This window comes from Marininema halotolerans (genome assembly GCF_900116235.1).
Classification (GTDB): Bacteria; Bacillota; Bacilli; order Thermoactinomycetales; family DSM-45169; genus Marininema; species Marininema halotolerans.
Genome location: NZ_FPAA01000016.1, coordinates 1 through 56,968 on the forward strand (window position 1 = coordinate 1; position 56,968 = coordinate 56,968).

59 protein-coding genes, 1 tRNA gene and 2 pseudogenes are annotated in these 56,968 nt (G+C 44.2%); 24 read left to right on the forward strand and 38 right to left on the reverse strand.

What is annotated here, in order from left to right; genetic code table 11:
- Positions 1–346: 346 nt before the first annotated feature.
- Positions 347–1,213 carry a nucleotidyltransferase-like protein gene (locus CHX35_RS15765; protein ID WP_091839289.1) on the reverse strand — a complete coding sequence of 289 codons (867 nt, stop codon included), beginning with the start codon at positions 1,211–1,213 and terminating at the stop codon, positions 347–349.
- A gap of 243 nt (positions 1,214–1,456) precedes the next feature.
- On the opposite strand from CHX35_RS15765, the gene CHX35_RS15770 reads away from it, so the two are divergent.
- The 7 genes from CHX35_RS15770 to CHX35_RS17655 all read left to right on the forward strand — a co-directional run bounded on the left by CHX35_RS15770 (position 1,457) and on the right by CHX35_RS17655 (position 5,167).
- A complete protein-coding gene (locus tag CHX35_RS15770) occupies positions 1,457–1,780 on the forward strand; it encodes a DUF2614 family zinc ribbon-containing protein (protein ID WP_091839292.1) in 324 nt (107 codons plus the stop codon).
- Positions 1,781–2,157: 377 nt separating this feature from the next.
- Positions 2,158–2,712 carry a hypothetical protein gene (locus CHX35_RS15775; protein ID WP_091839294.1) on the forward strand — a complete coding sequence of 185 codons (555 nt, stop codon included), beginning with the start codon at positions 2,158–2,160 and terminating at the stop codon, positions 2,710–2,712.
- An 11-nt stretch (positions 2,713–2,723) separates the two neighbouring features.
- Positions 2,724–3,233, forward strand: a complete 510-nt coding sequence (locus tag CHX35_RS15780) for a hypothetical protein (protein ID WP_091839297.1) — start codon at positions 2,724–2,726, stop codon at positions 3,231–3,233.
- Positions 3,230–3,766: a hypothetical protein gene (locus CHX35_RS15785; protein WP_091839300.1), complete on the forward strand. Its 537-nt coding sequence runs from the start codon at positions 3,230–3,232 to the stop codon at positions 3,764–3,766. Before CHX35_RS15780 ends, CHX35_RS15785 begins: the two co-directional genes overlap by 4 nt.
- 15 nt (positions 3,767–3,781) lie before the next feature.
- The gene (locus CHX35_RS15790; protein ID WP_091839303.1) at positions 3,782–4,417 is read left to right on the forward strand and encodes a hypothetical protein; all 636 of its coding nucleotides are present in this window, start codon (positions 3,782–3,784) and stop codon (positions 4,415–4,417) included.
- A 39-nt stretch (positions 4,418–4,456) separates the two neighbouring features.
- Complete coding sequence (locus CHX35_RS15795; protein ID WP_091839306.1) at positions 4,457–4,975, forward strand: hypothetical protein; 519 nt, start codon at positions 4,457–4,459, stop codon at positions 4,973–4,975.
- A gap of 24 nt (positions 4,976–4,999) precedes the next feature.
- On the forward strand, positions 5,000–5,167 hold the full coding sequence (locus tag CHX35_RS17655) for a hypothetical protein (RefSeq protein ID WP_176392136.1): 168 nt from the start codon (positions 5,000–5,002) through the stop codon (positions 5,165–5,167).
- 58 nt (positions 5,168–5,225) lie between these two features.
- On the opposite strand, the gene perR is transcribed toward CHX35_RS17655, so the two are convergent.
- The 12 genes from perR to CHX35_RS15850 all read right to left on the reverse strand — a co-directional run bounded on the left by perR (position 5,226) and on the right by CHX35_RS15850 (position 11,831).
- The gene (gene perR / locus CHX35_RS15800; RefSeq protein WP_091839308.1) at positions 5,226–5,663 is read right to left on the reverse strand and encodes a peroxide-responsive transcriptional repressor PerR; all 438 of its coding nucleotides are present in this window, start codon (positions 5,661–5,663) and stop codon (positions 5,226–5,228) included.
- Between the two features lie 96 nt (positions 5,664–5,759).
- Positions 5,760–6,413 carry an endonuclease III gene (gene nth / locus CHX35_RS15805; RefSeq protein WP_091839311.1) on the reverse strand — a complete coding sequence of 218 codons (654 nt, stop codon included), beginning with the start codon at positions 6,411–6,413 and terminating at the stop codon, positions 5,760–5,762.
- 19 nt (positions 6,414–6,432) lie between these two features.
- A complete protein-coding gene (locus CHX35_RS15810) occupies positions 6,433–7,212 on the reverse strand; it encodes a class I SAM-dependent methyltransferase (protein ID WP_091839430.1) in 780 nt (259 codons plus the stop codon).
- Between the two features lie 77 nt (positions 7,213–7,289).
- A complete protein-coding gene (gene bcp, locus CHX35_RS15815; protein ID WP_091839314.1) occupies positions 7,290–7,760 on the reverse strand; it encodes a thioredoxin-dependent thiol peroxidase in 471 nt (156 codons plus the stop codon).
- A gap of 174 nt (positions 7,761–7,934) precedes the next feature.
- Positions 7,935–8,066: a hypothetical protein gene (locus CHX35_RS18060; RefSeq protein ID WP_281252099.1), complete on the reverse strand. Its 132-nt coding sequence runs from the start codon at positions 8,064–8,066 to the stop codon at positions 7,935–7,937.
- Positions 8,067–8,150: 84 nt separating this feature from the next.
- The gene (locus tag CHX35_RS15820; protein WP_091839317.1) at positions 8,151–9,509 is read right to left on the reverse strand and encodes a sensor histidine kinase; all 1,359 of its coding nucleotides are present in this window, start codon (positions 9,507–9,509) and stop codon (positions 8,151–8,153) included.
- Complete coding sequence (locus CHX35_RS15825) at positions 9,499–10,203, reverse strand: response regulator transcription factor (RefSeq protein ID WP_281252100.1); 705 nt, start codon at positions 10,201–10,203, stop codon at positions 9,499–9,501. Before CHX35_RS15825 ends, CHX35_RS15820 begins: the two co-directional genes overlap by 11 nt.
- Before the next feature lie 81 nt (positions 10,204–10,284).
- A complete protein-coding gene (locus CHX35_RS15830; RefSeq protein ID WP_091839319.1) occupies positions 10,285–10,563 on the reverse strand; it encodes a hypothetical protein in 279 nt (92 codons plus the stop codon).
- Between the two features lie 34 nt (positions 10,564–10,597).
- Complete coding sequence (locus tag CHX35_RS15835) at positions 10,598–10,852, reverse strand: hypothetical protein (RefSeq protein WP_091839322.1); 255 nt, start codon at positions 10,850–10,852, stop codon at positions 10,598–10,600.
- A 21-nt stretch (positions 10,853–10,873) separates the two neighbouring features.
- On the reverse strand, positions 10,874–11,086 hold the full coding sequence (locus CHX35_RS15840) for a spore germination protein (protein WP_091839325.1): 213 nt from the start codon (positions 11,084–11,086) through the stop codon (positions 10,874–10,876).
- Positions 11,087–11,144: 58 nt separating this feature from the next.
- The gene (locus CHX35_RS15845; RefSeq protein ID WP_091839328.1) at positions 11,145–11,348 is read right to left on the reverse strand and encodes a spore germination protein; all 204 of its coding nucleotides are present in this window, start codon (positions 11,346–11,348) and stop codon (positions 11,145–11,147) included.
- A gap of 60 nt (positions 11,349–11,408) precedes the next feature.
- Positions 11,409–11,831 carry an Hsp20/alpha crystallin family protein gene (locus CHX35_RS15850; RefSeq protein ID WP_091839331.1) on the reverse strand — a complete coding sequence of 141 codons (423 nt, stop codon included), beginning with the start codon at positions 11,829–11,831 and terminating at the stop codon, positions 11,409–11,411.
- A gap of 165 nt (positions 11,832–11,996) precedes the next feature.
- Here CHX35_RS15850 and gerPC point away from each other — a divergent pair, with 165 nt between their 5' ends.
- Positions 11,997–12,392, forward strand: a complete 396-nt coding sequence (gerPC, locus tag CHX35_RS15855) for a spore germination protein GerPC (RefSeq protein ID WP_091839334.1) — start codon at positions 11,997–11,999, stop codon at positions 12,390–12,392.
- 82 nt (positions 12,393–12,474) lie between these two features.
- On the opposite strand, the gene CHX35_RS15860 is transcribed toward gerPC, so the two are convergent.
- The 8 genes from CHX35_RS15860 to CHX35_RS15895 all read right to left on the reverse strand — a co-directional run bounded on the left by CHX35_RS15860 (position 12,475) and on the right by CHX35_RS15895 (position 21,439).
- Entirely contained in the window at positions 12,475–13,260 is a 786-nt protein-coding gene (locus CHX35_RS15860; RefSeq protein ID WP_091839337.1) for an ABC transporter permease, read from the reverse strand.
- Positions 13,261–13,266: 6 nt separating this feature from the next.
- Complete coding sequence (locus CHX35_RS15865) at positions 13,267–14,061, reverse strand: ABC transporter permease (protein ID WP_091839339.1); 795 nt, start codon at positions 14,059–14,061, stop codon at positions 13,267–13,269.
- Positions 14,054–15,061 (reverse strand): ABC transporter ATP-binding protein, encoded by a 1,008-nt coding sequence (locus CHX35_RS15870; protein ID WP_091839342.1) that lies wholly within the window; start codon positions 15,059–15,061, stop codon positions 14,054–14,056. The genes CHX35_RS15865 and CHX35_RS15870 overlap by 8 nt, the downstream gene beginning before the upstream one ends.
- 225 nt (positions 15,062–15,286) lie before the next feature.
- Positions 15,287–16,048: a sporulation protein gene (locus CHX35_RS15875; RefSeq protein ID WP_091839345.1), complete on the reverse strand. Its 762-nt coding sequence runs from the start codon at positions 16,046–16,048 to the stop codon at positions 15,287–15,289.
- Positions 16,049–16,067: 19 nt separating this feature from the next.
- A complete protein-coding gene (locus tag CHX35_RS15880) occupies positions 16,068–16,808 on the reverse strand; it encodes a sporulation protein (protein WP_091839349.1) in 741 nt (246 codons plus the stop codon).
- 39 nt (positions 16,809–16,847) lie between these two features.
- Entirely contained in the window at positions 16,848–18,233 is a 1,386-nt protein-coding gene (locus tag CHX35_RS15885) for a class II fumarate hydratase (protein ID WP_091839352.1), read from the reverse strand.
- Positions 18,234–18,377: 144 nt separating this feature from the next.
- Positions 18,378–20,306 (reverse strand): serine/threonine-protein kinase, encoded by a 1,929-nt coding sequence (locus tag CHX35_RS15890; protein WP_091839355.1) that lies wholly within the window; start codon positions 20,304–20,306, stop codon positions 18,378–18,380.
- A 179-nt stretch (positions 20,307–20,485) separates the two neighbouring features.
- A complete protein-coding gene (locus CHX35_RS15895) occupies positions 20,486–21,439 on the reverse strand; it encodes a DUF1835 domain-containing protein (RefSeq protein WP_176392137.1) in 954 nt (317 codons plus the stop codon).
- A 168-nt stretch (positions 21,440–21,607) separates the two neighbouring features.
- On the opposite strand from CHX35_RS15895, the gene CHX35_RS15900 reads away from it, so the two are divergent.
- The 5 genes from CHX35_RS15900 to CHX35_RS15920 all read left to right on the forward strand — a co-directional run bounded on the left by CHX35_RS15900 (position 21,608) and on the right by CHX35_RS15920 (position 29,413).
- On the forward strand, positions 21,608–22,903 hold the full coding sequence (locus CHX35_RS15900) for a glutamate-1-semialdehyde 2,1-aminomutase (protein ID WP_091839360.1): 1,296 nt from the start codon (positions 21,608–21,610) through the stop codon (positions 22,901–22,903).
- 55 nt (positions 22,904–22,958) lie between these two features.
- Positions 22,959–23,348: a globin domain-containing protein gene (locus tag CHX35_RS15905; RefSeq protein WP_091839363.1), complete on the forward strand. Its 390-nt coding sequence runs from the start codon at positions 22,959–22,961 to the stop codon at positions 23,346–23,348.
- 283 nt (positions 23,349–23,631) lie between these two features.
- Complete coding sequence (locus CHX35_RS15910) at positions 23,632–28,116, forward strand: glutamate synthase-related protein (protein WP_091839366.1); 4,485 nt, start codon at positions 23,632–23,634, stop codon at positions 28,114–28,116.
- A 170-nt stretch (positions 28,117–28,286) separates the two neighbouring features.
- Positions 28,287–28,850, forward strand: coding sequence for a bifunctional transcriptional activator/DNA repair enzyme AdaA (locus CHX35_RS15915; protein WP_091839369.1), 564 nt, complete (start codon positions 28,287–28,289; stop codon positions 28,848–28,850).
- Positions 28,851–28,855: 5 nt separating this feature from the next.
- Positions 28,856–29,413: a methylated-DNA--[protein]-cysteine S-methyltransferase gene (locus CHX35_RS15920; protein ID WP_091839372.1), complete on the forward strand. Its 558-nt coding sequence runs from the start codon at positions 28,856–28,858 to the stop codon at positions 29,411–29,413.
- A 74-nt stretch (positions 29,414–29,487) separates the two neighbouring features.
- Here the strand turns inward: CHX35_RS15920 and CHX35_RS15925 are convergent.
- The 3 genes from CHX35_RS15925 to CHX35_RS15935 all read right to left on the reverse strand — a co-directional run bounded on the left by CHX35_RS15925 (position 29,488) and on the right by CHX35_RS15935 (position 31,968).
- A tRNA-Cys gene (locus tag CHX35_RS15925) sits at positions 29,488–29,561 on the reverse strand.
- Between the two features lie 27 nt (positions 29,562–29,588).
- Entirely contained in the window at positions 29,589–30,242 is a 654-nt protein-coding gene (locus CHX35_RS15930) for a hypothetical protein (RefSeq protein ID WP_091839373.1), read from the reverse strand.
- A gap of 310 nt (positions 30,243–30,552) precedes the next feature.
- Complete coding sequence (locus CHX35_RS15935) at positions 30,553–31,968, reverse strand: jacalin-like lectin (RefSeq protein ID WP_091839376.1); 1,416 nt, start codon at positions 31,966–31,968, stop codon at positions 30,553–30,555.
- Positions 31,969–32,237: 269 nt separating this feature from the next.
- Here CHX35_RS15935 and CHX35_RS15940 point away from each other — a divergent pair, with 269 nt between their 5' ends.
- The 8 genes and pseudogenes from CHX35_RS15940 (at position 32,238) to CHX35_RS15960 (ending at position 37,525) form a co-directional block, all read left to right on the forward strand.
- Positions 32,238–33,521, forward strand: a complete 1,284-nt coding sequence (locus CHX35_RS15940; protein WP_091839379.1) for a helix-turn-helix domain-containing protein — start codon at positions 32,238–32,240, stop codon at positions 33,519–33,521.
- A 159-nt stretch (positions 33,522–33,680) separates the two neighbouring features.
- A complete protein-coding gene (locus CHX35_RS17660; RefSeq protein WP_176392138.1) occupies positions 33,681–33,827 on the forward strand; it encodes a hypothetical protein in 147 nt (48 codons plus the stop codon).
- 116 nt (positions 33,828–33,943) lie between these two features.
- Positions 33,944–34,090 carry a hypothetical protein gene (locus CHX35_RS17665; protein ID WP_176392139.1) on the forward strand — a complete coding sequence of 49 codons (147 nt, stop codon included), beginning with the start codon at positions 33,944–33,946 and terminating at the stop codon, positions 34,088–34,090.
- A 126-nt stretch (positions 34,091–34,216) separates the two neighbouring features.
- Positions 34,217–34,363, forward strand: coding sequence for a hypothetical protein (locus tag CHX35_RS17670; RefSeq protein WP_176392140.1), 147 nt, complete (start codon positions 34,217–34,219; stop codon positions 34,361–34,363).
- A 108-nt stretch (positions 34,364–34,471) separates the two neighbouring features.
- A pseudogene (locus CHX35_RS15945) lies at positions 34,472–35,149 on the forward strand (ABC transporter ATP-binding protein); the annotation flags it as partial.
- A 221-nt stretch (positions 35,150–35,370) separates the two neighbouring features.
- Entirely contained in the window at positions 35,371–36,198 is an 828-nt protein-coding gene (locus tag CHX35_RS15950; protein ID WP_091839384.1) for an ABC transporter permease, read from the forward strand.
- 13 nt (positions 36,199–36,211) lie between these two features.
- Positions 36,212–36,982, forward strand: a complete 771-nt coding sequence (locus tag CHX35_RS15955; protein WP_176392141.1) for an ABC transporter permease — start codon at positions 36,212–36,214, stop codon at positions 36,980–36,982.
- Positions 36,983–37,036: 54 nt separating this feature from the next.
- Complete coding sequence (locus CHX35_RS15960; protein ID WP_091839435.1) at positions 37,037–37,525, forward strand: winged helix-turn-helix domain-containing protein; 489 nt, start codon at positions 37,037–37,039, stop codon at positions 37,523–37,525.
- A gap of 504 nt (positions 37,526–38,029) precedes the next feature.
- Here the strand turns inward: CHX35_RS15960 and CHX35_RS15965 are convergent.
- From CHX35_RS15965 to CHX35_RS16005, 9 genes are all read right to left on the reverse strand, one after another.
- Positions 38,030–38,650 carry a flavoprotein gene (locus tag CHX35_RS15965; protein ID WP_091839389.1) on the reverse strand — a complete coding sequence of 207 codons (621 nt, stop codon included), beginning with the start codon at positions 38,648–38,650 and terminating at the stop codon, positions 38,030–38,032.
- A 26-nt stretch (positions 38,651–38,676) separates the two neighbouring features.
- Positions 38,677–40,041 (reverse strand): lanthionine synthetase C family protein, encoded by a 1,365-nt coding sequence (locus tag CHX35_RS15970; RefSeq protein ID WP_176392143.1) that lies wholly within the window; start codon positions 40,039–40,041, stop codon positions 38,677–38,679.
- A gap of 28 nt (positions 40,042–40,069) precedes the next feature.
- Positions 40,070–41,932, reverse strand: coding sequence for an ABC transporter ATP-binding protein (locus tag CHX35_RS15975; RefSeq protein ID WP_091839394.1), 1,863 nt, complete (start codon positions 41,930–41,932; stop codon positions 40,070–40,072).
- A complete protein-coding gene (locus CHX35_RS15980; protein ID WP_091839397.1) occupies positions 41,916–45,104 on the reverse strand; it encodes a lantibiotic dehydratase in 3,189 nt (1,062 codons plus the stop codon). Before CHX35_RS15980 ends, CHX35_RS15975 begins: the two co-directional genes overlap by 17 nt.
- Positions 45,105–45,174: 70 nt before the next feature.
- Positions 45,175–45,318 (reverse strand): gallidermin/nisin family lantibiotic, encoded by a 144-nt coding sequence (locus CHX35_RS15985; protein ID WP_091839400.1) that lies wholly within the window; start codon positions 45,316–45,318, stop codon positions 45,175–45,177.
- Between the two features lie 41 nt (positions 45,319–45,359).
- Positions 45,360–45,503, reverse strand: a complete 144-nt coding sequence (locus CHX35_RS15990) for a gallidermin/nisin family lantibiotic (RefSeq protein WP_091839400.1) — start codon at positions 45,501–45,503, stop codon at positions 45,360–45,362.
- Between the two features lie 41 nt (positions 45,504–45,544).
- Positions 45,545–45,688, reverse strand: a complete 144-nt coding sequence (locus tag CHX35_RS15995) for a gallidermin/nisin family lantibiotic (RefSeq protein ID WP_091839400.1) — start codon at positions 45,686–45,688, stop codon at positions 45,545–45,547.
- 40 nt (positions 45,689–45,728) lie between these two features.
- A complete protein-coding gene (locus CHX35_RS16000; RefSeq protein ID WP_091839400.1) occupies positions 45,729–45,872 on the reverse strand; it encodes a gallidermin/nisin family lantibiotic in 144 nt (47 codons plus the stop codon).
- A 184-nt stretch (positions 45,873–46,056) separates the two neighbouring features.
- Entirely contained in the window at positions 46,057–47,226 is a 1,170-nt protein-coding gene (locus CHX35_RS16005; RefSeq protein WP_091839403.1) for a S53 family peptidase, read from the reverse strand.
- Between the two features lie 381 nt (positions 47,227–47,607).
- Here CHX35_RS16005 and CHX35_RS16010 point away from each other — a divergent pair.
- The 3 genes and pseudogenes from CHX35_RS16010 to CHX35_RS16020 all read left to right on the forward strand — a co-directional run.
- Positions 47,608–48,288 (forward strand): annotated as a pseudogene (locus CHX35_RS16010) (ABC transporter ATP-binding protein); the annotation flags it as partial.
- Between the two features lie 218 nt (positions 48,289–48,506).
- Positions 48,507–49,334 (forward strand): ABC transporter permease, encoded by an 828-nt coding sequence (locus tag CHX35_RS16015; RefSeq protein WP_091839408.1) that lies wholly within the window; start codon positions 48,507–48,509, stop codon positions 49,332–49,334.
- Between the two features lie 17 nt (positions 49,335–49,351).
- Positions 49,352–50,122 carry an ABC transporter permease gene (locus CHX35_RS16020; RefSeq protein WP_091839412.1) on the forward strand — a complete coding sequence of 257 codons (771 nt, stop codon included), beginning with the start codon at positions 49,352–49,354 and terminating at the stop codon, positions 50,120–50,122.
- 94 nt (positions 50,123–50,216) lie between these two features.
- Here the strand turns inward: CHX35_RS16020 and CHX35_RS16025 are convergent, their stop codons facing one another.
- The 5 genes from CHX35_RS16025 to tnpB all read right to left on the reverse strand — a co-directional run.
- Positions 50,217–53,291: an MMPL family transporter gene (locus tag CHX35_RS16025; protein ID WP_176392144.1), complete on the reverse strand. Its 3,075-nt coding sequence runs from the start codon at positions 53,289–53,291 to the stop codon at positions 50,217–50,219.
- Between the two features lie 104 nt (positions 53,292–53,395).
- On the reverse strand, positions 53,396–54,733 hold the full coding sequence (locus tag CHX35_RS16030; protein WP_091839417.1) for a HAMP domain-containing sensor histidine kinase: 1,338 nt from the start codon (positions 54,731–54,733) through the stop codon (positions 53,396–53,398).
- Positions 54,730–55,425, reverse strand: a complete 696-nt coding sequence (locus CHX35_RS16035; protein ID WP_091839420.1) for a response regulator transcription factor — start codon at positions 55,423–55,425, stop codon at positions 54,730–54,732. The genes CHX35_RS16030 and CHX35_RS16035 overlap by 4 nt, the downstream gene beginning before the upstream one ends.
- 371 nt (positions 55,426–55,796) lie before the next feature.
- Positions 55,797–55,985 (reverse strand): YvbH-like oligomerization domain-containing protein, encoded by a 189-nt coding sequence (locus CHX35_RS17930; protein WP_245838893.1) that lies wholly within the window; start codon positions 55,983–55,985, stop codon positions 55,797–55,799.
- 132 nt (positions 55,986–56,117) lie between these two features.
- Positions 56,118–56,968 (reverse strand): IS200/IS605 family element RNA-guided endonuclease TnpB (gene tnpB / locus CHX35_RS16045; RefSeq protein WP_091839427.1); only part of this gene is annotated, 851 nt, incomplete at its 5' end.

A 56,968-nucleotide genomic window follows, 5' to 3' on the forward strand; every position in this document is an offset into this window, starting at 1 on the left:
TGTATTAGGCACGCCGCCAGCGTTCGTCCTGAGCCAGGATCAAACTCTCCGTTAAAAGAAGTTTGTGACTCATTATTTCAAGAATTGAACAGGTCGTTTCATTCGCTCTTCAGTTTTCAAGGAACGCGCTGTTTCCGCTGTCTTAGCCGGCGCCGCTCTCTTGCGGCGACAAGATCCATCTTATCATTTCCACTCGATCTTGTCAACAACTTTTTTCATTCTTTTTTCGAAGCCCTTCGACCTCATCGCTTGAACGTTTGTAACTTTTTGTTGTTCACTGTCGTAGCGACAAGTAATAATCTATCATGTAAATCTGTAATGGTCAACCCTTTTTTACGAAAAAATTTTAGTGAATGTATCGATAACGATGATGTGTTCGATTTTGATCCCAGGTAGTAACCTCTTCAATGACGGATCGTTTGACCAGTTCTTCTATTAATAAAGTAGGGTCCATGGCCACTTTCTCCATTGATAAGCGGCTCATCAGCATTTCCACGCTCCAAGTATCCTCTTCTTTCTTGATCAGATCCAATAGAAATGAAGCGTAGTTTGTTAATTGTGAGATAATGGAGTACTCTGCCGCTAACAGCACCAACCGAACCCGTTGTTCGATTGAATCAGTACCATAGATCAATTCATGATGAAGCTTATATAATGCTGGATTATGCAACTTGACTTGGCTCCATAATCGAAACTCTGGATAGCAATTAGCTTCAATGATCGTCAAACGCCCCCAATGTTGTAACCCCTCCTGCATTGCAGCAAAGGCATCCATCAGGTAACCACTCTTTAGATGGTCTTTTGTTTCTAAGTAATCCTCTAAAACACGGGCATACTCAATGCACATCTTCTTCTCCCTCCAAACCGATGGAAAGTCGCGCAACATTCTGCGAATGGCTTGAAGTTCGTAAGTCGGATCATCCAAAATATCTCCATATAGAATGCACTGAATTAGATCCTCCCGTTCTCCGAGAAGAAGTTCCTTCTCTAACCGGTTCACCTCAATGCACAGCTCCTTTACCCTCCAGGAGTCCACTGCAAAGGTAGAGAGCCAACCATGAGCACTCTTCTCTTCACATAGGACAATCAGTAGCAGATCTGCTGTTTTCACATCCACTAGAGGCACCATAGCCGTCGGCACCACCAAAGCCCCTCTTGTCCCCACTTTTTCAAGCATCCGCTGTTTGATAACTGGATATACAATCTCTCTCATCCCACTGTCCTCCGTTATACGCCTACATACAGCGCTTTACCCAAAGGTTTCGACGAACGAAAAAAGAATCCTGCTCAGTGGAACTATCCTCTAGTATTCCCGTAAAAGCTTCAATTTTCATCATACTTCCTCATTGGATAAAGACAAGCTTACCATTTCAATGGGAGGTTATTGACGATATACTATAGACCAATAAAGTACCGGATCCGTACAAAGCGGTTTCCCGGCAAGGGAGAATATAGGATGCTCTTTTCCAGCAAAATTAACAAGTTTCGCACGGTCGCTTTGTTGTTGATCTTTATTGGAATCGGCATGATGTACCTTGGGTTACTATTTCGAGATGCTCTCATTGTCTTCTTTATCCTTGGGATGTTAGGGATCTTTGCAAGTGTCGCCATTTATTTTTGGGTAGGGCTTCTTTCCACCCAGGCCGCACAAGTAACTTGTCCGCAATGCGGTCGCACAACCAAGGTACTCGGCAAGATGGATGAATGTATGTATTGTAAAGCTACCTTGAGTTTTGACCCTTCTCATGCACCGAAGGAAAGCGATCCAAATAAGCGCTAATTTTCAACATCACGTTTACTTTCTTCGAAAGACTCATCCAATTGGATGAGTCTTTTTTACCAACTTATTACATCGATTTTCCAATAATGAGCATTGTAATAACCATAAAATCCTTTTAAATTAGCATGTTTTTTTGTTATGATAAGGAAAGCACCTGAAACAACTAGCCACATAGATAGGATTACCGATGTTTCCACCCAATATCATCTCTTTTACAAGCAACGATTAAAAATTGGGATACATAGGAAATCTAGCACTTATTTATTTTTACAGATGATTGATAGCGCTTTCAACATTCACTCTGACTGATTCGGGTTGAAAACTGCGTAGAGGCTAGCACTTCACTTTGATCACTTTCTTTTTAATGGAGGGATGATATGTTCCCAATCAATCGATTCACAATCACGACGATCAGTTTTCTTCTACTTGGAACATGTACATGGTTTGCATTCACACACGCCGGACTTACCGATTGGCTAATCCACATGCAAAAAGAAGTCAATTTAAATGGAAATTTACAAAAAATTGGCGAAAATAATGCGCGTCTGGGGGTAAGCAACCGAGGGATCTTGCAGAATATTCAACAAATTGATCGACGATCGGCTCTTACCGAACCCATTCATGAAAAGCTACAGTCTGTTTCCACAGGATTAGTTACCCAAAATCAAACACTCACGGGGATCAAACAAGCAACTAGTAAACAAGTGCTCCTCGGTGGACAATTAAATCAGGTTAACCGAGCACTCGTAGACAAAATGGCAACCATTAATTCCAGTACAAAAGATCAAACAACAGAGGCCCATCATCTTTCTGGGATCACCCAAGATACAAAAAAGAAAATGAATCACGTCCTGAAAGAAAATCAGGTACTTGAGAAAAAATTGGGCCAGGCAGCAGAAAAAAGTAAAGCAGCTGTAAACTCATTACCGTAAGGTGGGAAACCATGCTACGTAAAACCTTATCCATATTTGGCATCTTGCTCTTGAGTGGCTTTCTACTCAATGGCATCACCATGACGCAAAACATGAAGAAATTACACACAGGATTAAAGGACAATCTCCTTTCTATTCAACGATTAAATCACGTGCAAACCGCTGTCATCAACAAAAATAAAGAACTGAATCAAATGTTAGCCACCCTTGACCAAGTTAATGGACAACTTGACAAAACGATAACGAAAACAAACCAGACCCTGACCGAACTTTCCAAAGTCGAAGCAGTAAACCAGGACACATTAGAGCTGAATGATCAAATGGTTTCCCGATCAGTGGAAACCAATAAAAATATTAAACAAGTTCATACCTCCCTTAAGGAGCTTTCGCCCTACATGGTTCAAATCAATACCATGCTCGCTACACTTAATTCAACATCCCGTAAAGACATCGATCATCTAAATACCATGTTGCGATCAGCGGACCAGTTGGATCGTAAAACGCCGGGGGTGTCCCATTGAAAAAAGTAGCAGGCGTTTCTGTCCCCATGATCCTAATCACCCTTCTCCTTGCTGCTGTAGCAGGAAATACCCTACTGCAATTATGGTTGCAGCAAGATATTGCTCGACAATCCCAAGCACTAAAAACCGAGCTAAAACAATCAGCAAAAAAATCAGAGAAAATGAATAATCAATTGAGCTCTCTCAAACAAATGAATGTCAAAACCTCAGAACTAAAACAACGGGTGGTAAAAGTAGAGGAAAATACGGAGGGGCTAAAAGAAAAACTTATTTCCCTCAACAACATTGTCGGAAAGATTGCTAAAAGGGTAAAAACCATCAGTCACCACACCGGCGAAACCGCCGATAATTTGCAAGATATCGAGACGAGCATAGCGACAAGTGCAAAGACACTGGATTCAATGACACAATCTAACGTAGCCATTGTTCACCATCTAAATACCCTCCAGGGCATTCAAGGGAAGGTCAATAATCACTTACAATCCATGAAAGATAAACTACATTGGATCCCTAAAAAGCCAAGCCGGAATTAAGAGGAGGTAACCATCGTGAACTCCATACCCAATACGCTTTTGCAGCACCGAAAAAAAATTTTTATAATCCTGGTGGGCCTGATTCTGATCCTGATGTCTCCATTACTCGCAAGTTGGAGTGATCGAGTAGTACTACCGATCCTTGCCAACAACAATATCTTCGGTCTTACTAATGATCTTGTTGATCGCACAAGTAAAATGGCGACCGATACCCAAGCCCTCGAAAAGCAAGTCGCTGAAGCTGAATCCGCCATGAGCGGTCTGGACCAACAAAATTCTCTTTTAAAGAAACAGCTCAAAACCAATTCCGATATTCAATCAGAATTGAATGATCAACTATCAGGAAATGTAGCCGCCCGTAAAGGAATGTCCAAGATATTAAACAAAGAAGATGAAACGATCACGTTAACAAAATCAGCAGCTGTTAAAGGAGATGCTGTCACAAAACAAATGAAGGTAACCGCCACACAGTTACAAACGGTTGCCAGTTATACAGGGAAATTGGGAGTCTCTACTGCTCAACTGAATGAAAAGCTTAGTGGATTAATCTCTGAACTGGATCGCTCAGTGGATAATTTTCACTTTATCAAAAAAATAAAGGATGCTTGGGAACATTTGAAGGACAAACTTAAACACCCATTTCATCATTAAACCATTCCTAATGATTGGACGAAAGGAAGGTGGCACTTCATGTGGATACGCGGATTTATTATTTTAATCAACGTCACGCTTATCAGTGTGATTTTCTGGGGAACTGCCCAACAGATTGCTACACAGAAAAAAACCAATCAAACCATGACAGGCGTCCATAACAATATAAAGACTGCCAAGAAGTTAACGGTTGTAACCAATCAGCGATTACAACCCCTCCGAGAAACAGCGATCCGTATTCGTGAGGTGAATAAAAAGCTGACCCACACCCATGGTCTATTGCAAAATACCAATCATTCGATTGCTGGTGTCGTCACGAGTGAAAACGACATCGTCGTTGGTTTAACCAGTTTGAATGCCCATACACGCCAAGTGATTGATCAATTGGACGGGGTTTCCGCCAAGAATAATGAATTAATTGGGCCATCAAAGGAAATGATGAGTCAAACCCGCAATGAATATGTGGCGCTTGATGAGCTTAATCAACTAACTGCTGAATCCGTATCACTTCTTGATAACGTCAATGGGAAATTGGATTGGTTAGGATTACTTCCTTAATGCCGCCCCAATGGAGGTCCAATCATGTTTTTTAGTTTACTTTATCTGTGCACCTTATTCGCCATCGTCATTTTTACCATCATGATCATTATGAACATCCTCAACGATCGCTCGATTCAAAAATGGCTCTCTTGGTTAACAGGCGTTGTATTCTTTTATCTTTTTTCTGTATGGATCTCTACCTTATTTTAGTTTGACTGCACATAAAAACCCCCTCGGGTCGTATACCAACCCGAGGGGGTTTTCGTTATCAACGTACCATCGCTTCATGACAACTTTTGCATAGTCCATATACTTCCATCCGATGATTCTCTACCATAAATCCCGTCTTCTGAGCCGCTTCCTTTTCAACATCCATTAAGGAAGGGTACTCAAAATCGACAATTCTACTGCATTCCCGACAAATGATATGATAATGATCATGCATATTGGCATCGAAGCGGCTAGAAGCATCCCCATAGGTCAGTTCACGAACTAAGCCAGCTTCTCTAAATACACGCAGGTTATTATAAACCGTCGCCACACTCATATTTGGAAACTTACCCTCAAGTGCGCGGTAGATCTCATCGGCAGTAGGATGGCCTAACGAAGACAGTAAATATTCCAGGATCGCATACCGTTGTGGAGTCATACGTACGCCTGTTGATTTCAGCTTTTCAACTGCCTGATTCAAGCGTTTGTTTTCCATCACTACTCACCTCACTGTTCCACCAAACCCAAAGTTTAAAAGCAATTCTCTTTTAATAATGTCTATAAACAGTCTACTTTCCATGTCCGCTTGTTGTCAATGGCTCCCCACTTGGTTCTTACCGTACCAACATAGAGGAAGCAAATCACATCTTTCACATTTGGGTTTTCGCGCACTGCAGATTCTGCGCCCATGCCAAATTAGTTGGTGATGAGTGTCGGTCCAATCTTTCCGAGGAACCTTATGATTCAGCTGTTTTTCGACTTCCAATGGATTATCACTGTCCGCGAGAGCCAAACGATTCGATACCCTTAATACATGCGTATCAACGGCGAGTGCTGGAACATCGAAGGCATTGGATAACACAACATTGGCTGTTTTCCTACCAACACCTGGAAGAGATTCCAAGGCAGCTCGATTCGTCGGAACTTCTCCCCCATATTGACTCGTCAAGATCTTGCATGTCTGTAGAATGTTACGACTCTTATTTCGATACAACCCCAGCCCACGTATTTCTTCTGCTAATTCTTCCTCTGTCAGGTCAATATAATTCTGTGGATGGGGGTACTTGGCAAACAATCCCTTCGTCACGATATTCACCTGTTTATCCGTTGACTGGGCAGATAAGATGGTCGCAATCAATAATTCAAAGGGATTGCGAAAATCAAGTTCACAATGGGCATCTGGATACATTTGTGAAAGTAAAGCTAAAATTTTTTTTGTAGCAACACGTTTTGGTTTTGGCTTCATGATCCTTCTCTTTCCTTCCTCATCCCTTATCTCTTAGCTTACGCGCTTCAACTACTAATTCTTGACTCCTAGGACCAAAGGGTTCATGCTGAAATCCGCCCCAACGAGCTGTGATTTCAAACCCTGCTGTATGTAATAGATAACCCAATTCCACAGGATAAATATAGCGAAGAGAAAAATTGGTGCGTATTCTCTCAAGTGATCGACCGGTTTCATCCAGCCGCTCATAGTATCGCCAAATATCTCCCCGCTGAAAAAAGTGACTAAAGCGTGTAAAATCCGTAACTTCAACGATATCTTTTGAGCCAGGTATCGGATAGGATCCCCGTGAAACAAATCGTTCATCTTCTTCGACTAACTGTTCCGGATGGGGGACAAAGATATTGAATGCAAGTAGACCCTCATCGGTGAGATGCTGATGGATACGGTCGAGGGCTGCCCGTTGATCTCTCTCAGTAGTCAGATGTAAGAACGACCGATAAGGAATGATAATTAAAGGGAATTTCTCTCCTAACTCAAACGTTGTCATATTCTCTTCGATCCATTGACACTGATCGGATAATCCAACGTTTTCCCCTTTTTTACGCGCGGCTTGCACCATGAGTGGCTCACTATCCACTCCGGTTATCTTAATCCCTAATTGCGCAATGGATAGAGTAATTCGCCCTGTACCACTTCCTAATTCTAAGACAGGTCCCTGACATGCCTGTGCAAGGCTTCTGTAATAATTTTCATCGCCATGTAATCCATCGGAAGTCCAATCATAGTATTCCGGAAACTGATACATCGAATGAACCATCAATTTTATACCCCCCCTCCTTTTATTAAAGAGAAGTTGGGAATGGCCTCTTCTCCCCCCAACTTCTCGATATCTTATTAGGAACCAAGATGTTCCCTTACCCATTCCAATGCTTCTTCTACATGGTTAGCCACTTTTACCTTCCGCCACTCGGCAACAAGCTTTCCTTCTTTGTCAATGACAAAGGTGGAACGAACAATCCCCATTTTTTTATGACCAAATGTATTTTTCTCTTGATACACACCGTATTTCGTCGATACTTCTGCATCGGTATCCGCAAGTAGCAAAAATGGGAGCTGATGTTTTTCGATAAATTTTTTATGGGATGTTACATCATCTAAACTAACCCCTAGGATCACTGTATTAAGATCAGCAAAATCACGGGTATGATCCCGAAAATCACAAGATTCCGTAGTACATCCAGGGGTAAGATCTTTGGGGTAAAAATAAAGCACTACATTTTTCCCACGATAATCCGCTAACGAAACCTGTTCGCCATTGGATGCTGATAAGGTAAACAAAGGCGCTTCTTGTCCAATTGTCAGCATACTGACCACCTCCATGAGCTATTCCCTATCTTATCATGAGTTGTAGTCTGGGAAAAAATGATTCCCTCAGGGCAAGTTTTAACGAAGGTGACGAAGGGATCGTTCATCATAAAAAAGCTAGGCAATTTGCCTAGCTTCCCATAATATGGTGCACACCTATACCGGGCATAAAGGTTAATAATCGCGAATGGGATTCTGAAGTGAATCCTTAGCTACCTGGGCTAATCCCTGAAAACCTAGATACGTCTTTAATCCCCACACTGGCACTACAAGTAGCACACTGAAGATTTCAACAATGGTTTTCATGATTCTCATCCCCTTCTGCTTCTATCTTACCGAATGAAGATGAGATCCCACTGAACAGCAAATGAGAGTATCATGAGAAATGACTTAGGATAACGGTATCAGAATTTGCACCTGAGTCCCCTCACCCAGTCGACTATCAATCTTAATTTCTCCCCCATGTACTTGGAGAATCCGTTGGGCAATCGATAACCCCAAGCCACTTCCAACCGGTTGCTTTCCCCGAACTTGTCTCGATCGATAAAATCGATCCAATACCCTGGAAAGATCACGCTTTGCAATGCCCACACCGTGATCTCGGACCGTTAAACTTGCCACATCACCCGCCACATTCCATATGACGTCAACCGATCCTTCTTCCGAATATTTATGGGCATTGTCCAACAGGATATCGATGATCTCTTCCCAATCTAAACGAAGAATAGGAAAGTAAACGGGCTCTAACTTTCCGCTCAATGTCACGTTCCGAGGTGAAAAGACTGGAATCCATCGACTGACTCGTTGTTGTAACACTTCCACTAGGTCAATCGCATCCGTACTGGGTAGGTGATCACTTTCACGGCGAGCGAGGCTAAGCAATTTCCCTGTCATTGCCTCCATCCGATCCGTTTCCTGATTGATTGCATCCAATGCTTCCTTTAATACTTCAGGGTTTTCTTTTCCCCATCGATTGAGAAGATTGACATATCCACGGATAACAGCCACCGGGGTTTTTAATTCATGGGAGGCATCTGCTGTAAAACGCCGCTGTTGTTCAATCAACCGATAAATCCGATCCAATAGACGATTAAAGGTACGAGTAAGTTCTTCAATTTCGTCCCCTGTAGAAGGAACTTCCAGTCGACTATCCAATCGTGCAGGATCCAGTTCCCTCACCGTTCTCGTAATTTTCTTTATAGGATGGAAGGCAACTCGAGCCATTACATGTCCACCTACGGCCACAATCACCAGTAAGATGGAGGAGCCAATGGTAAGAGCTAAAAGCATGGTATCCAGGTATCGGTTTAAGGACGTAAAATCTGTATAAAGTTCTACCCGCCCATTACTGATTCCTTTTAGTGGGCGAGCCAAGACCGATACTTGTTTTTCATGATTACTATACACTTCAGTAATTTGACGTCGTTGATCTTTTTCTTGCAGAAAATAATGTGAAGAGATCCCCTGATTCACTTGCCACTCCACATTGCCATCAATCGTTACACGAATGGCTTGTCCATCATCAACAAATGGACTCACCCACTCCGGAAACTGATCTTTTAACCGCTTTCTGTCTACTCGCTCCTGTTTATACATTCCCGCCAAAGTCGCAATTTTTTGTTGTAAAACACGTTGCTCGGTTTCAATAATCATGTTCGCAAAAAGCTGATACACAAAGACGTGGAAAAGTCCCAGAATGATTAATAACGAAATCGCCGACAGTAGAGTGAGTCTCCACTTAATCGGCATCGTCTAGCCCTCGAATCACATAACCTACTCCACGGACCGTCTCAATCAAATCCGTCACACCTGCCTGGGACAATTTATTACGCAAATACCGGATATACACATCCACTAGATTCGTATCTCCAGTGTAGTCAAATCCCCAAACTTGATCTAAAATTTGTTCTCGGCTCATCACACGGTCTCGATTTTTCATAAGAAAAACAAAAAGGTCAAATTCCCTTGCAGTTAAGCGCACATCATTTTCATAACAAAGGGCCCGTCGCTGTTCTAACAGCAACCGGCATGGACCATTGACCAAAATTTTTCCTTCATTGGGACGCTTTCTTCGTAATAGGGCTCTCACACGGGCAAAAAGCTCCTCAATCGCAAAGGGTTTTGTCATATAATCATCAGCTCCCGCGTCCAAACCACTGACCCGATCTGGAATGGCATCTCGAGCCGTTAACATAATGATGGGGACACCACTTTCACTGCGGATCCGGCGGCACACTTCCACACCGCTTAAATCAGGCAACATCACATCCAGTACAATGATGTCCCACTTCTCCTCCAATGCTCGCTGAAGTCCTACTCTGCCTTCCTGAGCGGTTGTCACTGTCCATCCCTCATGAATAAATTCCAACTCTAAAAATCGCGCTAAATTCCCCTCATCTTCGATGATGAGTACTTTTTTCTCCATCGTAATCCCGCCCGTCATCGGTATTCACCCTTATTATACCTTTTTACCGGTTGGGTTGAGATGAGACCTCGATGAGAAAAATACCCATCCACCAATTTTTCATCCCATATACCACGGATTCAAGGGGGGATAGTTTGGGTTATACGGACCCATCCCATTCCACCCTGGCGAAGGAGTTCCTTGTTCAGGTTCAGGGGGCGTCGTCCGTTGAGGGAACTGAGGAATCGGAAAATTAGGAATTAATGGTGGGTGAATGACGGGCGAAGGAATGACAGGAGAGGGAACGGAAGGAATGACCGGCGCCACAAATGGCCGGACTGCTACATAGGGATCATACTCATAGGTCATCCAAATTTGTTGATATGGATCATAAAACATGCAAAGCCCTCCCTTATCCTACTGTCAGCACACATCAAACTTCAGATTGATCCTGCTCAGGTAGCCGTCCTTTCGGGGGTTTTGGATGATTGGTAGGAGGTGAATTTCCTTCTCCAGGGAGTGGGTTACCGCTTTGTGGAGGCTTCGGTGGCACACCTGGTTGTTGTCCACCTCCCCCTTCTGAAGGTTCAGGTCGTTTAACAAGGAAATTAAGAGTCGTACCAATATTGAGGGATCCTACATCGGTAATGGATTGTATTTTAATGCCTCGTATGCATATTTGGAACATCAGATCCCTCCCATCATGGGGTTAAACCACATTGGATTGATCGATCAAGTCTTGATCATTATAAATCGCTCCGCCTGAATCGCTATTTCGTCCATAGTCCCCAATAACGGATGAGCCACCTACTGATTTTGTATTACTTTCGGTACCAAGGTTAATCGTGTTTCCCATATTGACAGACGCTGCACCTGAGACACTGGCTATCTTTAGGATGTTGATGTTATTAACTGTTGCCATCTTCATCCCCTCCTGCCAGGCCCGATTTAATGTAAGCGTTCATCCACTGTTCACGAAATTAAACTTGATCGATTACATCGCTATCCAAGTTGTTGTTCGCTTCCAATGTTAAGTTATTACCAAAATCACCAATTAAGGAAGACCCACCAACACCCTTTTCATTCGATTCTGCACCCACATTGAAGGAACTTCCAAAGTTCATGGATCCTGGTCCAGATACACTTTGAATCTTTAAATTAAATATGTTATTTAACGTCCCCATCACTTCCACCTCCCCACCTGCACATCATCCTATGTGTTTGCCTAGGGATATGTGCCCATATTAGTTATCGGAGATTCGGATTCTTCTTGTACTCGATCCTGCTGCAACCATTGGCAGACGAATTTCTAGCACCCCTTTGCGATAACTTGCTCGACTCCGTTGACGGATTACCGGTACCCCCAAAGGAATCGTTCGCTCAAAGGATCCCACATGACGCTCGGTTACGATATGTTCTTGTTGTTTATACAAAGTAGGGATGGTTCCTTTAATAAAAAGTGTCTCTCCTTCTACACGAATATCCACTGCATCAATATTGGCTATTCCTGGTAGATCAATTACGACAATGACTTCATTCATGGAATGGATCACATCGGCCTTTGGATGATTCTTGCTTCCCACTCCAGATACCTCAGACCAAAATTCCTCCCCTAAAAATTCGCGAGCCATCTGACTCCATTTTTCAAAATTGGGTGGTCTGTTCACCTTTTTCACCCCTTTATAAAGACCCGATCATCTGTAGTTTATTCCGTCATTCGCCCATGGGTCACTGTCCTGTATCATTTCTCTCATCAATGATCATAATGGCATCTATTTGTTGTGCTGCCCCATATACTATAAAGGGAGTGGTTAGTCGGAGGTGAAGGACCGTTGTATGCGTACCTATGGGATCGAATCAATCAACTACAACAGGAGATCAATGCACTTCGCGAAGAAAATGAAGCCATCCAAAAAAAATTAGATGCAATTGAACCCTTGAATATTGAGCGTATGGATTATAAAGTACAAGAACTTCATGTACAAACCCTGAGTGGAGCGTTAAACATCGGCCTTACCCTTACTGGTGACGACGAAAGCATGTTGAAAATGGTAGAGCGGCTTCGAGAGCAAACGGATTCCAATGTGGATCTAGGGTGGAATAATACAGGTGTAAAACCTCCATGGACGGAAGACAAATCCATTCCTATTACAGAAGAAAGTCCTTTTGATGATCCATCCAATGAAGATACAACGAAAAATAAGAAGAAAAGTGATGATTCGAACTGATCATCCCTCTCCTTCTTTTTTATTAAAAAACCTTCTTACCGAATCGAAGCGATAGGGTAAGAAGGTTTTTTTTATCCATCAATTAGCTACCTGCTCCACGATAATTTTTAATACCAAGATTCCATACCATGATCCCAAGGGCGAACCAGAGGAATCCCATCACAGGAGTCAGCATAGCAAAGGTAAGCCAACGATCATCGTGCAAGAGAAAACTAGCCGGGTAAAAGCCTACAAAAGCAAAGGGCATTAGCCACGTCAGCACAATCTGAATGACTTTGTTATAGATATCAATGGGATATCGACCGTAATTCCCTACATTGTACATAATGGGTTGTATATCCGTTTTCGAATCTGAAAAAAGACTGATGCTGGTCAACATGATATACAGCCCGCCATAGATCGCTGCGCCACCCAACGCAAAAAGAAGGAATAGCAATGGATCATACCAATGAAATTGCAAATCCATTTCCCAGGAGGCCCAACCCATCACTGCCATCCCTGTTAAAGCACCACTCAAGGACTCAGGTGTCATCGTTTCCATCATGACTTGAAAGAGACTATGGACTGGGCGTGTCAGAACGCGATCCAACTCCCCTTTAATAATGTAGCGTTCGTTAAACTCCCACAGGTTGAAAAAGGCTGCAAAAATCGAGAAGGGGACGAGAAAATATCCATAAATAAAAATCACTTCTTCGCGGGACCAACTAGAAAGATGTGTCGTGTGATTAAAAACAACCAAAATAAACACTAGATTGACTGTCTGAAACATGATATCCGTGACCATTTGAACAAAAAAATCACTACGATACTGAAGCCGCGTCTTAACATATTGCATGAAATAATCGATAAAAAGCTTACTTGTCGTCATTTCTACTTACCCTCCCTGTACAACCAGTCGCCGGCGAGCACTCAACCACAACAGACGGATAGGCACCCAGAGGAGTACAGTCCAGATCAGTTGTACCTCCAAAAAAGAAATAACTTCTGTCAAAGAAATCCCCTTTGCCAAAATGGAGCTGGGTACATAACTGATCCCCTGAAAGGGGAGATAAACTAAAATGTTCTTAGCCCATTCCGGAAAAAACGTAATGGGAATCACTAATCCTGACAATAAGTCGATAATCACCCGCTTGGCACGGATCATCCCCATATTATTCAGAATGAAAAATGCCATTAAACCAGTTAAGACGTTAAGTTGTGTATTAATGATGAACCCTAAGAAAAGGCTGATTGCAAACCATCCCCATTGGGACATATCACTAGGTAAGTGAATGGGAAAAACCAGAGAAACAATGATCATTCCCGGTACACTAAACAATAACAAGCGAAATATCCCTTCCCCTAGCCCTTGAAACCCTTTTCCTAACAAATAACTATAGGGACGAATCAATTGCACTGCCACTGTCCCATCTCGAATTTCCTGGGCAATTTCACGATCTAAGTTATTAAAGTAAAAGGCACGAGACATCCATGCTACAGCGACATAGGTTGCCATTTGAACCGCCGTCGTACCATTAATGGAGGTTTGATCACCATAAATCGCCATCCACAGAAAATAGTACACGCCTATATTTAAACTATAAATGATAATGCCGCTATAATAATTGACACGGTAAGCTAACATCATCAAAAAGCGAAGGCGCATTAATTCCACATACTTCTCAAGCATTGGGTACACCCTCCTGATAGATACGGCGCACAATATCCTCCGTCGTCGCCTCCTCAATTCGGATCTCCTTCACAGAAGCGTGAGGAACTACCCTGGAAAGCACTTCGGAAACCGAAGGGTTATCACCCGTGAGGAGAACACGATAACACCGATCCCCAACATGTTGCCATTCTGCTGTGATATCCTTTGTAAACCCTTGTAAGGTCGTGAGATCCCACTCCTCTTCTAACTCTAAATAGAGCCGTGGCCCACCTCCCCATTGCCTCGATAATTCGGTCAACCCTCCATCATATATAATTGTTCCTTTATCTAACATCACGACACGATGGCATAACGCTTCAATATCTGATAAATCGTGGGTAGTCAACAAGATCGTCGTCCCATACTCCTGATTAATTTGCTTTAAAAACCGGCGAATATTTTCCTTGACCAATACATCCAAACCAATCGTTGGCTCATCAAGAAACAATAAACTCGGCTGATGAAGCAATGCTGCCGCCAGCTCACAACGCATTCGTTGACCGAGGGATAATTTACGTACGGGTTGTTCGAGTAGGGGACCCATCTCGAGCACTTCCGTTAGACGATCCAGGTGTGCATGATACTTTTCATCAGGAATTCCATACAATTTTTTTAATAAACGAAAGGACTCACGAACCGCAAGATCCCACCATAGTTGACTACGTTGACCAAACACAACACCAATTGTACGTACAAACTGTTCTCGTTCTCGATGGGGATCAAAGCCATTCACTTTTAACTCCCCTGCAGTGGGTTGCAATATCCCGGTTAACATCTTAATGGTTGTTGATTTTCCTGCTCCATTTTCACCGATATAACCAACAATCTCACCTGATTGAATACCAAGGTCAATTTCGTCCACCGCGCGGATGGTACGATACTTTCGATCAAATAAATCTCGAAAAGCTCCTTTCATACCTTCGCGGCTTTGGACGATTTTAAAATCCTTAGTTAAACCCCGAGCTTCAATACTCAACATATATTCCACCTCAACTTCCCTTCTCACTCATCCAGCAAAAAAGCACCCCACAAAAGGGATGCTCTCCACCGATAAAAGTGGGGGCGTGATCAAATGTGTGATTCCGCTTATATGCACTTCTACCCTCTTCGTTACCGTGCTCAAAACATTCACCTTATCATATCATAATCCGTCGCCAAAAAAATACAAAGCAACAGGAGCCCTGTTGCTTTGAGAAAAATAGGATTAGTGCGCATGGCGACGGATTAATTCTTCCAACTTCTTTTGTAGCTCTTCCGTTCCTCCAACAACATCCTGTTCATGAACAGTGAGCCGAAGAGTGCGATGATCTAAGTCCAATGCTTCTTCTAATGAACTCATGAGATCCGTTGCCTTTCGATCCAATTGAAGGATGACTTCAATCTCCTTCTCTCCTATGTAAAACATAACCTCAACTTCATCAAGCACCCCACTTAGATCACCCGTTGGCCTAAATTCAAATTCTTGGATAAATGGATGACGAGAATAATAATTTTCAAATTCAAAATCGATATCGACTAATTGAAACCCTACTTTTTCCACAGCAGAAAGTACCTTCTCAATCAACGGATGAGGCAAGACTTCAATTCCATCGGTATCATCTGGATCAATTGCTCGCTTAATATCTAACCCTGTCTTTAGATAGACTGGACACCCTCCAGTCGTAACCGGAGTATCAAAGGGTAGACGAAAATCAAAGGGAATCACCCGGGTTTCACGAGGAGCAATGGTAAATACCTCTGAAAGACGATACTCTTCCATCACATATTCCTGTTGATTACGCTCATGATGGTAGAGAACAACAAGATAGAGATAGATTTCATCAATTTCTTGATCTACTTGTCCACCTTGAATATATACTTCGCCCTCAATATAATCTCCCTGCCGATACTGGGTCTGCTTTAAACGGGTATCGACCTTCGCATTACCCACTCCTAAGCTAGCCAGCGTTTTTGTAAAGATCGACATGATTTACCCCCAGCGTTCACTAGTTTTTTATCAGGGACTGAATCGCAGCTAATGGACTTTTCACTTGCTTCTTTTGACCACCGAGTAACATCGATAGGGAACCATCTGGATCCTTCATCTGCCAAGAAAAAGCGGTATTAAGGATACGGCTTCCACGTCGAATTTCAACTTGCATCTGCACATCATCACTACCTACATCAAAATAGAGATTGAGTTCATCGAGATACCCGTGGTAATGTTCTGCAGGCTTAAACTGAAAGATCTGGATAAAAGGTACCTCTTTACAGGAAGGATCATGCTCATTAAACATCCGATACATGATAAACCCTGATCGCTCGACTTCGCCTAACATTTTCTCCACCGTTGGGTGAGGAAAAACTTCAATACGATCCCGATCCCTTGGATCAATCGCTCGTTTGATATCCAGTCCAGTTTTTAAGTAGATCGGATAACGACCGCAAGACATTGGTGTTTGATAAGGCAGACGTATCTGAAAAGGGATAATTTGATCCCCCTTCTCTGAAATTGTAAAGGATTCACTCAACCGATATTTTTGCAGGATATGTTCCACTTTTTTACCATTTTTCAAGTAATGAACCACTAGATAGAGATAGATATCATCCACTCGTTGTAAAGCGTGTCCACCACGAATTCTTACTTCGCCTCGCACAACTTCACCTGGTTGAAATTGATTGGTTTCTAACCGGGTATCTACCGTCGCATTGCCAACCCCCATACTTGCTAGTGCTTTGTTGAACATTGTATCACCTCCTCCCAATAGATACGTGGTTTCGATAGTTTAAGGAATCATGTGATTCGGATCGAGAACCTTATCCGCTTCTTCATCCGATAAATAACCCTTCTCCCGCACGATTTCTCGGATTGTCTTCTCTTCAGAAAACGCTTGCTTAGCAATTTCTGCAGCTTGATCATATCCCAAAGAAGGGTTGAGTGCAGTAGCTAAGGATAAGGAATGTTCCATCCATTCACGACAACGCTTCTCATCAACCTCAAGGCCTTGAAGACAGCGCTTATCAAAGGCGACCATCCCATTACTTAAAATGGTGATGGAATGCAGGAGATTGTGGGCAATCACCGGCATCATTACATTTAATTCCAATTGAGCATGTTCTCCAGCAGCTGTAAGTGCTGAATCATTTCCAATCACTTGGATACAAATCATATTCATCATCTCTGCCATTACCGGATTGACTTTCCCTGGCATAATTGAAGAACCAGGCTGGACAGGAGGTAGCCGCATTTCAGCAATTCCAGTACGGGGTCCTGAAGAAAGAAGTCGTAGGTCACTTGCCATCTTTCCTAAATGAATAGCTAGGTTTTTCAAGGCCGCACTCGTTTTAAAAGCAGCGCCAGTATTTTGCATGAAAGTGAATCGATTGTCGGGTTGACAAAACGGTAAACCCGTTCGAGAAGCAATCTCCCCAATTGCCGCATCAGCATAGCCAGTAGGAGTATTGATACCCGTACCGACCGCGTTTCCCCCTAAACCAATTTGATATAAGAAGGGTAAACTCTCTGCAATTCCCTGACGAGCATGCCGGATCGCATAGGCATAGCCCATCAGCTCTTGCCCCACTTTCAGCGGAACAGCATCCTGCAGGTGAGTGCGGCCTGATTTGATAATATCAGCAAAACTTTCTGCTTTCTCTTCAATCGTTTTAATCAACTCATCCATAGCAGGAAGCAATTGATGGACGATCTCCTCTGCAGCAGCAATATTAATCGCCACATGAATCGTATCATTCGTTGATTGACCTCGATTTACGTGATCATTGGGGTGAACAAGCGAGATATCTCCTGGCTCCCCACCAAGAAGTTCTGCCGCACGACTCGCGATCACTTCATTCGCATTCATATTTTGCGAAGTGCCTGCTCCAGCTTGGTACACATCAACCACAAAATGCTCATCCCATTTACCTGAGATAACCTCTTCTGCCGCATGGATAATTGCATTGGCCATCTTCGCCTCTAATTCTCCACTACGACGATTTGCTTCTGCAGCCGCAGCTTTAATTAAACCTTGTGCACGAATAAAACTACGCGGCAAGTTCATTCCACTAATTGGGAAATTAACTACAGCACGTTGGGTTTGTGCGCCATAATATCGATCCTTAGGCACTTTTACTTCACCGAGAGAATCACGTTGAATGCGATAGTCAGTCATTTTAAGCACCTCCATCAAGTTATCCATCGGTCGATGTTCCATCTCAAAACCATCGGACTTTCAGATGAATAGCCACAATGTCCTGGGACAACAAAAAGCCCTAGGACTTTTCGGATGCGAACCGAAAGTCCTAAGTACTTTTCCCTAGCCTTGCCTATTAAACACATGGCGAATGTATTCATCCAATTGGGATGCTAATCGATCATGTTGTAATCGTTCAGCTTCCTCACCCAGTTGGACCGCTTGGGTAGGTACAGTTTTCTTCGCTTCTTGGGGTTTTCGTTCTTCTTTCTGCGCTTCTTCTTGAGCCCGCCGCTCATTTTCTTTCCTTTCCGCTTCAATACGTGCACGGAATACAGCTTCACGGCGCTTTGCCTCTTCCTGCTCTCGTGCCAGGCGTTCGGCTTCATGGCGTTCAGCCTCTTCACGAGCTAAGCGCTCTTCTTCACGGCGCTTTGCCTCTTCCCGCTCTCGCGCTAGGCGTTCGGCTTCATGGCGTTCAGCCTCTTCACGGGCTATGCGCTCTTCTTCACGGCGCTTTGCCTCTTCCTGCTCTCGCGCTAGGCGTTCGGCTTCATGGCGTTCAGCCTCTTCACGAGCTAGACGCTCTTCTTCACGGCGTTTTGCCTCTTCCTGCTCTCGCGCCAGGCGCTCTTCTTCACGGCGCTTTGCCTCTTCCTGCTCTCGCGCTAGGCGTTCGGCTTCATGGCGTTCAGCCTCTTCACGAGCTAGACGCTCTTCTTCACGGCGCTTTGCCTCTTCCCGCTCTCGCGCTAGGCGTTCGGCTTCATGGCGTTCAGCCTCTTCACGAGCTAGGCGCTCTTCTTCACGGCGTTTTGCTTCTTCCTGCTCTCGTGCCAGGCGTTCGGCTTCGCGACGTTCCGCTTCTTCACGCTCACGGGCTAAGCGCTCTTCTTCACGGCGCTTTGCCTCTTCCTGCTCTCGCGCCAGGCGTTCGGCTTCATGGCGTTTTGCCTCTTCACGAGCTAGACGCTCTTCTTCACGGCGCTTTGCCTCTTCCTGCTCTCGCGCCAGGCGTTCGGCTTCGCGACGTTCCGCTTCTTCACGCTCACGGGCTAGGCGCTCTTCTTCACGGCGTTTTGCTTCTTCCTGCTCTCGTGCCAGGCGTTCGGCTTCATGGCGTTCAGCCTCCTCACGGGCTAAGCGCTCCGTTTCTTGTCGCTGAATCTCTTCACGGGCTAGCCTTTCAGCCTTCAGTCGATCCTGCTCCAATTTCGCCAATCTGGATTGTTCGAGGCGCTGTTGTAACACACTACCATTTCCTGATTCGGACTTTTCTGCATTTAAATGGGAGGCTTTCTTATCATGATCACCAGAGTGATCTTCACGATCTGCCCAGGTATTCCGAATAACGGGTCGAGATTTCTCCTCTGATTTACGAAACAACTGATCTAAAAAGCCCTTTGAATCTCTCTTTTTAAGATACGAATCAATATGAGAGATCACTTGACCCGCTTGTTGATTCATGCTTTTTTGTAACATTTTCCCCAGCGCTTTAGGAAATTTAGCCCCTGAAGATACCTTACGAATAGGTTCTTCAAACTCCTCGCCCGTAAGCAACATCACCATCAGATTTCCCCAGTCATAAATGGGATCAGGCTGGGTACGTCCCTCAACTCCACATGCGATCACCATGAGATTCCCATCTTCTGTAACGCCTATATTGGAAGGTTGGAGCACCATATGCATACGCAATGGTTTTCCCATTAATATCTGTTCCACTGGAGTAAGCTCTTTTACCCAGTGAAATACCTGATCCTCCTCTGCCGGACCATGTTGATGAAGGCGTTCTCGAAAAGGAACATAGGGACGAATACATACCAGCGATCGTTGTTCAGAAAAAACCTGGAGGTAAGGAAGAATCCTCGGATGATCTAACGATAAATATTGTTGGATCGCACGAGGTTGGGCTGGTTTGACCAAGGGCGTATGTTCCAGATAAAAACGCTCTCCGCCGGATTCTGCTACAGCTAGCTCTCCAGCGAGTAGCGGTTCGACGCTCTCGATTCGGTAAACATCCCGATAATAATTTCCTACAGTAAAGAACGACAACGTCCTCTCCTCCAAAAACTTTTATTTAAAGCTACCAAAATCCCTATTGATTCTTGCCGGTTGCAAATACAAGACACCATTTTCAGAATACCATATGCTACCCATAGCGTATAGTTGAACTCATACGATCCCGCTCGTTTTTCGACAAATTTTTCTTCTTTTTATTTCAATTTTCGAGGCTAAGATTCCACATAAATCAGCCTTCCATCCGAACTCCTCCGCCATAAATTTTCTTTCAGGTGAACGCCACCCACCCACCAGTCAATTCCTAACACATCGATTCTGTCCTCATCCCCCGCCAACACCTTTTGACCTAATGATGTCAATATCCAGCTTTCCTCTTCATCTCCTTCCAACCCTTGTATTTCACTCGTTTCGATTTGAATTAATGGATGCCATTCCTCCGCTAGTTCATTAACAATCGCTGCAAGATGAACATTCGTCAATCCATCCTCAGGTCTGTGGTTCAACACCTCATGATAGAGCGATTCAAAAGAAGAAATCCCCCTACGAATCAAAGTAAGGATCAATTCTTCGATCACCGATAATCCATTGGCTTGTGAGGGGAAGTAATCAGCGTGATGATTCCAGGCTGCATGCAATTGAGGTAGTCGAATCTCCCTTTCCTTACGGGTAACAAAATCCAATGGATTTACTGCAATATAATCCTTCCAGGCTTCTTCCGCTTCAATTACATCTTCTTTCTCCAATGTAATCCGTTCGTCAAAGAGCCGCTTTACAACGAGTTCACCCGAATCCTGGGGAAGGGTCCCTGTAGGAATGGTTACCAAGTCAACCATGGTGATTCCTAAACTTCGACACTGTTTCAAAATATAAAGAAGTAACAGCTGATCCGCTCGGCTCGTACCCAACCACAATACAAGGTGAGACGAACGTGCCAATCGCTTTAGTCGCTGTTCTTGATAGACAAACATCATTTTCGTCTCATCAAATGGCATGCCTAAGCGCTCTTCAAAAAAACGTGCGCGCGCTGTTGCTTGTTCCGTCTCACCCAAAGGCTTTTGAAAGGGACCAAACTCAAAATTTTCTCTCCACACAAATACCTCACCCTGTTCTGGTGAGTGTGCTCGCAATACATCTGCCCATGGATCTCCATTAACTAAATAAATCAACCACCAACGCTCCCCTCTATTTATCTTCCTTGCCCTTGTAACGGCCTTTTCCCTATTCAAGTTCCAATGAAAACTTCTCCAACCTTTGGGAACTTCAGGTCAACCCTTGCTCCTCTTCCATCCCACCGATAGAATAAGGATCGTAGCAATTTGAAGGAGGACACTACTTTGAATCATACCCGTTCACACCGATACCATAAAGAAGCCCTCGATGTCATTGTCGGTGGGGTAAATAGCCCCTCTCGATCCTTTAAAGCCATTGGCATGGAAAACCCCATTTATATCAAAGAGGCACAAGGCGCCTACTTTTTCGACGAGGATGGCAATCGATACATTGACTACCTTGCAGCTTTTGGACCCATTATTCTCGGTCATAATCACCCGCATGTTACAAGTGCCATTCAAGAGACGGCAAAAAGAGGAACTTTATATGGAGCGCCTACGAAAATAGAAACGCATTTTGCTCAGATGATCCGCAAAGCGATTCCCTCAATGGAGCAATTACGTCTTGTGAATAGTGGAACGGAAGCCGTTATGAGTACGATCCGTCTTGCCCGAGCAGTAACAGGGAAGAATAAAATTATAAAATTTGCAGGGTGCTATCATGGTCACTCCGATTTGGTGTTAGTGGCTGCAGGTTCCGGTCCCTCTACTTTAGGAACACCAGATTCTGCGGGTATTCCACAAAGCATTGCAAATGAAGTGATTACGGTACCCTTTAACCATGTGGAGGGACTTAAAGAAGCTCTTGCTCAATGGGGAAGTGATGTGGCTGCCGTTCTAGTCGAGCCTCTTGTTGGTAATTTTGGAATCGTAGAACCTGCCCCTGGCTTCCTAGCATCCGTCAACGAACTCGCACATAATGCGGGTTCCCTTGTGATCTATGATGAAGTAATTTCTGCCTTCCGTTTCCATTATGGCGGCGTACAAACCTTGTATAACGTGGAACCTGATCTCACAGCCCTTGGTAAAATTATTGGCGGGGGCCTTCCAATCGGTGCTTATGGTGGTCGTAAAGAATTAATGGGACGAGTGGCTCCGAATGGTCCAACCTATCAAGCTGGCACCATGGCGGGGAACCCGCTTTCAGTTGCTGCTGGAATTGCCTGCTTAGAAGCGCTTTCCCAGCCAGGAGTCTATGAAGAACTTGATCGAAAAGGACTCATTCTCGAGAAAGGCATTTTACAACGTGCGCAAGAGCATGGTATCTCCATACAAATCAATCGAAAAGCAGGAGCGCTAACGGTCTATTTTAGTGATACTCCGATTATTGATTACGATGGAGCAAAAGCAACGGACAGTGATGCCTTTGCTCGATTTTACCGCCTAATGATACAGGAAGGCATTTACTTAGCTCCATCCAAATACGAAGCTTGGTTCCTCACCACAGCCCACAGCGATGAAGACCTCGAACAAACTCTGATCGCTACTGAAAAAGCCTTCCAAACCATGGCCCGGTCTTAAGTGGAATCAAGAAAGAATTTGATGTTGCCCTACCATTAATCAGGAGGAACTCATGATGTCAGAACCCATTGCCCTTTACGAACGAATGGGGGGGGACCCTACCATCCGTAAAATTGTACAGTCCTTCTATCCTCGTGTGCAAAAAGATCCACTTCTGGCTCCCCTTTTTCCAGAAGATATCGAGGAGACGATGGAAAAACAACGCCGCTTCCTTACCCAATTTTTCGGAGGGCCACCTCTATATAGTCAGGTATATGGCCACCCACGCCTGCGTGCACGCCACATGCCTTTTCCAATCACACCTCGCCATGCTGAAGCATGGTTGCGAAATATGGATGTTGCCCTAGATGATGCAAATATAACGGGTCTTATACGGGAGGAAATGTGGAGTCGCCTTTCATTCACTGCTGCCCATATGGTTAATCGTCCCCCCGAGGACCAATAACACTTTCCCCCTAATTCTAGGGGGATTTTTCATGGTTGCTCATAACCAGTTGGACCCCCAACTTCACTGCATAATCATCCCCCTCTATGCATATAAAACCCAATTAACGCTTGTTGATAACTAATCATTCATGGTATTCTGTAAAATAGCCTATTGGTTTATCTATTACAGGATTCATCACAAAGTGGCGTAAGCGGTGACACATCGGCGACAGCGTTGGTTAACTATGGGTCTTTAACATGAGAGGAACTGCCATTGAAAAATTTCCGCCGGAGGTGTCTCCATGAAATTGATAAAAGCAGATCCAGGTCGATTCCGCCATCTCTCAGCAGAAGAACACGATAGTTGTGGGATCGTCGCAGTGATTGAGAAAAACGGAAACCCCACACAACAAAATATGTTAGATACGATCGATGCCCTCGTCAAAATGGAGCACCGCTCTGGATTTATTAACGGGGAAGGGGATGGCTGTGGTATTCTCACTGACATTCCCCGTATCCTTTGGGCGCAAAAATTTAGAGAAGCGGGGATTGATTCAAAGCTCGCATATTCTCCAGGCTTGATCATCGCTCACTTTTTTCTACCCCAAAAAACTGAAGAGCCACTCCATGCGATTCAAGAACGAATCCGAAGCAACATTCGCCAAAGAAATATTCAAATTTTACTTGAAGTAAATAAAGCCGTGCATTCCCAAGTGCTCGGTCCCAATGGCAGAAAAGATGAACCTCTTTTTTGGCAAGTAGCGATGAAAGCGGATTCAGAGAATGATACACTCCCCCATCGCTTATTTGAACTGACCATCGACATAGAGGCTTCCGAGCCTGTACAAATTGCTTCCTTAAGTAATCAAACAGTTGTCTACAAATTAATGGGTGCTGCAAGCCTTCTCCCTCGCTATTTCCAGGATCTTTCCAAGGGAGAGTTTCAATCCACAGTCACCATCGGTCATAATCGTTATTCTACCAATACACTTTCTAACTTTTTTCGTGTTCAGCCCTTTTCCATTTTAGGTCACAATGGCGAGATTAATACCATCGCAAAATTACGGGATGAAGCACGCATGATTGCTACCCCTTTGGTCGAAGGAGGTAGTGATTCACAGGATTTAAACCGTGTAGTAGAAACCTTAATCCACCGTTATAATTTCTCCCTTTTCGAAGCAATTGAAACGCTTTTCCCTACGATTATGGAGGAAATTTCGCGCTTCCCTCAAAATATTCAGCAAACCATCACCTGGTTACGTAAATCCTTCGGTCCCTTTGCCCAAGGCCCTGCAGGAATTGTGTCGCGCTATGGAAATGAATGTGCATTCAGTGTCGACGCTCTTGGCTTACGTCCTTTGTGGCAAATTGAAAATCAACGGGCTTTCATGTTCTCCTCTGAACAGGGAATCATTTCTGCCTCGGAAATGATCTCTGAACCGAAACCCCTCGCACCTGGAGAAACAGTGGGCGTTGAACTTACTCCCCAAGCCATCATAATCCCTCATCATAAATTACAGCAAAAAGTGTTCGAAGGCATTCAACAACGTGTCACGCTTACCCCATCCACAACCAAACTCTCTTCCTCACCACCCTCCGCTAACAATCAGCTCATCGTACCTACGAACCAACAATATGCCGCTTTTGGGTGGGATCGGGAACATATCAAATTTGTTGAACAAATGGCCGACACCGGAAGTGATCCCATCCGCTCGTTAGGCCATGACTCTCCCCTTGCCGCACTCGCCCATCAACGACAAAACCTGCCTGATTTTATAAAGGAAAGTGTAGCCGTTGTCACTAATCCAGCCATCGACCGAGAGCGGGAACAGGAACATTTCTCTACCCATGTCTACCTCGGACACCGCCCCACCCTTGATGGGGAATGTTCAGGAGGACTATTAGAACTCCCCTCTCCCATTGTTACTGAAGGGCCTCCAGGAGAAAAAATTGCAAAATCACACTCCACCTATTCCTACGAACAATTGATCAACACCTTTGTCAAATTGGATCGCTCTATTCATCTCCCCCTCCATTTTGCTGAAGATATGCTGATCCCAGATGCATTGAATGCTTTAGCGAACCAAGCGATTGAAGCCGTTCAAGAGGGCAAGAGTTTACTCATCTTTGATGATAGGGACTGCTTTTCTAAAGATCGTCTCCTTCTTCCTCCTCATCTAGCCATTGCTTATGTCGATCAACGCCTAAAAGAAAAAATGTCATCGAGTGGAGAAAGTCTTCGCCGACAAGCAAGCATCCTGCTTCGAACAGGTATGCTTCGGAATTTACATGATCTTGCCGTAGCGATTGGCTTAGGGGCTGATGCTCTAAACCCCTACTTGATGTTTGCAACCATCGCTGAAGATGAAGAAAGTCATGAGGAACAACTCTATGAGGGAATTAATAAAGGGTTGGAGAAAATTTTTTCGACCATTGGTATCCATGAACTTCGAGGATATTCACGATTGTTTTCTTCCATTGGTCTTCATCCCGAAGTGGCTGGGTGCTTAGGTATTGTCAATTATGCGGGCAGCACACAAGCGGGGTACAGTTTTGAAGACTTTGTAAGGGATGCCAAAGAGCGCAGAGCCGAATTCACCAATGATAAAGCGCGTCCAGGTCGTTCTTTTCAACTCTGGCCACGCATCTGGAAATCGATTGTACAGCTTGCAGAAGGCTCCATCTCTTACGCTGACTTTTCTGAAAAACTAGGTAATCTGGAACAGAGTGACCCTTTAAGTCTTCGTCACCCCTTGGATATTGATCAAGGGTTACTTGAATCGGATACGGATCCTTCCCAAGTAGATATTGGGGTGGGTGATCATGACCTCCCCTTTGTCATTAGCTCCATGTCCTTTGGTTCTCAAAATGAAATTGCTTTCCGCGCGTATGCAGAGGCCGCCGCTCAATTAAATATGATTAGCTTAAATGGCGAAGGCGGCGAAATTAAAGATATGTATGGGCGATATCGAAAAACCCGTGGACATCAAATTGCATCCGGCCGTTTTGGTATCCATGTAGAACTGGCAAACTCAGCAGATATTTTAGAAATTAAAATTGGTCAGGGAGCAAAACCGGGAGAGGGAGGACACCTGCCAGGGAAAAAAGTTTCGACTAAAGTTGCAGCCGCACGGAATGCCACTCCCGGAACCGACCTCATCTCACCCTCCAACAATCATGATATCTATTCCATCGAGGACTTAGCTCAAATCATTACGGAACTAAAAACCGCCAATCGAATGGCAAAAGTGATTGTTAAAGTGCCGATTGTCCCTAACATAGGGACCATCGCAGTGGGCATCGCAAAAGCCGGAGCTGATATCATCACCCTCTCAGGCTTTGACGGAGGGACAGGGGCCGCTCGCATCCACGCCCTACAACATGTTGGGTTACCCGCAGAAATTGGTATTAAAGCAGCCCATGTTGCCCTTGTGGAGGCAGGCATTCGCCACCAAGTCGAACTCTGGGCAGATGGTGGCATCAAAAGCGGTCTTGATGTCGTAAAACTGGTGTTGCTCGGTGCCGATCGCATCGGTTTTGGTACGTTGGCGATGTTAGCCATCGGTTGTACTGCTTGTCGGGGTTGCCACCTAGATACCTGTCATGTGGGCATTGCCACCCAAATCGAGACAGAGGAAGAAGCAGAGGATCATGGATTGCGCCGCTTTGTTCCTCGCGTTCCAGAACAGGCTGTTGCGGGACTCAAGCGATTGTTTACTGCCTTCGGAGATGAAGTCCGTCGTATCGTCGCTCATATGGGATATACTCGCCTCTCTGATCTCGTAGGGCGTTCGGATCTCCTTCAACAAACACGCGCTACCGATCAAATTGACCTTTCTGATTTTCTGCGCCCGGTATCCGTAGACTGGCAGCAAAAGCGCCATTCGGAAGTTGCCCTTCTTGTTGCGGCAGGCTCAGAAGGTGAAATTCAGGCACCTGCTCCACACCCCTTCTCTCGTCCTGGCAACCACTCCTATGGTAACGTCGACGCGACACAGCGAGTACTAGTTGCTGATGTTTCAGGCTCACGTGTCCGTCCATATCTGGATGGTAGCTATATCAAACAACCAGAAGTACATCTCTCCTTTTCAGAAGGATCGATACCTGGTAATGGATTTTCATCCTATCATGCTGATGGTGTCATGGTTACCGTGAACGGCGGCGCTCAAGATGGTGTGGGGAAGACCGCTCTTGGAGGACGCGTCGCTATTTTAAAAACCCCCAATGACCAAGGCGTATATATCAATGGCTCCGTGGGAAAAGGATTTTGCTATGGGGCACAAAAGGGGTTATTTATCGTCCAGGGAAATGCCGATTCCCGTGCAGGAATCCGACTCTCAGGAGCCGATGTTATCATTGCAGGTGAGCCGGATGAACCTTTAAAGGACAATGATGGGCTGATGGGTGCGCAGGCCAATATTAAAGGATTTGCCTTTGAATATATGACCAATGGACGTGGGATTGTTCTTGGCGATCCGGGTCCGTGGATGTGTGCGGGAATGACAGGTGGAGTCGTCTACCTTCGCCTGATTCCAGAAGTAGGTCTCGATCAAAAGGCGCTCACCCGACGGATTGCCAAGGGCGCTAAAGTCAAACTACAACCCCTTGGCGACACAGGGGAACGCGATATTCAAGAGCTTCTCGAAACCTACCGAAATGTGCTCATCGACGCTGGTCAAGTTCACGCATCAACAAAAATACACCCTCTTATTGAACATCCCAAAGAACATTTTATGCAAATAATCCCTGAAAAAGTGCAAGCTGACCCTGCCATATCAACGGAGTAAATAAGGCAAGAGGATGATTGAAGATCTCCCTTCAATCATCCTCTTTATTTTTAACAATGGATCCTTCCTTGTGCCACAACTCCCTATCGAAATCTTGCTATCCTATTTCTCAGCCTTTATCACGGGGTATCTAGCGGTTTATACTGAGTGTATCTGAGGAGGGACGGCAAATGGAGGATCCACTTTTTCAATCGGTATATGAGACGATTTTACAACGGGATACCCGCTATGATGGTCAGTATTATGTGGGCATTGTTTCAACCGGAATTTTTTGTAGACCTTCTTGTCGATCTCGAACGCCCAAACCCGAAAATGTACGCGTATATCCCAGTATGGACGAAGCACGTCAAGCGGGGTTTCGCCCTTGCAAACGATGCCGACCCGATCACCCTAGCCCACACGGACCCGATGCCAAGCTTGCTCAAACCATCAAGGGACTTATTCAACAACGGTATCAAGAAAACTGGACCTTAACTATTTTTGCTGATGAATTAAAGATAAGCCCCTATCATCTACAGCGTGTTTTTAGGCGGGTGACCGGAACCACCCCTGCCAAGGAACTTCTTCACACTCGAGTGACCGTGGCAAAACAATTGCTCTCTCAATCACACTCCAGCATTACATCCATCGCCAAAAAAGTTGGATATCAAAATACCTCTCATTTTTCAGCCGTATTTAAAAAAAATGTAGGTTGCACCCCGCAGGAATTTCGTGAAAATGGTACTGGAGGATAACCACCATGCATTCAAAGACCCCTGTATACTGGCACACCTTTATTCACCCGACTTTCCAAAATCGCCCCCTGTATCTTGCGACAACCACACAAGGACTTTGCCGGATTACCTGGCCTACTGAATCCTTGGAAACCCTACAATCATGGGTAGAAAAACGCATCCCTCATGCTCGATTAATTGAAGATCCTATCCCCCTCGCAAATGCAACGAGTCAACTACAAGAATACTTTGCAGGTACACGTCAATCCTTTTCGATCCCCGTTGACCTTCGAGGAACGTCCTTTCAAACCGCAGTATGGAACGCTTTAGCTGCCATCCCTTATGGTGAAACACGAAGCTACTCTGATATTGCCTCTGATATTGGAAATGGTCAGGCCGTCCGTGCTGTAGGAACTGCCAATGGTGCAAACCCCGTCCCGATTATCATTCCATGCCATCGTGTCATTGGAAAAAATACGACCCTCACTGGATTTCGTGGAGGGTTACAGGTAAAAGAAACATTGCTTCAGCTGGAGGGTAATCATCACTACATCAATCAAGGCCATGCACGATTTCAGTTTTGAGGTAGGGACCGTCACACATTCACAATAAAAATCCTTCTGCCAATGTTGCAGAAGGATTTTTATTGTTGATTGATTGGAGGTAGCACCCGGATTTGAACCGGGGATCAAGGTTTTGCAGACCTTTGCCTTACCACTTGGCTATGCTACCAAGGATCGGAGGATCTTTACTCCTCCCCTAATTTAACGGAAACTGTGGTTGAATCCAGTGGGTAATCATAATGGGTGCCAAGAAAAAGTCAGAGGGTTGTGGCTTCTCGTCGTTATTAACCAAAGCAGGAACGAGACAAGTTTCTTTTAATCCTCCGTGAATCTCAATCAATTGGGAAAAGGATTGGACAGCAGTTTGTATTTCCACAACGATATCATCCCAACTCACTATTTCATCAATATTCACGAAAGCATATCCCAATGCCACTGCAGACTTAATCTGATTCGCTTGTAAAAAGGAGTGAACTTTTTCTTCTACTTCATGATCCATTTCTCTTACAAACTCAAAACGTTCCTCATTCATATCAAAGGTGTAAAAGCCCGGAAAGTAAAATCCGCTAATTTGACTTTCATCTAAAATAATTAATATCGGTAGTAAATTGTTAAATGTTACGCCTTGATTGTAAAAAGACTCATATATCATTTGGGCAAAGGTGTTTTTATGAATGAGATAGGAACTATCCTCCCCTTGATGGAGTTCATCCACTTTCTCGATACGAAAAGGAACATCCTTCCCTCTTTTCTCTCTCATCTCCACCTGAAAAAGTGGCTTCTGTTGTGCTAGACTAATATGCTTTAACCCTTCACTCACCCATGAAATTGACTCATCAATTTCCATCATAATCTCGCCCCCTCTCTTCACTAACACTTTACACCCCCTTTTTAGTTCAATACAATTTGTAAAATCCCACAAAAAAAATCACTCATAAATACCTTTTTCACAAAGACCATTTAACAAGCTGTCCTGATCAGCAAAGCCCAAGCCCAATGGGACGGTTAAGTTCCCTTCCTTTTGGGAAGCCAGGCAATGCTATTGCCGTATCTGCACGATCCCTTTACTCGCATAAGAAAGATTCCACGATTAACTCATGACCCCTCCAATCATAAAAAAGGTTGGAACAGTTTGTTCCAACCTTTTTTTGCTGTTACCCTTACTTATTTGGCACCATGACCGCTCCGACACGATCTAATTCCGATCCAGAACTTCCCCAAAAACCCGCAATTTTGAACCCAGAAGGTGCTTTAAATACACGACATTCATTCGTTGAGTTACCGCCTGATACCGTGCGACCTTGATTGGTTACAATTTTAGCATAGTGAATGGTATTCCCTTTACAAAAGGTAGTTTGCGAGATCCATTCATTGCTCCCTAATTCCAATGCTTTCTCTCCACCACCGGATCCACCATGTCGGAGGGTTAAACCATCGGTATACTGTACACCGATTTGATCCACGCGTGATCCCGTTCGCAAGATGATTTTCTTTACATCATTCTGACTACTCATTTTTGATAAATCATTAAAGCTACCGCCACCATTGCCACCAAAGGATTCACCCATCATAAAATCGCTAATCTTTGAATTGACTCCATAGGATGAAGACCAATTGCTATTCTCATCGGGGCCAGAAGGGCCGTTACTTAATGTACATTCACCCGATACCTTATTTAAAAGGCTATCACATCCTTTTTTTTCATTGCCCCACGAGGCAATTCCTCCACTCATAGGGTCTGCTGGGTTTTTACCTGGTAACGTCGATTTCGTATCTGCACTCATCCAGGTAGGCCACTTTTTACCTGAGAGACCTTGTTTTTGATCCATATCGTATGCCTCTAAAGCATTCCAAGTATTCCATGCTTTCCCTTTGCTTGTCTTATCCACTAGCCCATCAATTTTCCCAAGAACCGGGACTTTGATTTGATAGTATTCATGTTCACCGGGATCTTTCCACATCCCATGGGAGCCCTGTGCGGAGTAGGTAACAACGTGACTAGCATCTACTTTAGGTATATCCTTCCAATCATACATTTTGCTCCATGAATGGTAATTAATTTCCGTTCGTGTAGGTTGTCCGTTTTCAAGTCGAATGCTAATCCCTTCCCAATCTCCTACATGGTTTCCTATTCCACCATGAATTCCAAAGAAAGAAGCAAATGATTCGAGATTTTTCGATATCTTACCGCGATTATATGGATACCATATATAGTATTTAATATCTGCCGTTGTTGGATTGACTTGCTTCCAAAATGAATACACCCGTGCCGAATTAAGGTTTCCATGGAAAAAAGAAAGCACACCGTTGGGGTTGTCTAGTGATTCTTTTGTCCGTAGAGAGTATTCGTCCGTTCCACTTTTTTTATAACGTTCTAGAAAAGAAAAGGACCATTCGACGGATGAGGGGTAATACTGCTCATCCTTATCAAACCACACCTGCGGAGCATATTGGGTCATCAATTGAAGTTTTTCCGCATTTGAAAAAGAGGCACTTGCAAAGGCATGAGAAGGGACACTATACAAAACAATGAGACAACATAAGAACAATGAGCAAACCTTTACATACTTGTCCAATGAAATCAGCCCCCACACAAACAGTTTGTAAGCGCTTTCAATTATAGCACGATGAGAAAGGCTCGGATACGCATTTATTAAAATTTTTTGTAAAGTTCTAATAAATAGATAAGTGTGTAATCACTACTAAGCTCTAATTTATTGTGATCAAAAAGTAAAAGCATATGATTTCTCTTCCAATCTATCACTGCATTACACATTATGTCCTCCAATTGATATAATCATATTGGATATGTTTTCATAATTAGATCTAGGAGTGAACGAACCCCATGGAGATTGGTGAAAAAATTCGACAGCTCCGCATCCATAAAAAAATGACCCAAGGACAACTTGTTGAGGGAATATCTTCGATCACCTATCTAAGTCGGATAGAAAACGGAAATATAAAACCCTCCCAAGCTTTTGTTCAATCTATCTCGCCTCGATTGGGTGTAGAGATTGCGGATTTATTAGGAAAGAATGAGGAGAGCATCAATGAGCGGATTATCAATCTAGCTAAAAAGTACCGCGAGGAAAAGAAGTTAAACGAAGAAGAATTATCATTTCTATCACTACAAGTAAACGAAATTCATTCAATTGAAATTTATTTAAACATTTTTACAACTTTGATTAATTATTACATAAAATTCAACGAAAATGTAGACGAAGCATGGAGAATTTATCAAACATCAACAAAATTTATCCCAAATGAATTGGATGAGTCCTTGTTGCAAGAGTTCTACTTTTACTATGTCGTGTGCGGAAGTTTGTTTTACCACCGTCAAGATTTCATCATGGCCAACCGATGCTACTCCTCTGCAGAACAGTTTGTAGAACTGTTTAGAGACCCCTTTGAAGTGGCGCGACTCTCTTATAATTTGAGTCTTGTAAAAAAGGAAATATTAGAGGATAAAACGGTAAGTATCTTCTATGCCCAGAAAGCCTATGATTTATTTCATAAGGTTAACTACAAACCAGGTATTCTTGATTGTTTAATTATTTTAGGGGTTCAGCATCATCTTCAAGAAAATGATGAAAAGGCCCTCTCTTACTTACAACAAGCGATGTCCCTAATTTCCTCAGAAGATTTACTTTCTCATGCCTATGTCGAGTATAATTTTGGGCAGATTTATGCAGGAAAACAAGAGGACGAACAGGCCATTAAACATTACCTGACCTGCCTAAAGCTACACGATCAAATTTCCCACGGAAATCGAAAGATCTACCCATACTTACGTCTGATTGAGCTGTATACCCGCCGAAAAGATTGGAACCAAGTAGAAATTTATCTACAGGAAGCTCTTCACCTTGTTGACCCCGATAAGACATCACTGATGCATTTGAAGTTCTTATCGATCAAAGCAAACACCTATCGCCTCAGAGATAATGACACCCGGTATGAGAAAGACATGCATAAAATCATTCAACTCGGCATCGAAAGGAACCAACTTAAACTGGTTGTGGATCTCGCACGACAACTTGCTAATCACTACTATGGGAAACGAGCGTACAAAAAAGCCGCTGACTATTTTGTTCTAGCAGAGACACATACAAAAAAAATGAGTCTCACATAGAGCAGTGAATACCACTGCTCTTTTTTTGTTTAAAAACCGAGATTATTCTTGCTGTCACTTTCCAAAAAAACTGTTCAATTTTACTAATTTAATTGAACCACACAGTAATTGTATTCTTAATTTACAAGCCAGCCAGACAACAATTTGGGAGGAATCAACATGAAAAAACTTACGATGTTATCACTGATCGCTTCGATTTTATCTTTTGGCGTTATCTTTCTCTGTGAAACAACGAATACCCATTTACAAGCTGCTCCACCCATTGTTATTGATAAACCTGGCACAGAAGATCCTGCACCCCATTAATCGGTGGTTATCTCATGCCATCCATTCGCACGATTGCACTCATTTAACCAAGGATCTTTATGCTTCACCAACTTATAACACCTTTATTTATTAACTAATAATTAGGAGGACTATCAATGAAAAAACTTACAATGTTATCCCTCTTCGCTTCAATTTTTACCTTCGGTGTCATTTTTATCAATGAATCGACCGATACTCATTTACAAGCTGCTCCACCCATCGTTATTGATAAACCTGGCACAGAAGATCCTGCACCCCATTAATCGGTGGTTATCCTATACTAGCCATTTAAAAACAAAGGCACTATTACCCCACTTAACCATGTTATTATGCTTAGCCAACTTATACCGTCTTCATTTATTAGCAACTAGCCATTAGGAGGAGTACGCATGAAAAAGCTCATGGCGTTATCCCTTATCATTTCGATTTTATCTTTTGGCGTTATCTTTCTCTGTGAAACAACGAATACCCATTCACAAGCTGCTCCACCCATCGTTGTGGATAAACCTGGCACAGAAGATCCCCGTCCACACTAATAACAGAACGATCATGAGATCCAAGGATCTGAGAACGTGATTTCCCTCGCTTTGCAATACTTGAGGCTTCAACATGACTTGTCATGATTATGTATAAGGAGTGATTGGATGTACGTCCTAGAAGCAAAAAACGTGACCAAGAAAGTAGGGTCACATACGTTGATCAATAACATGTCCTTTGGTGTAGAAAAGGGACAGATCTGTGGCTTTCTTGGCCCCAATGGCGCTGGAAAAACGACACTCATTCGTCTATTAACAGGATTGATCCAGCCGACAAAAGGCGATCTAGCGATTAATGGTATCAGTGTCACACAAAATCGAACCAAAGCTTTGATGAACCTGGGTGCCATTGTCGAATCCCCTATCTTCTTTCCTTACTTAACAGGAAGAAAGGCCCTAACCAATTTAGCTCGATTGCATCCACAATTACCCCGTGCTCAACGAAAAGCCAAGGTGGATGAAGTATTGGAAAAGGTAAGCCTATCTCATGCGGCTGATCAAAAAGTAGGCACCTATTCTCTTGGAATGAAACAACGCCTCGGTATTGCACAGGCTCTACTCGGCGATCCCTCCGTCATTATTCTTGATGAACCCGCCAATGGATTAGATCCTATGGGAATGAGAGAGTTGCGCAGTCTGATCCTCCAATTGCGAGAGGAAACAGGCATTAGCTTCTTTATCTCTAGCCACTTATTAGATGAGTTACAACAGCTTTGTGATCATCTTGTTGTGATTAAGCAAGGGGAACTCGTTTGGAAAGGGGAACTTGGCGAAATTTCTGGCGCACCTGTCTTTGCCTATACCCTCTCCCCAGTCGAGAAAGCACAAAAGCTGATTCAGCAAAGTTACGCTGTTCAACGAATCTCTAAGAATCAACTCAATGTTGAAATCAGTGAGGATGAAATTGGGGATCTTAATAAAATTCTGATTGAAAATGGGATCCAAATTCTTAGTGTAGAGAAAAAACAAAAGCGTCTTGAAGACGCCTTTATCGAGATGGTGTCCTCATGATTTCCCTGATTGCAAGTGAGTGGGGTCGCCTATGGAGTCGTAAAATCACCTGGCTTCTCTTTGCGATCCTACCGATCCTCCTGTTGATCACTGGTAACCATTATCTTGGAGAGAATGATGGAATCACACCCGGAAACCCAGGATTTACAGCTTGGGATAGCTTTCCGGTAATGGCACTGTCCAATCAATTGATGACGGTTTTTAATATGATTTTGCTCCTTCTTTTCGTATTTTCCATTACGGAAGAGTATCGAACGGGTCAACTTCGCATGGTCATGATTCGTTCCTACTCCTTCTCCCAGTTGCTCATCGCAAAATGGATCACGGTAATGGGGATCATGCTTCTCTTCCATGGTCTGTATTTCTTACTCAGTTATGTCGTAGGTGGATTGTTCTTTGATAGTTCGCCCCATCTTTTCTTTCCTTACTACCAAGACCCGATTGGTGGCGGCCCTGCACTCACCTATACGATTCGCTACTTTGCGCTCGCGTTTCTCACACTCGTCGCAGTATCCTGGTTAATCACCTTTTTTGCTGTCATCAGCCAATCCACTACAACCGCCATCGGCATCACATTAGGGTTCCTACTCATCTCGTTTGGCTACCCACAAATTTTACAAACCTTTACCAAGGGACTAAACCCTCCCCTTGACGCAAAATGGTATTTCCTTTCACTCACTCAGATACAAACGGAAGGAATTGCCTTAGCTTTGGGTCAGACTTCTAAATTTCTCACTTTTAATGGCGGTGTCCTTTTTGTGTACGCCTTCGCTTTTGGCACCGCGGCATATCTCTTCTTCACCAAAAAGGACCGTTTTATCTAAAGGAGGTAGTTTCATGAAAGAGCTTTTTCTCAGCGAATGGGAACGGATATGGGCCCGGCGAAAAACCCTTGTCAGTCTTGTCCTGTTCATCTCCCTTTTAGGGTTATTCTCAACATGGCTGCATCGTGGTGCGATCGGCTTTTATACTCCGGAATTAGAAACGTCCCTCAATGCCCTTAACTTCCCGACTTTTCTACTCAAAGAGATCGGCTTTATTCTCTCGTTGATCATGCTGCCCATGTTTTTTGTGGATAGCTTCAATGGCGAATATAGCTCTGGAGCTTATCGACTCATTTTAATTCGCCCTCATTCCCGGGGCAAACTTTTACTCGCAAAGTGGCTTTCCATGGCCTCTGTCGTAGGAATCTTCCTCGGTATCGCTTTTATATTTAGCCAACTCCTTGGAAGAATTCTTTACTCAGCACCTGAATCGATCACTTTTTATCCGGGTGGGCATAGTTACACCGGTGTGGGAGCCATCGGTTATAGCCTCCTCTTCTATCTCACATTCTTTGTGATCTATCTAGCCCTATTGGGGATTGCTAGCTTAGTCAGTTCCTTTCTCCCCAATACCATCTTGTCTTTCTTCTCAATCCTTGTGGTCCTTCTGGGTACTTTCTATACACCCGATGCCTATCATTACTTCATTCTCAATGGGGAAGCCGCTTTCCGTGTATTAAATGGAGCTGACACAACCCCCTTTATCACTTCTGTCTTTGGCGTAATCGTAGGAACTTTTCTCCTCGTCTATGCATTATGGCAACGTCGAAACTGGACAATGTAACCAATTTTCATTATTAATTACCAACGCCATAGGAGGTGGCAGACTGTGAGTGACATGATCATTTTGGCAGAAAATCTACAGCACTTTCCTATTTGCGAAGAGATCTCAAAGAAATCCGGGGTTAAGCCCATCTTCATTCAATCACGGCAACATTTCGAAGCGTTACTCAATCTCCTAAGGGAAAGCGAATCCGCACCCGTTGTAAGTGGTGACTTGATCGAACTTGCCCCAGACATTCAGTTTGACCTTCGTCGTCACCTGATCCATCGACAAGGAAACGTATATCCCCTCTCGAGTACAGAATTTAAAATTATGCAGTCCCTGTCTTCTCAATTGGGAATTCCATGCCAAACGATGGATTTGATCGATGCAGTCTGGGGGGTCCATGGTCATATCGGATTAGATAGTCTCTACGTCTATATTCGTCGATTACGTGAGAAGATCGAAAACAACCCAAGCCGTCCCCAATTGCTCATTACCCACCACGGATTCGGGTATGAACTACGTACACTCTCTTCATTGGAGCCTACCGCTCCTCATTGATTAGGCGAGACATCCAACACATCAACAAAATCAATACCCCAATTAAGAGTCGTTCCCCCACACGGGAACGACTCTTTCTCGTTTTACGAGGAGGATAACCATGATCCGCTTAACAAAGTGAAATCCATACCTCTCCTTTAGGCGGAGCATCGCTGACTGAAAGAGAACTGTTTCCCTACCTTCACCACGTTTTTTCCATGCCGTTCTGTCTTGAGGGAGTTTGCCCCTACTCGTCCTCAGCTAATCCAAAGCGGACAGTGATTTATCACATCCTCGAGGGGAGCAAGTCTCTTGTGCTCCCACACGGTCTCCAAACACCGAACTTCTGGATAATCAATACGCACGCCCTATCGTATCCAATTTTTCATCAGCCTCAAACTTTTAGAATGCTGTTGCTTAATCGACTCCCCACTGACATCTAACAGTGGACATATAAAAAATATCCCTGATCGAACAGGGATATGAACTACTTTCATTAACGATAGGGAGATGGACTTACTCTATTTAAGCACTATGGATAGAGGGATTTTCGGACGATGGTAAGGATTCAACAGGGATCTCTCGTGTCTGTACCACGTTGATCAGATCACGTAGCACATGATCAGTAGGGGGCAGTAACAGATTCGGGCGTACACTTCGGGATGCAATTTCATAGGCATTGGTGCGAATGGGTTGAATAATCGTATGACCATCTTCTTCGATTGTTTGGATATTGCGTTGCACCGCTTTTTTATCCCACATCAACAAATTCATATTGGGATACACAATGAGTGGATGTGGAGAGGCGAGTGCCGTGGAGGTAAGAAAATTCGTCGCTAAACCATTGGCCACGAGCCCAATCACATTGGCGGTGGCGGGCAAAATAATAAATACATCCGACCATCTCGCTAATTCTACATGACTCATCGATTCTCTCCCCATCGATGGTGCGTACACTTCATCAGCAAACAAGGATACCGTAAAGGGGGGAATCATCTGTTCAGCTGATGCTGTCATAATCACCCGTACCTGATCAAAATAGGAGCGAAACATGGCAAGGTACGGTGGCAAACCTGCAACAGCAATGGATCCTGTCATCCCTACCAATAGTTTTTTATCTGCAAGCGCTTGGGTAGGAATTTGCATTTTTCATCCTCCTTCTACCCATCAATTTAATGAAGTAACAATGAACGACTCCATTTACTTTCTTCTCCCTTCACATAGGAGAGTAAAGATAGACCCACACCGACGGCTCCCTCGAGCAATCCCACTTTATCTAAGCTGCGATAACCGATAGTTTGTGGTTCTAGATCTTTATACCCAAAGGGATAATCCGGATTAAAATCCTTCAATTGCCGATGAACGAGATAGTCGCGATGGATTTGTAACTGCTCATCGTGACTGTTGTAAATCATTTGCAATGTCATTTCCAATAGACCCGCCGTTCCATGACAAATCGTAGGGGAATCGATATCCCAAAATAGCTCAGGACGATTGAATACCGATTGAAAAGCCTGCACACTGGTTGCTTTCCATCCCTCATCCTGCAAAGCTTCCCCTGCAAGATAGAGGGCTCGGGCAACTCCTGGTGTTCCGTAGCACCATGCTTCACGGTGACGATGAGAGTGGCGGACCCCTTCGGTTTCTTCCTCCCAAGCCACACGATCATTCCAATACACGCCATAGGAATCTTGTTGTTTCCAGTAGAGGATCCACTCCGTTATCCGTTGAATAGCCTCTTGTTGACCTTCTACTTCTACCCCTTCTAGCTTTGCTAACGATAAGAGAGCAAGGGGGCCAGGAACCCCGTGAGCCAGTCCGCAATTAAAATTGCCCTTAGGAAAGGATTGGCGATCTTGTTCTGTAAATTGTCCAACCTGGGGGATCCACCAACCTGGAACTGTTTCGTTATTTACGACAATGGGTTTGGATAACGCTACCAAATCAAGTAGAATCTCTTCGAGCAATTCCCTCAGTTGTGGATCATTCTTTTGTATCAGTAGATAACGACCGATCCCCGTGATACCAACAATGATATCGTAGTATTGGGCAGATGCCCCCTGTTCCTTTTGTAGGCGAGCTCTTTCATTCCGTATCTGCTCTTTTAACGCTTGAGCAATTTGAAGGTGAAGCCGATCGAGCAGACGACCATATCGTTCCCCACCTCGTGATGCAGTCCACGTCGCAAAAGCCACCCCTGTGATTCCACCAAATAATGAAATGCTCTGGTACCCCTTCTCTTCCAAGTATTGTTGGATGGCTAACAAATGTTGATGAGCCAACTGATCCCAGCCCGCATTTGGATCAAATCGGTCTAACTCACCATACAACAGAACTGTCCCTGGATAGCCATGGGAAAGGGATAGCTCACCCCATGGGTGTGCTTTCGCTAAACTCGAAACATTGTTGGCGTGTAATGCTACTTGACGAATGTGTTCAGGATTTTGCAAACGATCCGCGATCACTTCAATTACTTGCTCCGCATTTTTGCGAAGGACGACTTTCCTATTGGGTGGTAATGCGAGTACAGCAGTCATTTTCTTCCCCTCTTCCTGGTTTGAGACATTACGCTGGACTTTGCTGTTCTTGGTTATCGATATACGCTGCGGCTTGCATTTGATAAAGAACGGCATAGGAACCGTTTCTCTTCATGAGGGATGCATGGGTACCACTTTCCAGGATCTCTCCTTGTTGCATAAAAATAATGCGATCAGCATTGCGCACCGTAGAGTAGCGGTGAGAGATAAAGATTCCCATCTTATCCACAGTAAGTTCAGCAAACTTATCAAACACTTCCTTCTCTGCCTTTGGATCTAACGCTGCGCTAGGTTCATCCAGTACAAACAGAGCGGCATCACGCATATAGGCCCGTGCAATCGCAATCTTTTGCCATTGACCACCGGAAAGTTGCACCCCTTCTTTAAACCATTTTCCAAGTTGGGTATCTAGCCCCAGCGGTAAACGCTCCAGAACGGTTGTAGCCCCAGAATTCTTTGCAGCCATCTCCACAGCTTCAGCGTGCTCAGCTTCCCTCCAATTTCCCAAGGCGATATTCTCCCGTGCGGTTAATTCATACCGGATAAAATCCTGAAACACCGTCCCCATTAAATCCCGCCACGCTTTGACTGAATAGGAACGAATCGAGCGACCCTGGTACAAAATATCGCCCTCTTCCAGCTCATAGAGTCGAACCAATAACTTTACGAGTGTTGATTTTCCCGATCCATTCTCCCCTACGATTGCCAAGGTCTCACCTGGTTTTAACTGAAGGTTAATATTTTTTAAGACATAGTGATCCGTTCCTGGATAGCGAAAAGAAACATTCTGAAAGACAAACCCCGTCTGTTCCGCCTGCTTTGTTGAAACATAGGGTCGTTGAACAATGGACTCCTCTGACTCCTCAATATCTAAGAAAGCAAACAATTGACTGACATATAGGTTATTTTGATACATGACAAATAGCGTTTGTAAAAGAGAGGAAGAAGTCGCTTGTGTCTGAGCAATCGCCTGAATATACGCCATCATCATTGCGATCGTAAGTACACCTGCAACGGTTTGCTGAACCACCAACAGTTGGGTTCCGATCACCGCACCAATCCCCACTATCTGAAAAAACAAGGTGATTCGCATCCGTTTCAGTAATAGCTTTTTATCCTCCTTAAAAAAACGTTCGTACATTTGACGGTACTTCTCTAGAAGCAATGAACCAATACCAAAAACCTTTACCTCTTTGACAGAGGCGTCCGTCGTCATTAAGCCCAGAAAGTACGATTGTTTGCGGCGTTCTGCTGCTCGATTCCAATCAATTTGAAACTCTTCTTCCCCCACTCGCAAGTAGGAAAAGGAGGACGTAAGAGGAATCAATAATAACACCAACGCCAACCACCATTGCCAATAAAACAACACCCCTGCAACCGACAGAAGCGTAATTGTCCCGCCAATGATTTGCAGAATCTGTTGGAAAATTTGAAAGGGGCGAAAGGAAGAATCTTGCCGTGCCCGTTGCAATTTATCGTAAGCCTCTGCATCCTCAAAATACCGATAGGGAAGATGGTCCGCTTTTTTCATTAGCTGCATATTAATCGAATTGCTGAGGCGCTCGGAAAAGATGGCTTGATAGTTATCGCTGATGATGCGACTGATCTCCCGAAACAATGCCAATCCGGCAAATAACGCAAACACCATCAATACGGGTTGAAGGATGCCTGTTTGTTGAGCGATTCCAACTTGTGTCATTAACATCTGGGTCAACATCACACTCGCAGCGGGAATTAAACTGGTGATCCCATTTAATCCAAACACCAATAAGAAATAAAGGGGGTTCGTTTGCCAAAGAAGCTTTAAGATGCGTGGCCAATATTTAAAGGATTCCAAGACATTGCGAAAAGAGGGGCTATTCGCCCCCTTCCTTTCACTGGTTTGTGGCATGATCCTCACTCCCTTTATCTCTCCAGTATTTTTGGCTATAGAGAGTATGACGTGCAAAGGCGAGTGCCTTTACTTCCTTGCCTCGATCTACATCCATCAATCGATTGCAATGCATATGAATCAAACTACCAATAATTTGGTGAGGCGTATTGGAAAGAACATTCTTCGGGTTTTCTGCTCTCACTTTTTCACCAAACTCTGCTATATAGGGAGCACGTTGCTGAAGTAACATGTGGAGCAAGTGCCCATTACGAAACTCTCGCAGGGATTTCCGATGATCGCGGGGGTCCATTAATTTCATTAAATCACGCCGGCGTTGACGAAATTCGTCACGGTAATCGTCTTTATTCACAATTTCATCAAGAATCTTTAACTGCCCGGCAAAGGAAAGACCAAAATTTTCGAGTAGATCAACAATCGCAAGGGCAGATACTTCGACTAAGGGAATTTCGATCTCCTTATTCCAATTTAAATGGAGTAGATGCGTCGTTAATTTACTATCCGCTGCAAAGACATCCTCTGCATCACGAATCATATGAACCCCGCCATAGCGTTCAACTTCTCGTTCATAGGTATCAATCATCAAGCGTTTGATAATCCCATCGGACATTAATGGATCCACCCATCGGCTAAGGGCAGGAAGTAGCTTACTCACTAAATCTTCCTCCACCCCACGAAAGCGGAGACGAATATGAGGCTCTGGATCGACGTAACGCATGTAGAACCAATCTTTTGCGGCACCACTTTCCACCATCGAATCTGCGAAGCCCTGCATAAATTGAGGGATAAAATCATCCTGTCGACTTCGCGATACATATAGTTTTGCAAATAGCCAATCGGTCCCTGGGAGACGTACACGGTCTTTATGAGCAACAAGGGGGGCCGAATACTGGTACAATACCGGGCTTTCTGGCATCGTCTCTGCATATTTTTCTACTGGAATTAGGCACTCTTGCGAGTAAGTACCCTCATCCCCAGTGACCCACCGATCATCGATCGATCCGACATGCTCTTTCAATGCCACATGGTTACTTTGCTGCAATTCTTTTTGAATCTGTTTAATATGGTCTTCATGCTCGAGGTCTAATAGGATGCGGTTATCCGCAAATGTCATATAAAGATAGCGAGGAACCATCCACTCTTGACGCCACTGCTGAAATGCTTCGTTCCAAACAGCCGGTGCTACTTGGGCATCCTTTAGACCCAACCGCTCTAAATTAATATTCCATGTCGCAGGATAAATCACGGTTTTTCCATAGGTGACTCGAGGAAGGAAGGGACCGATATCATACTCTCCCCAGGAGAAGGGTTGTACATTGCGAATGCTTTCAATTGATACTTCGCGCATGAATCGATACACATTGGGTGCATTCATGAAATTGAGCATATTTCCGGATGTAATGATGAGTTCTTTATTATGTTTTGGTGATTTAAGATACAGCCGATCAAGGGAAGCTCCCACATAAACTTCATCCAACTTCAATGCCTGTTTTGAATGATGGTTGGTTCCAATCGTAAGCTCCTGATCCAAAAGCGAAGGACTCAACGATATGTTTCCGGTTCGACCCGAAGGAGGGAGATAGTTTCCTTCGACAACCAAGGCATTGGGATAACGCTTTTTCTCACGCTCTACGGAGCTTCGAATGTGATCAATCTCATCCTCACTGAGTAAATCTAAGAATCTGCCAAAGGATTGACTGACGCGATGGGAAGCGGCATTGGGGGTCATCACTATGCGGTATTCCCCTTGGTCAATGGCCTCTTTTGATGAAGCCATCACCTCCACATAAAGCTCCATAGAAGCAGGCGCCTCTTCTTCATCTATGGTTGCTTCTTCCAATCGGCCTAATAATTCATCAGTGATCTCGACTTCAATGCTTCTTGTTACCAAAGCCTTTTGAATCAATTCAAGTAATATTGATTCTTTTTGCTTTGAAAAAGCAGGTGAATCATCATCCTTGCGAGAACTTTGGGGGCGCTTATAAGGGCTGGGTGCACCTAAGCCGGTTTCCTCATTGAGAAGGTCTAATATTGGGATCTCGCGCCTCGTCCCATACTTCTCTAAAAAGTCTTTATGATAGCTTTTTAAATGACTGACCCCCCGTTGAGGAAGAGAAAGCCTCCACAATATCTCAGCCGCTTTTGCTACTTCTTCTCCTACCTGTCGATGAAGACGAATGCCCTGGTCTGCCACGCGCATATCCACCTGTACTTGTGAAAGACTAGGAACCACTTCCTTCATCTTTTCGTTTAACTCTAGGTACAACTCAAGACCCTGACCAATCGGCAGTGCATCATATTGTCCAATGAGTTGCTCAATTTCGAGTAACAGGTCACGCTCGTCCTCCGCCCCTTGAATCCCCGCCAACTGCTCAATCAAATATTGTAATGAAGAAGGGTTGGTCATGGGTGGCCGAAGATGACTGATAAGGAATTCTTGAGCGAAAAGTTGCTCAATTAATCCAGCAATTTTTTCAGGATCGACATCTGGATATTCCCCAGTCATATATTGAAGAAGATCCTTAAAGGAAATCGACGTATGTGCCGCTTCAAGAACCTTAAGAACCGGTTCTGATGCTTGAACATTAATTGATTCACGTAGCTCATTATCGTTATTCCGTTGCTGACCACATTCAGACGAAAAAGGCAAGATTAAGCGACGGCCACTCGATTGCACAGCATGGTTTCGCGTAAATCGAAGTTGTCGAATAATTGCAGGTCGGTTCTCTAATTTTGCAACGAGGGCGAGTAGCCATTCCATATCAGGACGCGTTCTTTTAATATGTTGATCGGATGAGTGCAATTTCGCTTCAGTAGAATCCCCCAACTTGCCAATGCTTAATCCCGCTAAAATTCCAAAGGGAGTCGATCGGGTAGCCATCCGTGATAAATAACGCATAATACTGGTTTCAGCTTGACGCTTTTTCTTTGCATCCTCACTATCTAAATTTCCCAACGCCTTATATAAGGATGGGCTAGCAATTGCAATCGCCTCTTGTATCCTTGGATCTTGCACTAATTTTTTGAGAACACGGTTGGAATCACTTTGTTGGAGTTGTTCAAAGATATCAAAGGGCAACAGGGGACTTCTAAACATAAAAAAATCAAGCGGACGGTATACCCCCCGTTTTTTCTTACGGTTCGTGCGATGTTGGTCGAGTGAAGCAGTCATGTTCTTGCCTCCTTTATATGTAGTAAAAACGGAACACCTATCAGATGTTCCGTTTAATTTTTCTTTTTCATTAGCAACAATAGCTGTTAAAGGAACCGGTATCTCCGCATCCAGGGGTACACAGGGAGACGGAAGTGATTTGTGGATCAACTTCACCTTTGCTTTTGTTCACTTGTACATCGAGGTCGAATTGATCTTTTTTATTTTCTGCCATGGGTCATTCCTCCACATGTTTGGTTTTTTGGGGTCAAGCGATTAGCAGCAGTAGCTGTTAAAGGAACCGGTGTCTCCGCATCCAGGGGTACACAGGGAGACGGAAGTGATTTGTGGATCGACTTCACCTTTGCTTTTGTTCACTTGTACATCGAGGTCGAATTGATCTTTTTTATTTTCTGCCATGGGTCATTCCTCCACATGTTTGGTTTTTTGGGGTCAAGCGATTAGCAACAGTAGCTGTTAAAGGAACCGGTGTCTCCGCATCCAGGGGTACACAGGGAGACGGAAGTGATTTGTGGATCGACTTCACCTTTGCTTTTGTTCACTTGTACATCGAGGTCGAATTGATCTTTTTTATTTTCTGCCATGGGTCATTCCTCCACATGTTTAGTTTTTGGGGTCAAGCAATTAGCAGCAGTAGCTGTTAAAGGAACCGGTATCTCCGCATCCAGGAGTACACAGGGAGACGGAAGTGATTTGTGGATCGACTTCGCCTTTGCTTTTGTTCACTTGTACGTCCAGGTCGAATTGATCTTTTTTATTTTCTGCCATTTTTTTCACTCCTTTCTCTTTAGGCGCCGGCGTGTTCTGCCTTTTGTTAGTTATATCTTATATGGATCCGAAGGCATTTACCTGAAAATGAACTAGTAAATAACTGAATTAAAATGAACATTTTGTAAGGTTTGATTAAAAACAACAGGAAACCACTGGTTTCCCGCTATTGATTTTGCATGGCTTATTTTTGCAGTTCAGCGATTAATGAAGATCCCATCGGACTGCCCAAGCCCGTTACAAGATCATACCCATTCCCTGCCGTGTACTCTTGATTGGCACCTTCCACAATATCTCGGTAAACCCCTTTATCCTGCACGGCATACAAACGCTCGATAAGCTTTTCATTTGTTAAAGGGCTGCTTCGATGCTCATTAATGAGTGCAACTAACCCTGACCAACAGGGGGTGGATAAGCTTGTGCCTCCTAAGAGGAACCACCCTTTATATCCCTGAATCTCTGTGGATGAATACACCGCTGCGCCCGTCATTGGATCGCCTACGAAGGATACATCGGGTACGCCTCGTTGTTCCCCTAACACCGATGACCATTGTTGTTGATAATCAGGACGCTTGGTAAAGGCACTGATTCCTCCGCTACTCCCTGACCAAGCTACCTCGCCAAGAAAATTCCCACTGGGCTCCATTCGTAGGGTAGTTCCTCCGACCGCCAAAACGTTTTCTACGGAGGCTGGCCACAATACGCCTTTCCCATAGTCACCTGCTGCAGCCACATAACTTACTTTTCGATTTCCAAATGCTGAATCCCATTGATGAGCGTCTTCGTCTTCAAAAGAACCCCAACTGTTGGAAACCACATCAGCTTTGATCCTCGCTGCAAACCGTACCGCCTTCGCCATTTGTGGAATCTCTTTGTCCTTAGCAACAACGACTGAGATTTTAGCCTCAGGAGCGATTGCATGGACCCATTCCACATCCATCGCGGTTTCCGTCGCCCACAGTGGATTTGTTTCTGCAGGCTTCCCTTCAGGGTAATACACCCTCAATTTTGCTTTAGGCAAGTTAAACTTTTCACTAAAAACCGCAACATCTTCCTTAATGGTTGGACTCCCATAGGCAACGACAACGGCAATGTGCTGTCCTTTTCCCGTCTCCTTCACTTCATCCAGCCCATACGCCTTCCGAATATGAAAAGGTGTATAGCCTCGAATCTCGTTCATTTCCTCTGCTTGGGTCGAGACCTGCTTTTTTGCCATATGAGTACGATTCATTTTTAATGTGGGTGTTACACCCGTCGTACCCTCTTCCTTAGCCAAGCTAGTTTGAGTCGGATAACTAACGAATAGTGTTCCTAATAGAAAAAGAAGTCCACCTTTTGCCCATACGGTATTCATGTATCTGTCCTTTCTTTTCAGAGATGATCAATCAAGTTAACTCCCTTTTTACATTAATCAATCTCTCTGATTAAAAGACAGAAGTAAAAATGAACGGTTTTTTTTCAATAAAACGAACGGTTTTTCGCCTTCATATTCGTCCATAATAGAGTAGGAAAGCTATATTTTAATAATTTTAAAAAAAATGATCTTATTCATCTAAGCAAAGGGCGGATGATCCTCAGCTACCACGGAATTATCACTCCATAAATAAAACTACAAAAAAAACAGTTGACAGATTTATCCGCCACCGTGTATTATGACACTAATACAAGATTGTACTGTTCAATTAGTACACTAATACGGTAGATAAATACGAATATTTCCTGAGGAGATGATACGATGGTTGTCCTCGAAGCAAAGAAAGTATCCAAACGGGTGGGTTCTCGTACATTGATTAACAACCTGTCCTTTTCCATAAAAAAAGGACAGATCTGTGGCTTTCTCGGTCCGAATGGTGCTGGTAAAACAACGCTTATTCGCCTCTTCACTGGACTCATCCGACCGAGTGAGGGAGACCTCGCCATCAACGGGATTAGTGTGACCGATAAGCGAACGGAAGCCTTGATGAACCTGGGCGCCATTGTCGAATCACCGATTTTCTTTCCTTATCTGACAGGGAAAAAAGCACTAAACAACCTTGCCCGCCTTCAACCCCAATTAAAGAGCAGGCATCGTGAGAAGCGGGTGCAAGAAGTATTAGAAATGGTCGGCCTCTCCCATGCTGCTGACCAAAAAGTAGGCACCTATTCCCTTGGCATGAAACAACGTCTAGGGATCGCCCAAGCCCTTTTAGGGAACCCATCGGTTATCATCCTCGATGAGCCTGCAAACGGATTGGATCCGATGGGAATGCGTGAACTACGTAATTTAATTCGAAAACTACGGGATGAGCTCGGCATCAGCTTTTTCATCTCCAGTCACCTATTGGATGAATTGCAACAACTATGTGATCATCTCGTTGTCATCAAAAATGGAACATTGGTATGGCAAGGGGAAATGGAAAGCCTCTCTGGCAAACCCCTATACGCCTTCACCTTAACTCCCATCGAAAAGGCCGCTCAATTTATCAAGCAACACTACCCCATCGACCGCATCGAAGGAAATCAAATTTACGTCGATATCCATGACGATGACCTCCCTCTTTTAAACACACACTTAATTGAAAATGACATTCAGATCCTGGGTGTAGAAAAAAAACAAACGCGTCTAGAAGACGCATTCGTGGAGATGATGAGCTCATGATGGCCTTGATTTCAAGTGAATGGCAACGCATGTGGAGCCGTAAAATTACCTGGATACTCTTTGCAGCGATCCCTCTAGTGCTATTTGTTACGGGTCACTTTTATCAAGGACTCAATGATCACTTAGCTTCAAATAGCCCTGAATATACCTTGATGGATAACTTCCCTGTTCTGGCTCTCTCCGAGCAATTGATGACCGTTTTTAATATGGCATTACTCCTACTCCTTGTTTTCTCCATCACTGAGGAATATCGCACCGGTCAGATTCGCATGATTATGATCCGTTCCTATACCTTTACCCAGTTATTTTTTGCTAAGTGGATCACCGTGATGATCATAATGTTTCTGTTTAATACCTTTTACTTGTTTCTCAGTTATGGATTCGGAAGTTGGATGTTTGATAATGCCTCTCAACTCATGTTGTTCTATCATGATGACCCCGTATCGAGTTCCACCGCTTTGTTATATAACCTGCGCTACTATGGATTCGCTTTTTTAACGTTAATTGCGATCTCCGCGGTCATCACATTTTTCGCAGTGATTAGTCAATCGACGACGACAGCTATCGGCCTTACACTTGGTTATCTTCTCGTCTCCTTTGGCTATCCACAAATTCTACAAACCTTTGCACAAGGTCTAAAACCTGCCCTGAACCCCGCCTGGTATTTTCTCTCCCTCACGCAAATTCAATATCAGGGCATCGCAATGGCCCTTGCCCAAGAACCCAAATTGCTTCTCTTTAATACGGGAGTACTTCTCGTCTATACCTTGGCTTTTGGCACCGGCGCCTATCTCATTTTCACCAAAAAAGATCGGTTTATTTAACAAAGGAGGAGGACGCTATGACAGAATTATTCATGAGTGAATGGGAACGGATCTGGGCACGGCGCAAAACCATGGTTAGTTTCGTAATCGTAATCCTTCTATCGGCGATGTCCACCTTCTTATTGCAACGAGGAGGAATTGGCTTTGTTACCGCGGATCTTGAAGTGCCTCTCCATGCGTTAAATTTTCCCGTCTTTTTATTAAAGGAATTGGGATTTGTCCTCTCCTTTGTTTTGTTACCGATGTTTTTTGTTGATAGTTTTAATGGTGAATACAGTTCGGGGGCTTACCGGCTTGTGCTCGTACGCCCGCAATCAAGAAAACGCCTTCTATTGGCGAAGTGGTCTTCCATGGCTGCTGTCATCGGTATTTTTCTTACTATCGTGTTTCTCTTCAGCCAAATAGCGGGCTGGATTCTCTATTCGGCTCCTTCCTCGGTGAGCTTCTATCCCGGTGAACCTTCTTATTCCATTGTTGGGGCTTTTGGTTATAGCCTTCTTTATTACTTGATCTTCTTCCTCATCTACCTGGCGCTCCTTGGTTTAACCAGCTTCATCAGTTCCATCATGCCCAATGCGATTCTCGCTTTCTTTTCGATAATTGCCGTGATACTTGCCACCCTTTATGCCCCTGAATCCCTTCATTATTTTTTGATGAATGGACAGACTACCTTTCAAGTTCTTAATGGGACTGGTTTATATCCCTTCTTCGGATCCTTACTCACCATTATTCTTCTCTCTTATGGCCTGGTATATGGAATTTGGGAGCGTAAGGACTGGATAAAATGACGAACGGGCAAGAAAAAACCTCTTCGCTCCATGATTTGAGCAAAGAGGTTTTTTAATTGGTTTACAACCCCATTGTTTTGATAGTACTGCTTACTTACAAGTCCCTGGGCACCTCTTTCGAAGCATCGGGGTCCGTGTTAAGTCGACGGGTGATGGACATCAACGCAGGTAAAAAGAGCGGGAGCATCAATAGTGCCATCATAAACAAGCCAATAATTACGACGGTTGCCGTCTCGGATAGGGAGAGGATCCCTGAAGGATACAGTGAAGCAAAGGTTCCTGAGAGAATAATGGCTGCTGAGAATACCACATTCCCAATTCGTTTTGTTGCTTCGACAATCGCATTTCCCGTTGACCAATCACGATATTCTAAGAAACGCATCATCAAGAAGATACTGTAGTCCACCCCGAGGGACACCACCATAATTAAGGAGAAGAAGGGAGCGGACCAGGAAATTCCTTCATGGCCTAAACCATTTACAAAGATGAGCTCTGTAATTGACAAGGCACTGTAATAGGCAATCATCAGCGACACAATGATATACACCGTATTCCAGAAGGAGCGCAGCATCCACAGAAGCACAATCCCAATTCCCACCAACATGAAGGTTGCCGTTCTCGATAAGTCATCGGTAGAAAGTTTATTTAAATCACGGTTTTGAGAGGAAACCCCACCAATACCATACTTGGAGTTACTATAGTCCGTTTTCTGCAGTTTATTGGCAATCGTTTTATCGATTTCCCCTGCAATCTCCATTGATTTCTTTGAATAAGGATCGCCTTCAAGGACGACATTCCACCGCATGATATGGCGGTCGTCGGACATATACGCATCTAATGCATCTTGAAAGTCCTTCCCCGTCCGTGTTTCTTCCGGGAGGAAGAAGGTATGCGTTGCACTGGTTCCTGCTACTTCACCTAGGTAGTCCTGGGCATCCTGTAGCCCTTTGTTGACATCGCCTAGTCCTTTAGAGCTCTTACTTAACCCTGCCTGTAATTCCTTGAGACTCTTACTCATATCGACAAGACCATTGTTTAGATCTTGTTGCCCCTTGGCCACCTTCCCAAGTCCGGTATCAATTTTGCCAAGGGCGTCAATTACTTTCTTTTGCCCAGCGCTGCCCTCTTTCAAGCCCTCAGCAAGTTTCCCCATTTGCTTCTCCATTTCCCCAAGGGCCGCCGTCATTTTCTTCTGACCCGCTATAACTTCGTTGAGGCTACCATTTGCTTGAGAAAATTTTTGATTTGCTTGGGAAAAGCCAGAGTTGAGTTTTGCAAGGTTATTACTCAGTTCCTCGGATTTATCCTGTAATTCTTGAACCTTTTCTTTCATTGGGCCAGGAGATGCATCTTTTAGCTCACCTATTTTTCCATTCATTGCTTCCAGGCCCATCTGTATACCCTTATATCCCTTTTCAAGTCCTTGGTAATTTCCATACAAGGTGCTATAACCGCCATTCACTTTTTCAAGGCCCGCCGTCATCTTCTGCATTTGTGCCTGCATCTGTGCAAGACCCGCTTGCATCTGACTCGCGCCTGAGGCTCCTTTGGAGAGCCCATTCTGTATCTGAACCAAGCCATTTCTTGATTGTCTTACACCATTTTGAGCGGCTTTTGTTCCTGAAACCAATTGATTAACCTGAGAGAAATCCTGGTTGCCCCCATTCATTTTTTCAATGGCTTCATCCAACCCGCTTTTAATCTGTTGCGTTCCTTTTTCAGCCTCACCGAGACCCTCTTCGGTTTTCTTGGTCTGCTTATTGACGTAGGCGTCGTCGATGAGCGTCCCCTTGGGTCGAGTTGGACCATAGACGGTCTTGACCCCTTTGATTCGTTCTAAGCTGTCAGACACCTCATCAATGTAGGCCAATGATTCTGGGGAATCCAACTTTTTATCACTATTTTTCAAAATCACTTCCACTGGCATGGTCTGTCCTGGTTCAAACTCATCCGAAACAATGTTAAACCCTTTGACGGATTCATAGGAGTTATCCACTTCTTCTAAGCTGTTATAGGATAGTTTCCCTTGATGAAATACCATCGGGACACAAAAGATGGCCACGATCAGTAGGGCGATTAACGGACGTCGATAGGAAAAGGAAGAGAGCTTTGCCCATAGGCGACTTTCCGACTTTCCTTTCACTTTCTTCAATGGCCAAAACATCTTCGTGTTTAAGATGACCATGAAAAATGGCACAACCGTCAATAAGGAAAGGACTAAAAACAGGACGCCTATCGCAACTGCGACACCTGCTTGATACACTGAGAAACGTGCAAAAGCTAAACAGGCAAAACCGATAATTACGGCGATGGAACTGTAAAATACGGTTTTACCAGCGGTTCGATAGGTTACAATAATCGATTCGATGACGGATTTCCGCTGTCCAAGCTCCTCTTTGAATCGAGAAAACAGGAGAATATTATAGTCCGTACCGACCCCGAACAAGACGAGAATCAAGAAGATTTGTGTAAAGTTCGCAAAGGGAAAACCCCACCATTGCACCATATGAGCAATTGCAGAAAGAGCGGTTATATAGGAGACCCCAACAGATAATAAAGAGATGATTGGAGCCACTGGTGATCGAAACACACCAATTAACACGATAATGATAAAGGCAACCGTAATTAATTCCGTCTTCTCAACACCTTTGATCGTGGTTTGCCCATAATCATCATTAATCAACTTACCTCCAGTCAGATAGTGCTCCACGGACACCGAATGAAGGGCGTCCTTTAACTCCGAACGTACATCCGCGATGGACTTATCACTACGATCGACCGTAAAGAGGGCCATCACTGTACTCTTATCTTTGGAAACAAATTGATCCTTCAATTGCTCTTCATTAAAATGGGTAATCAGATTACTAACACCCAATTTTTTATCCGATTCCAGGTGATCAAGACCCCTCTCGATCTCGGATAGCTCACTCTTCGTCAAGGCTTTATCGGAATGAAAAACCGCAAGCACATCCACATCTTTACTGCTCTTTGAGCGATTATTCATCTCCTTTTTCAAATCCTGAGCCACCTGTGAAGAAAACTCCTTCGGTATTTTCGGCTCAGTCTCCCGAGTCATTTCATTAAGATCGGGCATGGTCACCATGGACAAAACCAACAGGGCTACCCAAACGATCATGACCACCCATTTATATTTGAGGACTGTACGCATCATCTGCCACCTTTCCATTCAGCATTCACCTCAGTGTAGCAAGGGGAGGTGAAGTAAAACTAAAACAAATGTGAAAAAACATGAAGACCCCTCCTACATTAGGCCTAATCCTCTCGATGGATCGGTAGAGTAAAAGATATACCCAAGCCGCCCCCTTCATTTCGATACGCTTTAATATCCCCACCGTGGCGATGAATTATAGAACGACAACTCGCCAATCCTAAACCACTTCCACTTGTCCCAGCACCTCTGGAAGAATCGACGGTAAAAAACCGCTCAAATAAGTGAGGAAGATCTTTATCAGGAACACCTACTCCATTATCTTCCACACTGATGAAGATCTGATTTCCTATGAATTCCGCCTTCATCCATACGGTTAATTCTTCACGATTGCCATACCGCACAGCATTATGTATGAGATTCGCAAATACGCGTCGGCACATTGGTTCATGGATTCGAACGAAGGTACGTTTACTGATAAAGTTGTGCCATATTAGGGAGTGACCGAGTCCAGTTAGTTCCGCTTCATACTCCTCTGCGACGGATTCAAAAAAGGGAGAGAAGGGAACGAGGGTAAGCGGAACATGTTGCAGGGTAACTTCCCCTTGGGTAAAGCGAGAAAAATCCTCCAATAATTGCGTGATATTCTCTGTTTTGCGCCGAGCCACACGTAAATAATCCTGCCGTTCCCCTTCGGTAAGAGCAGGTTTGGTTGCTAATAACTCTAAAAATCCGTTCAAAGAGGTCAGGGGCGTTTTTAAATCATGGCTAATCGCCGCCACCATATCTACCTGTTCTTGATGTGCTTGATTTAAACGCTCCTCCATCTCACCAAATCGTCGATATAGCTCCCCAATTTCATCCCGTCGTTTGATGGAGGCGAGGGGAGAGAGCGGGCGCCCGTGCCCCACTTGGTCCAACCGTCGATTTAATCGTGCAATGGGACGCGTGACCGAAGTATTAAAATACAAGGCAACCAGCAGAAGTAGAAAGCTTACGGGGAGAAGTTGAAATAGAAACGTTTCGGTGAAGGCCTTAGGTAATCCCATCCCTTTTTCAGTTAGCGGACGTTGTACCTGAATGAAGGCAACGGTCTCTCCTTGGTGGCGCAACGGATACCAATGCACATCATTCCCTCTCCCTTTCAAGGGGATTTTTACCGAATATTCGACCTCTACCCCTTCTTTATCATAAAGATACAGATTGACCTTCTCTGTTTTAGCAATATCCTTCATCTTCGTTTTCATTTGCTTGATATCCGGGTAAAGAGCGGCAACTTGTGTCGTAAACTCCTTCTCAATTGCCAAATGCTCAGCGCGTTGTATGTCAATTCGCTTCCATACCCGATCAACGACTTCGAATCGCAAATAAAAACCGATTAAAACAAATAGCACCGAGATGAGACAAAAAAACAACAATGGGATTTTCCACTTCAGCTTCATTTATCAGCTTCCTCATTGATAAATTTGTATCCGACTCCCCAAACCGTCTTAATCACCTCTTTGCCCAGTTTCTTTCTAAGGTTTTTAATATGAACCGTGACAGTATTCATATCCCCAAAAGCTACATCCCCCCATATATGATCATAGATCTGCTCTCTTGATAACACGCGGTTGGGATGGTCTGCAAGAAAACATAAAATTTGAAACTCCTTCGCAGAAAGATCGATCAACTTTCCATCCACAAAGACTTCAAAGGTGTGGCGATTGATCAATAAAGGATGATTTTTGTACATCATTGGGGAATTGCTCTTTAGATCTACTCTCATGCGTTCCATCCGTCGGAAGTGTGCTTTCACGCGTGCAGTCAATTCTTGTACACTAAAGGGTTTGGTCAGATAGTCATCCGCACCAATCTCCAAACCAATGATTTTATCGATCTCTCGATTGCGTGCACTGAGCAACAGGATGGGGACATGTTGTGTCTCTCGGATACGGCGGCAAGTTTCAAGCCCATCCATTCCTGGCATCATAATATCCAGGATGACAAAATCAACCGGTTGTTCAGCCAACAGCGTGAGTGCTTCTTCTCCAGTATAAGCAGACAAAGTCTTAAATCCTTCATAGGTCAAAGCTTCCGTAACTAAACGAACAATATCATGATCATCATCCGTGATAAGAATCGTCTTTTTCATACTTTCCCCCCGTTCTGAATGCTTTGTTCCTATTCTATCGTTGAAGGTGTATACTGACGAGTCTCCGCCAACCGATTCATCCACGTACTTCTTAACAAGATACCACGCTCATAGAAAAGGATGTCCAATCGACCACGCAAAAAAAGCCTCCCCTATGTAAAAGATTCCTGTCCACAATCGACAAAAACCTTTATGAGGAGGGAGAGATGATGGGAGTATTCTCGGCGCCATTAAGATAAAAAAAGGCTCCCTTGAAAGGAGCCATCAACCAGCAGAGAGAGTATCGAGGAACACCTTTATTGTATAATAAAGAGTTCATCAAATCAAGAACATTTGTTCGTATTCCACTTTAATCTCGCCTCTTTGTTTACCTATAGATTAATGTATCGCTCAAAGACAAAGCCAAAATCCTTGATCCGATATTTCATGCGCGTCTCTTCCAACCAATTAAAGGCGACTTGATTCATTCCTTTAAAATCTTCAACCAGGTCTCCCTCCGTTTTCCCCATTCGTCCTAGGGCCGTCGATGCCAACTCAAGACTTTGTTTCGCATACTCCATTGAAAGGGAGTTCTCTAAGGTTAGTTCTGAAATTCGAATTAATGATTTATTTGAACCTCCCCCACCTACGCTAACGCTAAGAGGTGGGGAATTCTTGGAAACTCCCATCGACTGACAGGATACACTCCAAGCTTAGACCGTCGTCCCGACGGCAAGAATCTTTAGTCCTTCTTGCAAAATGTTCTTGGATGCATTGATGTCTCGATCATGATGGGAGTGGCACGTAGGACATGTCCATTCTCGTAGGTTGAGGTTTTTTACGTCCTTATTGCGGTAGCCACAGGCTGAGCATAGCTGGCTGGATGGGAACTGTTTCCCTACTTTCACCACGTTTCGTCCGTGCCATTCTGCCTTGTAGGTGAGCATGGCGACAAACTCCGACCAGGATGCATCCGTGATCGATTTGGCTAACTTGTGATTCTTCACCATGTTCTTTACGGAAAGATCTTCGATGCAGATCGTTTGGTTTTCACGAATCAGCTTCGAGGACAGTTTATGTAGGAAGTCGAGACGCGCGTTTACGATCTTCTCATGGATACGGGCGACTTTGATGCGGGCTTTGTGCCAATTGGAACCGCCTTTAGTTCGACGGCTCATGATCCTTTGCGCGTGGCCTAGCTTCCTTTCGTACTGTCGGAAATACCGAGACGGTTTGACTTTCGTTCCATCGGTCAGAATCGCAAAGTCCTTTAACCCTAGGTCAATGCCTATGACTTTCTCCCTCGTTACGGGCACAACCGGACACGGGTGGACCTCGGACAACACCGATACAACGAACTTTCCCGTAGGATGACGTCGGATGGTGGCAGAAAGGATTCGCCCTTCTACCTCACGAGATTTGGCAAACTTCACCCACCCCAGTTTAGGAAGCTTGATCCGATTGGCAACAATGGCGATGGAAGCCGTTCCTTTTTTTCCATGGTTGCACTGACTGGTGTAGGACTGGACACGGTTGCGTTTGCTTTTAAAGCGAGGGCGATCAT

What these genes read in the sequence shown, in the direction of transcription:
- CHX35_RS15765 (WP_091839289.1), bottom strand. Translation starts at nt 1,213, where the DNA reads ATGAGAGAGATTGTATATCCAGTTATCAAACAGCGGATGCTTGAAAAA.
- CHX35_RS15770 (WP_091839292.1), top strand. Translation starts at nt 1,457, where the DNA reads ATGCTCTTTTCCAGCAAAATTAACAAGTTTCGCACGGTCGCTTTGTTG.
- CHX35_RS15775 (WP_091839294.1), top strand. Translation starts at nt 2,158, where the DNA reads ATGTTCCCAATCAATCGATTCACAATCACGACGATCAGTTTTCTTCTA.
- CHX35_RS15780 (WP_091839297.1), top strand. Translation starts at nt 2,724, where the DNA reads ATGCTACGTAAAACCTTATCCATATTTGGCATCTTGCTCTTGAGTGGC.
- CHX35_RS15795 (WP_091839306.1), top strand. Translation starts at nt 4,457, where the DNA reads ATGTGGATACGCGGATTTATTATTTTAATCAACGTCACGCTTATCAGT.
- CHX35_RS17655 (WP_176392136.1), top strand. Translation starts at nt 5,000, where the DNA reads ATGTTTTTTAGTTTACTTTATCTGTGCACCTTATTCGCCATCGTCATT.
- perR (WP_091839308.1), bottom strand. Translation starts at nt 5,663, where the DNA reads ATGGAAAACAAACGCTTGAATCAGGCAGTTGAAAAGCTGAAATCAACA.
- nth (WP_091839311.1), bottom strand. Translation starts at nt 6,413, where the DNA reads ATGAAGCCAAAACCAAAACGTGTTGCTACAAAAAAAATTTTAGCTTTA.
- CHX35_RS15810 (WP_091839430.1), bottom strand. Translation starts at nt 7,212, where the DNA reads ATGGTTCATTCGATGTATCAGTTTCCGGAATACTATGATTGGACTTCC.
- bcp (WP_091839314.1), bottom strand. Translation starts at nt 7,760, where the DNA reads ATGCTGACAATTGGACAAGAAGCGCCTTTGTTTACCTTATCAGCATCC.
- CHX35_RS18060 (WP_281252099.1), bottom strand. Translation starts at nt 8,066, where the DNA reads ATGAAAACCATTGTTGAAATCTTCAGTGTGCTACTTGTAGTGCCAGTG.
- CHX35_RS15820 (WP_091839317.1), bottom strand. Translation starts at nt 9,509, where the DNA reads ATGCCGATTAAGTGGAGACTCACTCTACTGTCGGCGATTTCGTTATTA.
- CHX35_RS15825 (WP_281252100.1), bottom strand. Translation starts at nt 10,203, where the DNA reads ATGACGGGCGGGATTACGATGGAGAAAAAAGTACTCATCATCGAAGAT.
- CHX35_RS15830 (WP_091839319.1), bottom strand. Translation starts at nt 10,563, where the DNA reads ATGTTTTATGATCCATATCAACAAATTTGGATGACCTATGAGTATGAT.
- CHX35_RS15835 (WP_091839322.1), bottom strand. Translation starts at nt 10,852, where the DNA reads ATGTTCCAAATATGCATACGAGGCATTAAAATACAATCCATTACCGAT.
- CHX35_RS15840 (WP_091839325.1), bottom strand. Translation starts at nt 11,086, where the DNA reads ATGGCAACAGTTAATAACATCAACATCCTAAAGATAGCCAGTGTCTCA.
- CHX35_RS15845 (WP_091839328.1), bottom strand. Translation starts at nt 11,348, where the DNA reads ATGGGGACGTTAAATAACATATTTAATTTAAAGATTCAAAGTGTATCT.
- CHX35_RS15860 (WP_091839337.1), bottom strand. Translation starts at nt 13,260, where the DNA reads ATGACGACAAGTAAGCTTTTTATCGATTATTTCATGCAATATGTTAAG.
- CHX35_RS15865 (WP_091839339.1), bottom strand. Translation starts at nt 14,061, where the DNA reads ATGCTTGAGAAGTATGTGGAATTAATGCGCCTTCGCTTTTTGATGATG.
- CHX35_RS15870 (WP_091839342.1), bottom strand. Translation starts at nt 15,061, where the DNA reads ATGTTGAGTATTGAAGCTCGGGGTTTAACTAAGGATTTTAAAATCGTC.
- CHX35_RS15875 (WP_091839345.1), bottom strand. Translation starts at nt 16,048, where the DNA reads ATGTCGATCTTTACAAAAACGCTGGCTAGCTTAGGAGTGGGTAATGCG.
- CHX35_RS15880 (WP_091839349.1), bottom strand. Translation starts at nt 16,808, where the DNA reads ATGTTCAACAAAGCACTAGCAAGTATGGGGGTTGGCAATGCGACGGTA.
- CHX35_RS15885 (WP_091839352.1), bottom strand. Translation starts at nt 18,233, where the DNA reads ATGACTGACTATCGCATTCAACGTGATTCTCTCGGTGAAGTAAAAGTG.
- CHX35_RS15905 (WP_091839363.1), top strand. Translation starts at nt 22,959, where the DNA reads ATGTCAGAACCCATTGCCCTTTACGAACGAATGGGGGGGGACCCTACC.
- CHX35_RS15910 (WP_091839366.1), top strand. Translation starts at nt 23,632, where the DNA reads ATGAAATTGATAAAAGCAGATCCAGGTCGATTCCGCCATCTCTCAGCA.
- CHX35_RS15915 (WP_091839369.1), top strand. Translation starts at nt 28,287, where the DNA reads ATGGAGGATCCACTTTTTCAATCGGTATATGAGACGATTTTACAACGG.
- CHX35_RS15920 (WP_091839372.1), top strand. Translation starts at nt 28,856, where the DNA reads ATGCATTCAAAGACCCCTGTATACTGGCACACCTTTATTCACCCGACT.
- CHX35_RS15930 (WP_091839373.1), bottom strand. Translation starts at nt 30,242, where the DNA reads ATGATGGAAATTGATGAGTCAATTTCATGGGTGAGTGAAGGGTTAAAG.
- CHX35_RS15940 (WP_091839379.1), top strand. Translation starts at nt 32,238, where the DNA reads ATGGAGATTGGTGAAAAAATTCGACAGCTCCGCATCCATAAAAAAATG.
- CHX35_RS17660 (WP_176392138.1), top strand. Translation starts at nt 33,681, where the DNA reads ATGAAAAAACTTACGATGTTATCACTGATCGCTTCGATTTTATCTTTT.
- CHX35_RS17665 (WP_176392139.1), top strand. Translation starts at nt 33,944, where the DNA reads ATGAAAAAACTTACAATGTTATCCCTCTTCGCTTCAATTTTTACCTTC.
- CHX35_RS17670 (WP_176392140.1), top strand. Translation starts at nt 34,217, where the DNA reads ATGAAAAAGCTCATGGCGTTATCCCTTATCATTTCGATTTTATCTTTT.
- CHX35_RS15950 (WP_091839384.1), top strand. Translation starts at nt 35,371, where the DNA reads ATGATTTCCCTGATTGCAAGTGAGTGGGGTCGCCTATGGAGTCGTAAA.
- CHX35_RS15955 (WP_176392141.1), top strand. Translation starts at nt 36,212, where the DNA reads ATGAAAGAGCTTTTTCTCAGCGAATGGGAACGGATATGGGCCCGGCGA.
- CHX35_RS15960 (WP_091839435.1), top strand. Translation starts at nt 37,037, where the DNA reads ATGATCATTTTGGCAGAAAATCTACAGCACTTTCCTATTTGCGAAGAG.
- CHX35_RS15965 (WP_091839389.1), bottom strand. Translation starts at nt 38,650, where the DNA reads ATGCAAATTCCTACCCAAGCGCTTGCAGATAAAAAACTATTGGTAGGG.
- CHX35_RS15970 (WP_176392143.1), bottom strand. Translation starts at nt 40,041, where the DNA reads ATGACTGCTGTACTCGCATTACCACCCAATAGGAAAGTCGTCCTTCGC.
- CHX35_RS15975 (WP_091839394.1), bottom strand. Translation starts at nt 41,932, where the DNA reads ATGCCACAAACCAGTGAAAGGAAGGGGGCGAATAGCCCCTCTTTTCGC.
- CHX35_RS15980 (WP_091839397.1), bottom strand. Translation starts at nt 45,104, where the DNA reads ATGACTGCTTCACTCGACCAACATCGCACGAACCGTAAGAAAAAACGG.
- CHX35_RS15985 (WP_091839400.1), bottom strand. Translation starts at nt 45,318, where the DNA reads ATGGCAGAAAATAAAAAAGATCAATTCGACCTCGATGTACAAGTGAAC.
- CHX35_RS15990 (WP_091839400.1), bottom strand. Translation starts at nt 45,503, where the DNA reads ATGGCAGAAAATAAAAAAGATCAATTCGACCTCGATGTACAAGTGAAC.
- CHX35_RS15995 (WP_091839400.1), bottom strand. Translation starts at nt 45,688, where the DNA reads ATGGCAGAAAATAAAAAAGATCAATTCGACCTCGATGTACAAGTGAAC.
- CHX35_RS16000 (WP_091839400.1), bottom strand. Translation starts at nt 45,872, where the DNA reads ATGGCAGAAAATAAAAAAGATCAATTCGACCTGGACGTACAAGTGAAC.
- CHX35_RS16005 (WP_091839403.1), bottom strand. Translation starts at nt 47,226, where the DNA reads ATGAATACCGTATGGGCAAAAGGTGGACTTCTTTTTCTATTAGGAACA.
- CHX35_RS16015 (WP_091839408.1), top strand. Translation starts at nt 48,507, where the DNA reads ATGATGGCCTTGATTTCAAGTGAATGGCAACGCATGTGGAGCCGTAAA.
- CHX35_RS16020 (WP_091839412.1), top strand. Translation starts at nt 49,352, where the DNA reads ATGACAGAATTATTCATGAGTGAATGGGAACGGATCTGGGCACGGCGC.
- CHX35_RS16025 (WP_176392144.1), bottom strand. Translation starts at nt 53,291, where the DNA reads ATGCGTACAGTCCTCAAATATAAATGGGTGGTCATGATCGTTTGGGTA.
- CHX35_RS16030 (WP_091839417.1), bottom strand. Translation starts at nt 54,733, where the DNA reads ATGAAGCTGAAGTGGAAAATCCCATTGTTGTTTTTTTGTCTCATCTCG.
- CHX35_RS16035 (WP_091839420.1), bottom strand. Translation starts at nt 55,425, where the DNA reads ATGAAAAAGACGATTCTTATCACGGATGATGATCATGATATTGTTCGT.
- CHX35_RS17930 (WP_245838893.1), bottom strand. Translation starts at nt 55,985, where the DNA reads ATGGAGTATGCGAAACAAAGTCTTGAGTTGGCATCGACGGCCCTAGGA.